The sequence below is a fragment of the Chloroflexota bacterium genome (genome assembly GCA_020850535.1).
Taxonomy (GTDB): Bacteria; Chloroflexota; UBA6077; order UBA6077; family JACCZL01; genus JADZEM01.
The window spans coordinates 1-45,387 of record JADZEM010000142.1 but is presented as its reverse complement, the minus strand read 5'-3'; the positions used below and the strand labels follow the sequence as shown (position 1 = coordinate 45,387).

At 68.6% G+C, this 45,387-nt stretch carries 37 protein-coding genes; 24 read left to right on the top strand and 13 right to left on the bottom strand.

Annotated elements, in window-relative coordinates; all coding sequences use genetic code 11:
- Positions 1 to 351: 351 nt before the first annotated feature.
- Both IT306_21365 and IT306_21360 read right to left on the bottom strand, forming a co-directional pair.
- Positions 352 to 2,136, bottom strand: a complete 1,785-nt coding sequence (locus tag IT306_21365; GenBank protein ID MCC7370978.1) for an ABC transporter substrate-binding protein — start codon at positions 2,134 to 2,136, stop codon at positions 352 to 354.
- 234 nt (positions 2,137 to 2,370) lie between these two features.
- Positions 2,371 to 3,474, bottom strand: coding sequence for a Zn-dependent alcohol dehydrogenase (locus tag IT306_21360; GenBank protein ID MCC7370977.1), 1,104 nt, complete (start codon positions 3,472 to 3,474; stop codon positions 2,371 to 2,373).
- Between the two features lie 582 nt (positions 3,475 to 4,056).
- Between IT306_21360 and IT306_21355 the strand changes: the two genes are divergently transcribed.
- From IT306_21355 to IT306_21340, 4 genes are all read left to right on the top strand, one after another.
- Positions 4,057 to 4,395, top strand: coding sequence for a hypothetical protein (locus IT306_21355; protein ID MCC7370976.1), 339 nt, complete (start codon positions 4,057 to 4,059; stop codon positions 4,393 to 4,395).
- A gap of 340 nt (positions 4,396 to 4,735) precedes the next feature.
- Positions 4,736 to 6,169 (top strand): MmgE/PrpD family protein, encoded by a 1,434-nt coding sequence (locus IT306_21350; GenBank protein MCC7370975.1) that lies wholly within the window; start codon positions 4,736 to 4,738, stop codon positions 6,167 to 6,169.
- A gap of 314 nt (positions 6,170 to 6,483) precedes the next feature.
- Positions 6,484 to 8,070: a thiamine pyrophosphate-binding protein gene (locus IT306_21345; protein MCC7370974.1), complete on the top strand. Its 1,587-nt coding sequence runs from the start codon at positions 6,484 to 6,486 to the stop codon at positions 8,068 to 8,070.
- Positions 8,071 to 8,375: 305 nt separating this feature from the next.
- On the top strand, positions 8,376 to 9,329 hold the full coding sequence (locus tag IT306_21340) for a DMT family transporter (GenBank protein ID MCC7370973.1): 954 nt from the start codon (positions 8,376 to 8,378) through the stop codon (positions 9,327 to 9,329).
- Here the strand turns inward: IT306_21340 and IT306_21335 are convergent.
- Complete coding sequence (locus IT306_21335; GenBank protein MCC7370972.1) at positions 9,306 to 9,716, bottom strand: hypothetical protein; 411 nt, start codon at positions 9,714 to 9,716, stop codon at positions 9,306 to 9,308. The two genes, IT306_21340 and IT306_21335, sit on opposite strands and share 24 nt — an antisense overlap.
- Before the next feature lie 398 nt (positions 9,717 to 10,114).
- Here IT306_21335 and IT306_21330 point away from each other — a divergent pair, with 398 nt between their 5' ends.
- Both IT306_21330 and IT306_21325 read left to right on the top strand, forming a co-directional pair.
- Positions 10,115 to 11,017: a lyase gene (locus IT306_21330; GenBank protein MCC7370971.1), complete on the top strand. Its 903-nt coding sequence runs from the start codon at positions 10,115 to 10,117 to the stop codon at positions 11,015 to 11,017.
- Between the two features lie 819 nt (positions 11,018 to 11,836).
- Positions 11,837 to 12,820 (top strand): Gfo/Idh/MocA family oxidoreductase, encoded by a 984-nt coding sequence (locus IT306_21325; protein MCC7370970.1) that lies wholly within the window; start codon positions 11,837 to 11,839, stop codon positions 12,818 to 12,820.
- Between the two features lie 112 nt (positions 12,821 to 12,932).
- On the opposite strand, the gene IT306_21320 is transcribed toward IT306_21325, so the two are convergent.
- Complete coding sequence (locus IT306_21320) at positions 12,933 to 13,604, bottom strand: NUDIX domain-containing protein (GenBank protein MCC7370969.1); 672 nt, start codon at positions 13,602 to 13,604, stop codon at positions 12,933 to 12,935.
- A gap of 290 nt (positions 13,605 to 13,894) precedes the next feature.
- Here IT306_21320 and IT306_21315 point away from each other — a divergent pair, with 290 nt between their 5' ends.
- The 5 genes from IT306_21315 (at position 13,895) to IT306_21295 (ending at position 18,772) form a co-directional block, all read left to right on the top strand.
- Positions 13,895 to 15,076, top strand: coding sequence for an ABC transporter substrate-binding protein (locus tag IT306_21315; protein MCC7370968.1), 1,182 nt, complete (start codon positions 13,895 to 13,897; stop codon positions 15,074 to 15,076).
- Positions 15,077 to 15,528: 452 nt separating this feature from the next.
- Positions 15,529 to 16,524, top strand: coding sequence for an iron ABC transporter permease (locus IT306_21310; protein ID MCC7370967.1), 996 nt, complete (start codon positions 15,529 to 15,531; stop codon positions 16,522 to 16,524).
- A complete protein-coding gene (locus tag IT306_21305) occupies positions 16,521 to 17,348 on the top strand; it encodes an ABC transporter ATP-binding protein (GenBank protein MCC7370966.1) in 828 nt (275 codons plus the stop codon). The genes IT306_21310 and IT306_21305 overlap by 4 nt, the downstream gene beginning before the upstream one ends.
- A 283-nt stretch (positions 17,349 to 17,631) precedes the next feature.
- Entirely contained in the window at positions 17,632 to 17,973 is a 342-nt protein-coding gene (locus IT306_21300) for a hypothetical protein (protein ID MCC7370965.1), read from the top strand.
- 67 nt (positions 17,974 to 18,040) lie between these two features.
- Entirely contained in the window at positions 18,041 to 18,772 is a 732-nt protein-coding gene (locus IT306_21295; protein MCC7370964.1) for a class I SAM-dependent methyltransferase, read from the top strand.
- A 20-nt stretch (positions 18,773 to 18,792) separates the two neighbouring features.
- Here IT306_21295 and IT306_21290 read toward each other — a convergent pair whose 3' ends face one another.
- On the bottom strand, positions 18,793 to 19,959 hold the full coding sequence (locus IT306_21290) for a hypothetical protein (protein MCC7370963.1): 1,167 nt from the start codon (positions 19,957 to 19,959) through the stop codon (positions 18,793 to 18,795).
- Between the two features lie 276 nt (positions 19,960 to 20,235).
- Here IT306_21290 and IT306_21285 point away from each other — a divergent pair, with 276 nt between their 5' ends.
- Together IT306_21285 and IT306_21280 are read left to right on the top strand one after the other, a co-directional pair.
- Positions 20,236 to 22,113, top strand: a complete 1,878-nt coding sequence (locus IT306_21285; GenBank protein ID MCC7370962.1) for a hypothetical protein — start codon at positions 20,236 to 20,238, stop codon at positions 22,111 to 22,113.
- 11 nt (positions 22,114 to 22,124) lie between these two features.
- Positions 22,125 to 22,448, top strand: coding sequence for a MoaD/ThiS family protein (locus IT306_21280; protein MCC7370961.1), 324 nt, complete (start codon positions 22,125 to 22,127; stop codon positions 22,446 to 22,448).
- A 143-nt stretch (positions 22,449 to 22,591) separates the two neighbouring features.
- On the opposite strand, the gene IT306_21275 is transcribed toward IT306_21280, so the two are convergent.
- Positions 22,592 to 24,259: a putative DNA binding domain-containing protein gene (locus IT306_21275; GenBank protein ID MCC7370960.1), complete on the bottom strand. Its 1,668-nt coding sequence runs from the start codon at positions 24,257 to 24,259 to the stop codon at positions 22,592 to 22,594.
- An 877-nt stretch (positions 24,260 to 25,136) separates the two neighbouring features.
- Here IT306_21275 and IT306_21270 point away from each other — a divergent pair.
- Both IT306_21270 and IT306_21265 read left to right on the top strand, forming a co-directional pair.
- Positions 25,137 to 25,922 carry an enoyl-CoA hydratase/isomerase family protein gene (locus IT306_21270; protein ID MCC7370959.1) on the top strand — a complete coding sequence of 262 codons (786 nt, stop codon included), beginning with the start codon at positions 25,137 to 25,139 and terminating at the stop codon, positions 25,920 to 25,922.
- Positions 25,923 to 26,022: 100 nt separating this feature from the next.
- Positions 26,023 to 27,330, top strand: a complete 1,308-nt coding sequence (locus tag IT306_21265) for a phenylacetate--CoA ligase (protein ID MCC7370958.1) — start codon at positions 26,023 to 26,025, stop codon at positions 27,328 to 27,330.
- A gap of 57 nt (positions 27,331 to 27,387) precedes the next feature.
- Here IT306_21265 and IT306_21260 read toward each other — a convergent pair whose 3' ends face one another.
- From IT306_21260 to cax, 3 genes are read right to left on the bottom strand one after another with little or no spacing between them, the layout of a single operon-like run.
- A complete protein-coding gene (locus IT306_21260) occupies positions 27,388 to 28,083 on the bottom strand; it encodes a response regulator transcription factor (protein MCC7370957.1) in 696 nt (231 codons plus the stop codon).
- Positions 28,080 to 29,762 (bottom strand): DUF4118 domain-containing protein, encoded by a 1,683-nt coding sequence (locus IT306_21255; GenBank protein ID MCC7370956.1) that lies wholly within the window; start codon positions 29,760 to 29,762, stop codon positions 28,080 to 28,082. The genes IT306_21260 and IT306_21255 overlap by 4 nt, the downstream gene beginning before the upstream one ends.
- A 14-nt stretch (positions 29,763 to 29,776) precedes the next feature.
- On the bottom strand, positions 29,777 to 30,868 hold the full coding sequence (gene cax / locus IT306_21250) for a calcium/proton exchanger (protein MCC7370955.1): 1,092 nt from the start codon (positions 30,866 to 30,868) through the stop codon (positions 29,777 to 29,779).
- A gap of 126 nt (positions 30,869 to 30,994) precedes the next feature.
- Between cax and IT306_21245 the strand changes: the two genes are divergently transcribed.
- The 3 genes from IT306_21245 (at position 30,995) to IT306_21235 (ending at position 33,125) form a co-directional block, all read left to right on the top strand.
- Positions 30,995 to 32,365, top strand: coding sequence for an MFS transporter (locus tag IT306_21245; protein MCC7370954.1), 1,371 nt, complete (start codon positions 30,995 to 30,997; stop codon positions 32,363 to 32,365).
- Between the two features lie 65 nt (positions 32,366 to 32,430).
- A complete protein-coding gene (locus tag IT306_21240; protein MCC7370953.1) occupies positions 32,431 to 32,691 on the top strand; it encodes a DUF433 domain-containing protein in 261 nt (86 codons plus the stop codon).
- The gene (locus tag IT306_21235) at positions 32,691 to 33,125 is read left to right on the top strand and encodes a DUF5615 family PIN-like protein (protein MCC7370952.1); all 435 of its coding nucleotides are present in this window, start codon (positions 32,691 to 32,693) and stop codon (positions 33,123 to 33,125) included. Before IT306_21240 ends, IT306_21235 begins: the two co-directional genes overlap by 1 nt.
- Positions 33,126 to 33,136: 11 nt before the next feature.
- Here IT306_21235 and IT306_21230 read toward each other — a convergent pair whose 3' ends face one another.
- Both IT306_21230 and IT306_21225 read right to left on the bottom strand, forming a co-directional pair.
- Positions 33,137 to 35,299 (bottom strand): hypothetical protein, encoded by a 2,163-nt coding sequence (locus IT306_21230; protein MCC7370951.1) that lies wholly within the window; start codon positions 35,297 to 35,299, stop codon positions 33,137 to 33,139.
- A 418-nt stretch (positions 35,300 to 35,717) separates the two neighbouring features.
- Positions 35,718 to 36,296 (bottom strand): hypothetical protein, encoded by a 579-nt coding sequence (locus IT306_21225; protein MCC7370950.1) that lies wholly within the window; start codon positions 36,294 to 36,296, stop codon positions 35,718 to 35,720.
- 366 nt (positions 36,297 to 36,662) lie between these two features.
- Here IT306_21225 and IT306_21220 point away from each other — a divergent pair, with 366 nt between their 5' ends.
- From IT306_21220 to IT306_21210, 3 genes are all read left to right on the top strand, one after another.
- Positions 36,663 to 38,279: an LCP family protein gene (locus IT306_21220; protein ID MCC7370949.1), complete on the top strand. Its 1,617-nt coding sequence runs from the start codon at positions 36,663 to 36,665 to the stop codon at positions 38,277 to 38,279.
- A gap of 209 nt (positions 38,280 to 38,488) precedes the next feature.
- On the top strand, positions 38,489 to 38,722 hold the full coding sequence (locus IT306_21215; protein MCC7370948.1) for a DUF433 domain-containing protein: 234 nt from the start codon (positions 38,489 to 38,491) through the stop codon (positions 38,720 to 38,722).
- A complete protein-coding gene (locus tag IT306_21210; protein MCC7370947.1) occupies positions 38,722 to 39,048 on the top strand; it encodes a hypothetical protein in 327 nt (108 codons plus the stop codon). Before IT306_21215 ends, IT306_21210 begins: the two co-directional genes overlap by 1 nt.
- 140 nt (positions 39,049 to 39,188) lie before the next feature.
- On the opposite strand, the gene IT306_21205 is transcribed toward IT306_21210, so the two are convergent.
- On the bottom strand, positions 39,189 to 39,656 hold the full coding sequence (locus IT306_21205; protein MCC7370946.1) for a hypothetical protein: 468 nt from the start codon (positions 39,654 to 39,656) through the stop codon (positions 39,189 to 39,191).
- A 109-nt stretch (positions 39,657 to 39,765) separates the two neighbouring features.
- Here IT306_21205 and IT306_21200 point away from each other — a divergent pair, with 109 nt between their 5' ends.
- The 3 genes from IT306_21200 to IT306_21190 all read left to right on the top strand — a co-directional run bounded on the left by IT306_21200 (position 39,766) and on the right by IT306_21190 (position 44,731).
- Positions 39,766 to 40,431, top strand: coding sequence for a TetR/AcrR family transcriptional regulator (locus IT306_21200; GenBank protein MCC7370945.1), 666 nt, complete (start codon positions 39,766 to 39,768; stop codon positions 40,429 to 40,431).
- A 217-nt stretch (positions 40,432 to 40,648) separates the two neighbouring features.
- Complete coding sequence (locus IT306_21195; protein MCC7370944.1) at positions 40,649 to 43,057, top strand: glycoside hydrolase family 31 protein; 2,409 nt, start codon at positions 40,649 to 40,651, stop codon at positions 43,055 to 43,057.
- Between the two features lie 387 nt (positions 43,058 to 43,444).
- Complete coding sequence (locus tag IT306_21190) at positions 43,445 to 44,731, top strand: MFS transporter (protein MCC7370943.1); 1,287 nt, start codon at positions 43,445 to 43,447, stop codon at positions 44,729 to 44,731.
- A gap of 63 nt (positions 44,732 to 44,794) precedes the next feature.
- Here the strand turns inward: IT306_21190 and IT306_21185 are convergent.
- Positions 44,795 to 45,387, bottom strand: a 593-nt coding sequence (locus IT306_21185) for an NYN domain-containing protein (protein MCC7370942.1), incomplete at its 5' end; no start/stop codon positions are given.

Here is a 45,387-nt window from a genome sequence, read left to right as displayed (position 1 = left end):
TCGCTCCGTTCAGGATGACATGGGAACGCGCAGGCTCGCTCCGTTCAGGATGACATGGGGACGCGCAGGCTCGCTCCGTTCAGGATGACATGGGGACGCGCAGGCTCGCTCCGTTCAGGATGACATGGGGACGCGCAGGCTCGCTCCGTTCAGGATGACATGGGGACGCGCAGCCTCGCTCCGTTCAGGATGACATGAATGGGTGACAGTGCTCCCTGTGCTCGCGGCGACCGCCGTGAGGGGCGGGCAGGCTCCCTGTGCTGACGACGACATGAGAAGGGGCGGCCGGTGTCTCTCGACATCCGGACCGCCCCTTCAGGTGTACCCTGGTTTGCTCCTGCCTCTGCGGGCCTACTCCGCCGGCACGTCCGCGTCGAACCAGTTCATCCGCAGCAGCCAGCCCGGGCCTTCCTCGCCGGTCACCCGCTTGTTGAGCAGCATGTGCTCCGAGGTCGCGATCAGGAACGCGGCCGGCGCATCCTCGACCAGCTTCCGCTGCATGTCGCCGTACAGCTTGGCGCGCGCCTCGGGGTTGGCCTCGTTGCGGATCTTCTCGATCAGCTCATCGCCCATGGTGTAGCCAGAGCGGTTGCTGCTCGAGTCCGACCGCCAGAACCGCGCCGTCAGCTGGTCCGGATCGACGCGCGAGATGTAGGTGCCCCACATGTCGTAGTCGATGTTGGCGGTGCGCTGGGCGATGAGGCCCTGCTCCAACGAGTCGTTCTTGACCTTGATGCCGATGTCCGTCCAGTAGGACGACACGGCCTCGGCGACGCGCTTCGAGATCGGCAGCACGGACTGCGTCACGAAGCTCGGGGCCCAGTCTGGCGAGACGTTGGCGGCCTTGAGCAACTGCTTCGCCTTGTCCGGGTTGTACTCGTAGCGCGGCACGTCGTCGGTGTAGCCGAACATCCACGGCGGCAGGTAGCTGTGGATCGGCTGGGCCAGCCCGCCGAACAGATCCCGCGCGATGGCCTCGCCGTCGATGGCGTGCCAGAGTGCCTGTCGCACGCGCAGGTCGTCCAGGGGCTTGCGCCGCATGTTGAACCAGACGGTGAACGGCGACTGCCCGTAGCTGGACTTGATGAACTTGACGTTCGGGTCCGTGTTCTTCGAGGCGGCGATGGCCACGTCCGGGTCGGCGATGTAGTAGGCGTCAAGCTCGCCCTTGGCGACCGCCAGCATGGCGGTCCGCCCGTCGACCTTCATCCGGAACTGGATCTCGTCGACGTTTGCCGGCTTGCCCCAGTAATCGGGGTTCTTCTTGAGCGTCATGGTCGTGCCGGGCTGTGCCGAACCCCACTTGAAGGGACCGCTGCCGACGGGCGCGGTGCTCCACTTGTCGCCGAGGGCCTGGTGTGCCTTCGGGGCGACGAGCGCGCCGCTGGTGTAGGCGATGGTCGCCCCGATGAACGACGGGTACGGCTTCTCGAACGTGACCTTGACGGTCAGCGGGTCGAGCACGGTGATGGTCGAGCCGACCCAGTCCGCCGCCGCCGCCGAGCCGGTCTTTGGATCCTTGGCGCGCTCCCAGTTCCACTTGACGTCCTCGGCGGTGACTTCGCCGCTGCCGTCGTGGTACTTGACACCCTTCCGCAGGTGGAAGACGTAGGTCTTCGCGCCGTCCTGAATGTCCCAGCCCTCGGCCAGCTCGGGGTTGATAGTCGGGCCGAGCGGCGGCTTGTAGCTGTACCGCGCCACGTAGGTGTAGAGCGCATCGGACGGCGGGACGTTCGCCTGGGTGGTGGACTTGAGCGGGTCGAGGTCCGTGGCGTCGCCGGAGAGGCCGACGCGGTAGATCTTGGTCCCGCCGGGCTTGCTGGCAGCGGCCGGAGCCGGAGCGGAGGCCGGCGCAGCCGCTGCCGGGGAAGCGGCCGGCGACGCGCTCGGGGAGGCCCCGGCGGCCGGAGACGCGGCGGTTGCCGGTGAGGCCACCGGCGATGCGACCGAGGCCGGCGCGGAGGTGGGCGGAGCCGATGGCTTGGGCGCCTCGGCCGGCTTGGCCGTTGGCGCGGCCGGCGCAGCCTGTCCACAGGCTGCGAGGAGCGCCGCGCCGCTGGCCACGAGGCCCAGGCGCAAGAACTCGCGGCGGCTACGAGGCGAACGGCGGCCGGCTGATGCCGTATGCAGAGTCACGGGTGTTGATCCCTTCTCGGGCGTGCCGTACGGCGAACGGTGCCATCTCTCACGACCACCCCGTTGTGGGTGCATGAGAACCCTTCGAGTGACGGGATGGTACGGCCTGGGCCGGATCGTGGCAAGCCCCGGGCCGGCCGTGCGACATCGTTCCGCGTTGTGGGGACGGCTCAGGTCGGGCAGCTCGGGGCCGGCGCTGCCCCCACCCCGCCCCGTTGCGTTCAGTCTGGCTGGCTACTCGTAGATGATCACACCGCGTGCCATCTCGCCGCGCTCCAGCATCGCGAACGCCTCGTTGATCTCGTCCAGCCTGAAGCGGCGGCTGATCAGCTCGTCCAGCTTCAACCGCCCGGCCAGGTACAGGTCCAGGAGGATCGGCACGTCCTTGCGGATGTTCACCGCGCCGTAGGTGGTCCCGCGGATCGTCTTCTCCTGGGTGACCATCGCCAACGGGCTGATCGGCCAGCGCACGTCCGGGCCGCACAGCCCGATGATGAGCATGGTGCCGCCCTTGCGGGTGGCGTCGAACGCCGTCTGCATCGTCTCGGTGCGCCCGATCACCTCGAGAGCGTAGTCCACGCCGCGCCCGTCCGTCAGCGACTTCGTGACGGCGACCACGTCCTCGGTGCGCGCGTCGATGGTGTGCGTCGCGCCGAGCCGCTTTGCCAGCTCCAGTTTGGCCGGCACGATATCGGCCACGACGATCGGGTTGGCGGCGGCCAGCAGCGCGCCCTGGACGGCGTTCAGCCCGACGCCGCCCGCCCCGATGATCAGCACGCTGCTGCCGGCCTCCACCGGCATCCCGAACAGCAGCGGCCCGGCCCCCGAGGTGACGCTGCAGGCGATCAGGACGGCCACGTCCAGTGGGACGTCGTTGCGGATCTTCAGAAGGCCCTGCTCCGGCACCACGCTGTACTCGCTGAACGAGGAGACGCCAGCGAAGTGGAAGACCTCCCGATCGCCGTGGCGGAAGCGCGAGGTGCCGTCCACGAGGCGGCCCGACGAGCGGATCGGTGCGCCGAAGTCGCAGAGGGTCGGCCGGCCGCGCACGCAGTAGAAGCACGTGCCGCAGTGGGCGCGGAACAGCATGATGACGTGATCGCCCGGGGCGACGGTGGTGACGCCCGGCCCGACGGCTTCCACCACGCCGATGCCCTCCTCGCCGAAGATGATCGGGAAGGGGGAGGGGATCGCACCGTGCATGAAGTGCAGGTTGCTGTGGCAGACGCCGCTCGCCGCGACCTTCACCAGGGCCTCACCGTGGCGGGGCGGGGCCACGTCGACATCCACGATCTGGAACGGCGTGTTCGGGGCATACATCACGGCGGCGCGGGGCATCATCCCTCCTGAGCATTGGCAGCAAGCGTGTAGGGCATCAGGAAGATACCGCATGCTGCGTCTGGAGCCAGCGTAGCCAGAGCCCGACGATCAGGATCAGGACCGTGCCGAGGAAGAAGCCGAGGGTTCCCAGACGTGTCTGCGGAAACGTGAAGGGCGCCCCGTCAGAACTGGATGTTCGGGTCATCGAGTCCGGCGGCCGGGCAGGCGCAGGGCCAGCAGCGCGACGAAGACGATGGTGACGACCAGCCAGAGCGTGAAGACCCCCCGAATGGCGCGGCGCAGGACGTAGGCTCCGAGCGACACGGGACGAGACAGCCTCCGAGCAGGATGCTGCCCAGAGACGATAGGCCGTCTGACGTATGGTCCGCCTAACGGCCGTTCAAGGTGAGGTGAAGCTTTGCTCAACGGTGTGTAAGCGCCGTTCAGCCATCGGTGGGTCGAGTGAGTGCGCGCTACCCAGAACCCGCCCCTGCGCTATCATCGCCGCATGGGGCAGCGTCGCCTCCTGGGAGCGCGCCCCTTCACCGTCCGCCGGCCCGTCCTCGGCCTGCGGCTCGACCCCACAGAAGGAGCGACGGCATGTCCATCATCCGTCTCTACACCGGCGAGGATGGCGAGACCCACCTGGAAGAGCTCTCGCTGGCCGATCATCCGCAGCTGACGACCCTCCACGGGGCGAAGGGCATCGACTTCCGCCGCCACGAGGCCGGCAACTCGATTGACTTCCACGTCGCGCCGCGCCGCCAGTACATCATCAACGTCTCGGGCGAGGTCGAGTACGTCCTGGGCGACGGCTCGGTGCACCGGTTCGGGCCGGGCCACGTGACCCTGGCCGAGGATCTGACCGGGCGCGGCCACGTGACCCGCGTGCCCGGCCCGGAGCCACGGATCAGCGTCGCGATCCCCCTGGCCGACTAATGGTCCGTCAGCGCTCAATCGTCGGGTCGCTCAGGACCCGTCGTCATCCCGACCGCGGCGAGGCACGACCACCACTCCGTCATCCCGAGCGGAGTGAGCGTGCGAACGAAGTCGAGGGATCTTCCCTTCCGTATGGCTCATGTTTGGCTGGGGAAGATCCCTCCACTTCGCTCGTGCCTCGCCGCGCTCGGGATGACGGGGGAGGTGCCGCGCAAGCTTTGCCCTGAGCCTGCCGAACGGGTCGTTCCGCTCGGGATGACACGCACAATCTCACCCTCAGCGTGGTCGAGCATTCACTGTCAGCCCGCCGCTGATCGGCGGTGATCTCCGGGGAGCCTCTATGAGCACGTCGAACGCCAGCGCCACGGCCAACGGCAGTGTCTCCGAAGTCTGGAGCGAGCGCTTCCTCTCGACCGCGTTCGACGATCTGCCACCCGATGTGGTGACGCTGGCAAAGCGGGTGCTGCTGGACTACCTCGGGGTGGCCATCGGCGGGGCCAGCATGCCGATGGCCCAGATCGCCACGGCCTACTTCGTGGAGTTGGGTGGCAAGCCAGAGGCCAGCCTGCTGCTGGATACACGCCGCCTGCCAGGTATCCATGCGGCCCTGGTCAACGGCGTCTACGGGCACACGCTGGATATGGACGACGGCCACCGGATGGCGGCCGGGCATCCGGGCGTGGCAACCCTCCCGGCCGCGCTCGCCGCCGCCGAGATCCACCAGGCCAGCGGCCCCGATCTCCTGCGCGCCCTCGTCTGCGGCTACGAGGTCTTCGTGCGGATCGGGGCGTTCCTCAATCCCGCCCACCTGAAACGCGGCTACCACACCTCGGCCACGGTGGCGCCGTTCGCGGCGGCGCTGGCGGCCGGCCTGCTGATGGGGCTGGATCGGGCGCGGCTGGCACGAGCGCTCGGGCTGGCCGGCGTGCAGGGGGCCGGCCTGATGGAAGTCTTCCACGACGGCGCGATGGCGAAGCCGTTCCAGGTGGCGCGGGGCAGTGCGGCCGGCCTGCTAGCCGCTGACCTGGCTGCTCAGGGCGCGCTGGGGCCACGCTCGGTGCTGGAGGGCACGCAGGGCTTCCTGGCGGCGATGTGCGGCGAGCGCGATCCTGCGCCGTTGCTGGCTGGCCTCGGTCCGGACGATCCCGCGCCGGACTGGGCCATCCGAGGCGTCTACTTCAAGCTGTACGCGGCCTGCCGCCACACCCATGCCGCCGTGGACGCCGCCCGCGCCCTGCGCGACGACTATCAGTTGACTCCTGACGACGTGCAGTCCGTCGTCGTGCGGACCTACGCCGTGGCCGACCAGTTGTGTGGCGCGACGGCCCTCCCCAGCGGTCCGTCCGAGGCGAAGTTCAGCCTGCCGTACACCGTGGCGCTCGGGCTGACGGTCGGGCACGCCGGGCCATCCACCTTCGCCCAGGAGCAGGTCGAGGACGCGACGCTGCGATCCCTGGCCTCGCGGGTGCGCGTCGAGATCGACCCGGCCATCGAGGCGCAGTATCCGAGCACGCGCCCGGCCGCGCTCGACCTGACCACGCGCGACGGCCGGCTGCTCCAGGCGGAGGTGTCCATCGCGCGGGGCGAGCCGGAAGTGCCGCTGACCCAGGCGGACGTCGAAGTGAAGTTCCTCGACAACGCCGTGCCCGTCCTGGGGGAGGCGCAGGCCCGCGAGATCATCGCTGAAGTGGGGGCGCTCGAGACGCGCCGCTCCTGCCAGCGCCTGTTTGACCTGCTGGCCGGCCGCGCGAGCCTCGTCGGAGCGCCATCCTGACGGTACGGGTGCGTGCCGCTCACCGCCTGGGGTAGAGCGGTGCGCACCCATGTCATCCTGAACGACCGAGCTTGCGAGGGAAGTGAAGAACCTCACCCACTGACGTTAGATTGTCGCGTCAGCGGGTGAGGTGTTTCGCTGCGCTCAACATGACAGACCAAACTGCGTGCTTGCAATGGCGCAGCGGCGCACACCAGCCGGTACGCGCCTACACCGCACACCGCACACCGCACACCGCACGACCCAATTGCGCCGGCTGCCGGCATGCGGCATGATCTCCACCCCAGCGTCAGGTTCTTTCGGAGGTCGTAACGGTGACGGTCGGAGCGCGCACAGGGCCGCAGGGGCACACCGGGGCGAGTGCTGTCGTCGCGGCGCTCGAAGAGCGGGGCGTCGAGTACCTCTTTGGCGTCCCCGGCCACGGCGCCTATCCGATCTACGGCGCGCTCACGCGCGGATCGAGCGTCCGGCCGATCGTCGGGCGCAACGAGCAGGGCGTCTCGTTCATTGCCGATGCGTGGTCGTGGGTCAGCAATCAGGTGGCGGTCGCGACGAGCGTCCCCGAGTGCGGCTTCACCAACTCGTCGACCGGCGTCTGGCAGGCGACCGAGGACGGCGAGCGGATGCTCTTCATCCTCGAACACGACCCGATGCACGAGCCGATTGCCCGCTCCGTGGCGATCCACTACGCCCAGGCCAACAGCGCCGAGGAGATCGGGCCGACCTTCCACCGGCTGATGGATCTGCTGGAGACCGGCCGCCCCGGCGGCGCGGTACTGGAGATCCCACAGCGGGTGCTGGTCGGGCCAGCCGAGCGGCTCGGGGCGCGGCCAGCCCGCCCGAAGCACGCGGTTGTCGATCCGAGCGCCCTCGACGAGGCCGCCAGCCTGCTCTCAAAGGCGCAGCGGCCGGTCATCGTGGCGGGACGGGCAGTGGTGGCAGCCGGCGCCGAGGGGGCGCTGCGTCAGCTTGCCGAGAAGCTCCAGGCGCCGGTCTTCGCGGATCGGAACGCCAAGGGCGCGCTGCCGGAGGATCATCCGCTGGCGCTCGGCTACACCTGGAGCCCGACCTCCGTCTCGGAAGAGCTGTTGAAACAGGCGGACGTGGTGCTGGCCATCGGGCCGCGCGAGCTGGCGGCCACCGGCGCCCGTTCGGCCGAGCAGATCGGTCAGCAGTTGATCCACCTGGACTGGGAGCCGGGCGACGAGGCCGCGCCCGCCCGCCTGAAGCTGGCCGGGCACGTCGGGGACGCCCTCAGCGATCTCGCGGAGCTGGTCTCGGGGCGCAAGACCCCAGCCTTCCCGACCGAGGCGCTGGACGCCATCCGCGAAGGGCCGTGGCGGTACGCCGAGGGGCGGGTGCCGTGGGCGCTCGACTTCTTCCGCAACCTCCAGACGGCCCTGCCAAAGGATGTCCTCTTCTTCACCGACTCGATGGTCGGCCTGTGGGTTTTCCGGCTGCTGAAGGCGTACCAGGGCCGCTCGTATCGGTTCGGCTGGGGCAACGGCAGCGGGACGCTCGGGTACGGCTTCCCTGGCGGCATCGGCGCGAAGCTGGCCGAGCCGAGCCGCGAGGTGGTCTGCATCGCGGGCGACGGCGCGGCGCTCTACAACCCGCAGGAGCTGGCGACGCTCAACCTGTACGGCATGAAGGTGACGTACATCGTCTGCAACGACGACTGCTACGGCGCGGTCCGCGACAACCTGAACGAGGGGTACGGCGTGCCCATCGGGCACGAGCTGGTCAACCCTGACTTCATGAAGCTGGCCGATGCGTTCGGGATGCGCGGCATCCGCGCCGAGACGCCGGCCGGCATCGGGGCAGCATTGCAGGAAGCACTGGCCGGCGACCGCTCCACCCTGATCGAGGTGCCGCTGGAGCTGCGCCCTGGCCGGTACTGAGCGGGGTCGTGGGCCGTAGGGCGTGGGGGTTGGTGAAAGCGTGCAACTCACCCTTGTCATCCTGAGCGCAGCGGAGGACCTCACCCGCTGACGCGAGCGTTGACGGTATGCCCGCCGCCATGACGCTCAAAGAAGCGGGGACCTCACCTGCTGACGCGAACGTTGACGGTCAGCGGGTGACGGACGAGATGACGGTCAGCGGGTGAGGTCCTTCGCTGCGCTCAGGATGACATGGGGAGTTGCGTGTTCGCTACGACACAGCAGCGCGCGTCAGCAAGCATGCTTCCACGATCCACGATCCGCGCATGACCCCAACGGTTAGTCTGGCGCTCGCGGGGACCGTGCTGCTGTGGGCGTCGCTGTTCGTGGCGACGCGCGCGGCGCTGCCGTACTACGGCCCGGACCACCTGATGCTGCTGCGGTTCCTGTGCGCCTCGGCGACGCTCGGGGCGGTGGCCGTCGTCAGCAGGCCGCGCCTTCCGACGCTGCGGGATCTGCCGGTGCTGGCTGCCAGCGGCCTGCTCGGGATCACCCTCTGCAACCTCGGCGTGACCTACGGAGCGCGGACCGTGACGGCCGGCTCGGCCAGCATGCTGGCGAGCCTCGGCCCCGTCTTCTCCGCGATCCTCGCCGTGGCCTTCCTCCACGAGCGACTGCGCCGGTGGGGCTGGGCCGGTATCGGGGTCAGTTTCGCCGGGGTGGCTGTTATCGCGCTGGGCGAGGGCGGCGGAGTGCGCCTGGAGCCTGGAGCGGGCCTGCTGGCGCTCGGGGCGCTGGCGCAGGGCGTCTCGTTCGTGGTGCAGAAGTCGGCGTTCGGGCGGTACGGCCCCGTGGCGCTGATCAGCTACACGATCTGGATCGGGACGCTGCCGATGCTCCTCTTCGCGCCGGGGCTGGTGGAGACCATCGCCGCCGCGCCGCTCCATGCGACGGTCAGCGTGGTCTACCTGGGCGTGGTGGCCGGAGCGTTCGCGCAGTGCATCTGGGCGTACGCGCTCTCGAAGATTCCGGCCTCGCGCGCGGCCAGCTTTCTCTACCTGATCCCTGGGCTGGCCGTCGTCTTCGGCTGGGCCTACCTTGGCGAGATGCCGTCCTGGCTGTCACTGCTGGGCGGTGGGCTGACGCTGGCCGGCGTGGTGCTGGTCAACACCCTCGGGCGCGACCAGCCCGCTGCATCGGCTGTCCCGGCTCCGAACCCGTCTGACGAGGACCGCCCCACCGCTGCACGCCGAGCGTCAGGGCTGACAGCCCGTCCCTGAGCCGCCGTTCGAGATCCTGACCACCCCGTCAGGCTCGGCGTACTGCACGTCGGGGTCGGCGTTGAGGGCGTCGATGGCCTGCTGACCGGTCCCGCCGGGGACGTTGACCACCTGCACGTCGATGCCCAGGATCGTCTGGATGATCGTGCCGCCGTACCGCCCGATCACAACGGCCGGGTCCGCGCCCGGCTTGACCTTGACCAGGATGCGGTCGGGCGGGCACGCTGCCGGCGAGGGGGCAGCGGCCGGCGGTTCGGGTATGGCGGCTGGCGGCTCAGGCACGGCTTCCTCCGTGGGCGGCGGCTCCTGCTGGGCGCGGGCTGTCACGGCCAGCCCGGCGATGGCTGCCGTCAGGATCAGGAGGGCCACCAGGATTCTGACCATCATCTGCCTCACATCACGTACAACGTTGAAGGCGCACGAATCGTTCCGTTGAGCGTGTCGACCTGGGCCGGGTAGTGCCTGGCAGCGCGGAGCGTGCGCGTGCAGGCATCCGGCGCGTCGCCCTCAGACGTACCAACGGTACGACGTGTCGCCTCGTGAGTGGGCTGGATCAGGACGGGGTGCAGGCTTCGTCGCCGACGCTGACGCCGAGGGAGGGCTCCATGCTGAATGCACGGATCGGCAAGCGGGTTCGCTCAGTGCTGGGTGCGGGCGTGCTGGCGCTCGGCGTGCTGCTCGGCGGCGCGGCGCTCAGGTACGGGATCGGGCCGAATGCTGACAGCGCACCCCCAGCCTACGCCGCGCAGCCCGCCGCGGCCCCGGTCTCCGCTGCGCCCGCCCAGGTGGAGATCCGCGAGTTCCCGGTGCCGCGTGGCTCCGCGCCGCACGACGTTGCCCCGGCCCTGGACGGCGGCGTCTGGTACACCGCCCAGGCAACGGGCGCGCTTGGCTGGCTCAACCCGGCCACGGGCGAGACGCGCCACGTGCAGCTTGCCCGTCCCGGCGAGCGCTCGGCTCCGCATGGCGTGATCGTCGGGCCGGACGGCGCGCCCTGGATCACCGACGGCGGCCTGAACGCCATCGTCCGCGTCGATCCGGCTACCAGCGAGGTCCGTCGCTTCCCGCTGCCGCCCGAGCATGCTGCCGCGAACCTGAACACCGCCACCTTCGACCGCCAGGGCGTCCTCTGGTTCACCGGCCAGAACGGCGTCTACGGCAGGCTCAACCCGGCCGATGGCGCGATGTCCGCCTGGAAGTCGCCGCGCGGCAACGGCCCGTACGGCATCACCGCCACGCCGTCCGGCGAGGTCTACTACGCGTCGCTGGCTGGCAGCCATATCGCCCGCATCGACACCGAGACGGGCGTGGCGACGCCCATCGACCCGCCGACGCCGCGCCAGGGCGCGCGACGGGTCTGGTCCGACAGCGAGGGCCGGATCTGGGTCAGCGAATGGCTGTCCGGGCAGGTCAGCCTCTACGACCCTGCCTCCGAAAGCTGGCGGGCCTGGAAGCTGCCCGGTTCCGCACCGATGACGTACGCCGTCTACGTCCACGACGATGGCACCGTCTGGCTGACCGACTTCGGTGGGAACGCGTTGGTCCGCTTCGACCCGTCCTCCGAGTCGTTCGAGGTGCTGCCGCACGCCGCGCCGAACGCCAACGTTCGGCAGCTGCTGGGCCGGCCCGGCGAGGTCTGGGGGGCGGCGTCGGGGCAGGACCGGCTGGTGGTGGTGTACACGCGGTAGTCGTGAACGACCGGGCTGGGTCGCTGCCGACACTTCCCCGTCATCCCGAGCGGCGTGACCCATTCGGCAGGCTCAGGGCAAGGCTTGCGACTTCCCACCCAGGGCGATTGTATGTTGATGTCGTCGTGCCACCGCGTCGGGGCTTGAAAGCCCCGCCTACCATCCTGCAGTCGCTGCGCGACGCGCCAGTCGCACCAGTGCCTGCCGTTCCCGACGGCCGTCGCGCAGCGACTGCATGCGTGTAGGCGGGGACTTCAGTCCCCGACCGCCCGTTCCGTGATGCTTCGGGGACACCAATGAACAGGCAATCGCCCTGAGTCACGAACCGGGGCGATTGCATGTTGATGTCGTCGTGCCGCCGCGTCGGGGCTTGAAAGCCCCGCCTACACTCCTGCAGTCGCTGCGCGACGCGCCAGTCGCACCAGTGCCGGCCGTTCCCGGCGGCCGTCGCGCAGCGACGGCGTGACGGTAGGCGGGGACTTCAGTCCCCGACCGCCCGTTCCGTGATGCTTCGGGGACACCAATGAACATGCAATCGCCCTGACTTCCCACCCCGTCATCCCGAGCGGCGTGAGCCTGCGAACGAAATCGAGGGATCTTCCCCGGCGAACCGAGTAGCGGCTTCAGGAAGATCCCACTCCACTCCGCTCGTTCCTCGCCGCAGTCGGGATGACGGACGGGAGGGCGTTTCTCGCCGCGGTCGGGATGGCGACAAGTGAGTGCTGCGCGACCCTGCGATTGACATCTGACGAGCCAGGAGGGGCATGCCCCTCGACGGCTCCGGGGTAGAATGCCGCGATCTGGAAGAGGATGGCAGACGTGGCAACTGCGTACGGAGTCGGGATCATCGGGGCGGGCATGTTCGGGGCGCAGCACGCGCGCGCCCTGGCCATGGTCCCGGGCGTCAAACTGGTGGCGGCCTCGGCGCGTACACCCGAGCGGCTGCAGCGCTTCACGGCGGAGTTCGGGGGCGCCGGCTACACCGACTACCGCGACCTGATCGCCGATCCGGCAGTCGACGTCATCTGCAACGTGCTGCCCCACAACCTGCACGCCCAGGTGACCGTCGAGGCGCTGCGGGCTGGCAAGGCTGTCCTGCTCGAAAAGCCGATGGCCCCCACGCTCGCGGACTGCGACGCTGTCGTGCGGGCCGTGGCCGAGATGGGGACGCCGTTCATGGTGGCCCACCCCTACCGCTACATGCGGGCCTACCAGGAAGCGCTGCGCCTGATCCGTGAGGGAGCCATCGGGCGGCCGGTCGCGGCGACGGCTGCGATGGTGAAAGACTGGACCTTCGCCCAGCGCGAGCAGTGGCACCTCGCGCCGGGCGGCGGCATGTGGCTGACCAACGGCTGCCACCTGGTGGACCGGCTCTGCCTGCTGCTGGACGCCCAGCCGAAGGACGTGCGGGCTGTCGTCGGGACGTGCTTTCACCCGCAGGATGTAGACGACCTCGGGGTCGGGCTGATCGGCTTCGAGGGCGGCGCTGTGGGGATCGCCCGGGCCATCGGGTACGCGGCCGGTGCGCGCGACGACTGGTCAGAGGTCCAGGGCACCGAGGGCGCGTTGCGGGTCAACCACACCGATGGCCTCTTCCTGGCGCGCCGCGACGCCTGGGAGCCAGTCTTGCAAGCGCCCAGCCCACAGCTGGACGCCCTGGCCGGCGAGTGGGTGGCGTTCCTGGCCCACGTGCGCGGCGAGACGCCCTCGCCCGTCTCGGCAGAGTACGGCCGGCTGGTGGTGGCGACGGTGCTGGCCGGCGTCGCGTCGAGCGAGAGCGGGCAGGTGACGCCCATCGCGTGAGGCAAGCCCGGATACACGCTACAGCGAGTTGCACCGGGGACGACGATCCGCGCCGCGACGGCCAGCGACGTTCGTGAAATGCGCGGTATGGAGCGGCCGTCGTCGCGTTGATCTAGAGGCCGCGCCGGCCCATCTCTTCGCGGATCGCGCCGAGCAGCCAGCGATGGTAGCCGTCGGCGTAGGGCACGAGGTCGGTGAGCGTCAGCGTGCGCGCAACGAACGCGTCCGGCCCGGCGGCTGCCGCTCGGTAGCGGGCCTGGGCCTCGCCGATGCGCCCCTCGACCAGCCCGAGCAGGTCGTCCAGGCCAAGCCAGGCCAGCCCGGCCACCTCGCGCGGATCGGGCTGGTAGGCGGCGTCCGGCGGGCCGGGCATCAGCAGGTGGACGACGTGGTACTCACGGTCGATCAGGCCGTTGGCATGATCGTGCTGTTGCCGGTGCCGCCCGAGATGGAGCATGTCCCGAAGCTCGACGGCGATGCCCAGCTCCTCGCGGACCTCCCGCGCGGCCTCGGCCATGCTCTCCCCGAAGCGGATGTGCCCGGCGGCCGAGGCGTCGAAACGGAGCGGCCAGACATCCTTGCGGGCCGCCCGGTGCTGCAAGAGGATCTCCGGACCCTCCCGCCCCGGCCGCGCGATCCAGCAGAAGAACGCCTGGTGCCAGTGGCCCTCCAGGTGGATCTGCCCGCGTGGCAGCGCCGTACCGGTCGGCTCGCCCGCCTCGGTGAAGACCTCCAGCAGCTCGCGAGGGTCCGTGAGCTGTACCGCGCCGCCTGCCGCGCTCATCGTCGCCTCCGCCCCTGACCGTGTGCCCGCTGTCCCACATCCGATGCGCGCACCGTCGCGCGAGACACTGTCTACACCCGATGCGCGCCCGTGCCTGCTGCGCTGCCCGCACCGCCGATCATGCCTGACGAGATGTCGCCGTGCACAGCCACGGCCCCGGAACGCGGCGCGGCGCCCGAATGACGCAGATGCTCTGACCGGATGTTCCACTTGCCAAAATCCGACCATTAGAGTAGGCTAATGCTTGCCATTTGGTAACCCTCAGCGCGCTGCAGAGAGGTCTTCTCGTCATGCATCCTATCGTCTCACATTCTCGTGGCCGGCCGACTCGGGTGGCGGTGCTGGCCCTGGCGCTCGCGCTGGCGCTGCTCGTGCAGGCCGGCGGTCCGTTGCTGGCCTGGGCCGCGCCGGCCGCCCAGGGCACGATCACCGTCACCGACGTTGTCGGGCGAACCGTCACCGTCAAGGCGCCCGTCCAGCGGGTGATTCTGGCGGAAGGTCGCCAGACCTACATCGTGGCCTCGCTCGACACCGACAACCCGTTCCAGCGGGTCGTCGCCTGGGGCGACGATCTCCGCACGGCGGACTACGACACCTACGTCAAGTATGGGGAGAAGTTCCCGTCGATGGCCGAGATCCCGGTCATGGGCAGTCCGCAAAGCGGCACGTTCAGTGTCGAGAAGGCGGTGTCGCTCCAGCCGGATCTGGTGCTGTTCAGCCTGGATTCGTACGCGCCGGCCCGAGACTCTGGCCTGATCGACACCCTGGCTGGCGTCGGCATCCCGAGCGTCATCATCGACTTCCGCCAGCAGCCGCTGGAGACGACGGTTCCGAGCATCCTGCTGGTCGGGCGGCTGTTCGGCCGCGAGGCGAACGCGCAGGCCGTGGCGGACTTCTACACGCAGCAGGTCAACACGGTCTTTGCCCGCGTCGAGAAAATCAAGGACGCGCCGCCGACGATCTTCATCCTGCGGGCGGCTGGCCTGCTGGACTGCTGCGGCACGTTCGGCCGCGCCAACCTCGGCATCCTGGCCGAGCGGGCCGGCGGCACGAACATCGCCGCGGGCCTGTTCCCGGGCTGGAGCGGCACCGTCAACCCTGAGAAGGTCTTGACGGCAGACCCGGACATCATCATCGCGACGGGCTCGAACTGGGTCTACTCGCCGAACGCCCAGAACTACGTGCCGTTCGGCTACAACACGACGCCCGAGATGGCTCGCACCGCCCTGCGCGGCCTGACCGATCAGCCCGGCTGGAGCGGCCTGAAAGCCGTCAAGACGGGCCGGTTCTACGGGGTCTGGCACCAGTTCTACAACTCGCCGTTCCACTTCGCCGTGCTCCAGCAGTTCGCCAAGTGGAACTTCCCGGAGCAGTTCGCCGACATCGACCCCGAGGCGAACCTCCGCACCTACCACGAGCGGTTCCTGCCGATCAGCTACGGCGGCACCTTCTGGGTGGGCCTGAACGACTAGCGCCCTGCGTCGAAGGGCAGGCTCTGCGAGTGGAGGGAAGAACCTCACCCGCTGACGCGGGCTTGACGGTCAGCGGGTGAGATCCTTCGCACGCTCAGGATGACAGAGGGTGCTGCAGGCTCTCAGAGGGTCTTGCAGGCTCTCAGAGGGTGCTTGCAGGCTCTCAGAGGGTGTTGCACGCTTTCTACGAGAACGCAGCCTGCCTCAGGGCGGAGTTTCCGTCCAGAGACGCACATCTCAGAGCTATCGGGGTGAGTGGGCGCTGTCACGCATGCGGACCCTCACCCGAAACCTGACACCCAGAACCCGACCCCGCACCTCGGAGGCACGACGTGGCTCAGAACGTCGCGGCCGGCACGATCCCCGGGCTGCTGGCCGCCGAGCGCGGCGACGCAGCCAGACGGGCGCTCGGCCGCCGCATCTATGCGGACGTCACCAGGCGCAAGCGGCTGATGCTCGGCGTGCTCGCGCCGTTGCTGGTGCTGCTGATCCTGGCCGACATCTCCATCGGGCCGTCCGGCCTGACGCTCCTGGATGTGGCCCGTATCATCGTCTGGCCGGCCAGCGCCAACATCACGCAGTACGCCATCGTCTGGGACATCCGCCTGCCGATGGCGCTGATGGCCGTGGTGGTCGGCGCGTCGCTGGCCATCGCCGGCGCTGAGATGCAGACGATCCTGAACAACCCGCTGGCCAGCCCGTTTACGCTGGGGATCTCGGCGGCGGCGAGCTTCGGCGCGGCGGTGGCGCTGGTGCTTGGGGTGAGCATCGTCCCGTTCGCGAGCGGCATCTTCTTTGTGGCCGGCAACGCCTTCGTCTTCGCGATGGTGGCCGCGCTGGTCATCTTCGCCTTCAGCATGATGCGCGGCGTCTCTGCCGAGACGATGGTGCTGCTGGGCATCGCACTGGTCTTCCTGTTCCAGGCGCTGCTCGCGTTGCTCCAGTACATCGCCTCGGAACAGGCGCTCCAACAGGTGGTCTTCTGGTCCCTGGGGAGTCTGGCGAAGGCCAGTTGGCCGAAGCTCGGGCTGACGGCGCTGATGGTGGCCGCCACGCTGCCGTTCTTCCTGCGGGCAAGCTGGCAGTTGACAGCGCTGCGCCTCGGAGATGAGCGGGCGCGCGCGCTGGGCGTGGACGTTCAGCGGCTGCGGCTGCTGGTGCTGGTCGGCGTGTCGCTGCTGGCCGCGACGGCTGTGGCGTTCGTGGGCACCATCGGGTTCGTCGGACTGGTCGGCCCGCACGTCGCGCGGATGCTGGTGGGCGAGGAGCAGCGCTACTTCCTGCCGGCCTCGGCCATCTGCGGCGCGATCCTCCTGGCGGCCACCTCGCTGGTGAGTAAGGCGATTCTGCCGGGCGTCATCATCCCGGTCGGCATCATCACGGCGTTGATCGGCGTGCCGTTCTTCCTGGCGCTGATCTTCAGCCGGCGGAGGCAGCTCTGGTCATGAGCGTCCGACTCGACGACATCAGCTTTTCCTATGGCGCTCAGGCGGTCCTGCACGGCGTCTCGATGGCGGCGGCGCGCCCGGGCGAGGTGCTCGGGATCGTTGGCCCGAACGCGGCCGGCAAGTCCACCCTGCTGAAGTGCGTCGCGGGCCTCCACCGGTCGGGCGGGCAGGTCTGGCTCGACGGCGCGGAGGTCCGCGGCGCCGAGCAGTGGCGCACGCTGCGTCGGCAGGTGACCTACCTGCCTCAGGAGTACGCCAGCACGGCGGCCATCACCGTCTTCGAGGCGATCCTGGTGGCCCGGCAGCAGTCGGCCTCGTGGATCGTGGGCGACGACGACATCGCGGCCGTCGCGGCGATCCTCGACGACTTGCGCCTGGAGCCGATCGCCCTGCGCTACCTGAGTGAGCTGAGTGGCGGACAGCGCCAGATGGTGGCGGTGGCCCAGGCCTTGGCCCGCGACCCCCGCGTGCTCCTGCTGGACGAGCCGACCAGCAGCCTCGATCTCCAGCGCCAGCTTGAGCTGCTGCAACTGGTGCGGTCGCTGGCCGCCGAGCGCCAGATGACGGTGCTGATCGCCCTCCACGACCTGAATCTGGCGGCCCGCTTCGTGGATCGGCTGGTCATCCTGCACGGCGGCCGAACCTACGCCGACGGCGCGCCGGAGGATGTGCTGACCGAGATGATGCTCTGGCAGGTGTATGGCATCGAGGCCCGCGTGGAGCTGGACCGAGACGGTTTGCCGCGCATCACGCCGCTGCGCTCGATCCGCGACACCACGGCCGGAGCACCACCGCCGCGGGAGCCGGTCGCCGCGTTCGCCTGAGATTATCATCACCTGACGCCCTGGTGTCACATTCTCCCTGACGACATGCAGGGCGATGGCATGTTCATTGGTGTCCCCGAAGCATCATGGAGCGGGCGGTCGGGGACTGAAGTCCCCGCCTACAGTCACACCGTCGCTGCGCGACGGACACCGGGAACGGCAGGGACTGGTGAGACTACAGCGTCGCGCAGCGACTGCAGGATGGTAGGCGGGGCTTTCAAGCCCCGACGCGGCGGCACGACGACATCAACATGCAATCGCCCTGATCGTCGATCATCAGTGCATGCTGGCACGTTCATTCGCCGCCGAGGGCTTCGTCCCAGTTATGGAGTATGTCGTCATCGAGCGGGCGCGGCTGGAGCGATACCAGAGAGCGCTTCCCGATCTCAGCCTGCATCTCGTCGTGCTGAATCCAAGCCGTGAGGTTATCCTCCAGCGGGATCACGATCGCGAGAAGACACCGGTGGCGCACCACTTTGTGCACCTACAGCAGGCGCTCGTTGGTGAACTGACTGGTGTAGGGGCCTGGATCGACAGCAGTGAACTGACGGCAGAGGAAACGGTTGCCGCCATCCTTCGGCAGCCAGAACGCGCGCGCCTCGCGAGCATGAGCACGGGGCGGTAGCCGCGATGGTTGCGCGCGCATCCACGCTCGCCGTCCGTCGCTTCTGGCGCCGGGGTAGAATCGGGGCATGCACGGGTACGAGCCAGTCATGACGTTTGGGGAGGCCGCCTCCCGCCGTTACGACGACCGGCCGCGCGGCGATGAAGATGCCGCCGTCGCGTTCCTGGCGGGGCTGGCCGGGGATGGCTCCGCGCTGGAACTGGCCATCGGGACGGGACGGATCGCGCTGCCGCTGGCGGCGCAGGGCGTCCCCGTCCACGGCATCGACCTCTCGCCCCACATGCTCGACCGGCTGCGCGAGAAGCCCGGCGGCGACCGGATCCCGGTCACGCTGGGCGATTTCTCCCGGGTCCCCGTCGAAGGCCGTTTTCGCCTGATCTACCTCGTCTACAACACCCTCTTCAACCTGCTGACCCAGGATGAGCAAGTGCGCTGCTTCGAGAACGTCGCGGCGCACCTGGCCGACGATGGCCGCTTCGTGGTCGAGGCGTTCGTGCCAGCGTACCTCCACCGCCTGCGCGACGAGCAGTACGTCGATGCTGAGGCCATCGCGGTGGACGAGGTCAAGCTCGACGTGGGCCGCCACGACCCCGTCACGCAGACCCTCTACGAGAGCCATGTCTCGCTGACGGCGCAGGGCGTCCGCGTCCACCCGATCGTCTGCCGCTACATCTGGCCCAGCGAGATGGATCTGATGGCGCGCATCGCCGGGCTGCGCCTGCACGAGCGCTGGGGCGGCTGGCTCCGCGAACCGTTCACCGCCGCCAGCCGCCTGCACGTGTCGGTCTACGGTCGCTGAGCCGCCTGCCCGCCCGGGCGCTATGGCAGAGCCGGCGTGCCCGGACCGGGGGTCGCGGTCACGGTCGGCGTTGGGGTGACGGTCGGCGTGGCTGTTGCGCTGCTGGAGGGCGTCTGGGTCAACGTTGGTAGGGCGGTCGGCGTGGCGGCCGACACTGCGCTGGTCGGCGCAACGGATGGCAGATTCGTCGTCGGCGCGGTTGCTGCCGGGGCGTTGGTCGGCGCACTCGTCGAAGGTGTCGTGGCCGGGGTGGCGGCCATCGCCCCTGGCGTTGCCCCTGAGGTTGCCGCCGGCGTGCCCACGGTCGGCGTGTCGATTGCCGCGCGCGCCGTCCCCGTGGCCGCTGCCTGAGATGGGTGTACTGTGGCCGTGGGAGTCGATGTCCCCGGCGTCACCGTGCCGGGCGTGCTGATGGTAGCCGTCGTCGCGGTGGACGGCGAGCCGCCCGCCGCCGTGGTCGCCGATGCTGCCGCCTCCGCCGTGGCCGACGCGGCAAGCTCCGTCGAGGTGCTGGCTGCTCCAGCCGGCGGGCTGCCGGTGACGGCGGCGACGTTGTCTGTGCCGCTGGGTGCGGCGCCGTCGCCTGTCGGGCTGAGCGCGATGCCGGGCTGGCCGCCTCCCCCACGGGCCGACGGCAGCAACGGTGCGCCCGGCCCCTGGGCCGTTGGCGCGGGCGTCGGGGTCGTCGGGGCGAGCACTGGCGGCGGGTTCGGAATGACCTGCCCGACCGTCGTGCCGGTCGCTGGCTGATCGGCCACCAGCGAGCCGAGCGGCTCCCCACTGGCGACTTCAACCGCCGTGACGCCGCCCATCGCCAGCGCGAAGCCGACGAGCGCCACGACGGTGACGGTCACCAGCGACCGCCGCGAGACCATCCCGAGGACGGTCTGCGCCGCCGCGGGGGTGGTGACCACCGTCTTGACGAGGCCGTCTCGACGTAGCTGCCGCGCCGAGACGCCAGCCTGGATGATGCGGCGCTCCAGGGACGTGAGCGGCGCCTTCACGATCTCGCTGACAGACGAGCCGATGGTCGCGCCGATCATCGCGCCGGCCAGCGTACCCTGCGCGCCGAGCCACGAGGTGAAGATCGCGCCGCAGACGGCGGCCAGTCCGGCCGTGGCAATGCCAGCGAGGTAAGCTTGCGGTTCGGCAGGCAGCATGTTCGAAGCAGGAGAAGGAACGGTCACAGGCGACAGTCCTTTGCTGTAGGGGGTTGGGACTCACCACGGCGTCGGGGCTGCACCAGGAGAGCGTGCACCTGGCGTGCCAGCATGGTCACGCGGGCGCGCGATGGCAGCGCACAGGCGAGAGAACGCGGTGGGTGTTGCGTACGAGCCGCCCCCTGCCGGATGCTGTGTCCTCGGAAGCGCAAGGGGGAATGCGGTAGGATTTCCCGTTAGGAACGCGCCCTGGCTGGCCGCGTGTCACAGTGTTCCGTCACACCCATCTGGGAGAGGTCCACGATGCCGTTTACCGCCCGTCTCCTCCGTGTCAATCTGACGACCGGCACAACCCGCGACGAAGAGGTCGCCCCTGAGATTTTGCGGAAATGGCTCGGCGGGACGGGCCTGGGCGTCCACTATCTGATGCAGGAAGTGCAGCCCGGCACCCGCTGGGACGACGCCGAGAACCCGGTCTTCATCTGCACCGGGCCGCTGGCCGGCACCCGCGTCTCGGGGACTGGCACCGTCTCCGTGGTGTTCAAAGGCCCGATGAACGGCCTGGCCGGGGCCACCCAGGCGAACGGCTACCTCGGGGCGTTCTTGCGGACGCAGGGCTACCTCGGCATCGCCATCACCGGCAAGGCCCAGGGGCTGACCCGCCTCCACATCGACGAGCACGGCGTCAGGCTGCTGGACGCCAGCCGCTACGCCGGCCTGCCGGTCTGGCAGCTTGAGGACACGATCCGTGCCGAGGAGAACCTGACCGACAAGCAGATTTCGGTGTTCGGCATCGGGCCGGCCGGCGAGCACAAGGTCCGATTCTCGGCCTTCGTTGGGGACCGGGGGCACGTTGCCTCGCACAACGGCATCGGCGCGGTGCTCGGCGAGAAGAACCTGAAGGCGATCACCTGCAAGCGTGGCAGGGTGCGCCCGCACGTCGAGGATGACAAGCGGCTCAACGAGCTGGTGAAGCCGCTGTTCATCGACGCCAAGGAGTTCGGCGGCGGCGGCATCTACAACTGGGGCACCGGCGGCGGCGTCTCGGGCGCGGCGCGCGGCGGCTGGCTCCCGATCAAGAACTACACCACCAGCATTTTCGAGGAGCACGAGCAGGTCAGCGGGCAGTACCTGCGCGGCAACTTCGAGTGGAAGACCAATCCCTGCTGGGCCTGCCAGATGGGCTGCTGCAAGCTGATGACCGTCACCGAGGGGCCGTACAAAGGGTACGCTGGCGAGGAGCCAGAGTACGAGGGCCTCGCCTCGATGGCCTCGCAGATCGGCATCACCGAGGCGGGCGCGGCCACCATGCTGGCGAACGAGTGCGACTCGCTCGGCTTCGACGTCAACGAGCTCGGCTGGCTGCTGGGGTGGGTCATCGAGTGCCACCAGCGCGGCCTGCTCACGAAGGAGCAGCTCGACGGCCTTGAGCCGACCTGGAACGATCCGGAGACGGCGCTCGCGCTGATGAAGAAGATCGCGACGCGTGACGGCTGCGGCGACTGGCTGGCTGAGGGGGTCATGCGGGCCAGCCTGCACATCGGTGGCGAGGCGGCCAACGCGGCGATCTACACGATGAAGGGGCATGCGCCGCGCTCGCACGATCACCGCGCACGCTGGGCCGAGATGTTCGACACCTGTCTGTCGAGCACCAGCACCATCGAGCTGACCTCTGGCGGCATCCAGACCGAGCGCCTGGGCCTCGCGCCGACCAAGAACCGCTTCGACCCTGATGAGATCGTCGAGCAGATGACGGCGATCAACGGCTGGCACCAGTTCGAGGACTCGCTGGGCATCTGCCGCTTCGACTTCACCAACGCGCACCTGGGGACGGCCACTGTCAGCGCCGTCAGCGGCTACGACATCGACCTGCCGGAGGCGTTGAAGATCGGGCGGCGGATCTCGGCGCAGCTGCGGATCTGGAGCTTCCTCCACGGGATGGACCCGTCAAAGGAGCGCCCGTCCACACGCTACGGCTCGGTGCCGGTGGATGGCCCGGCCAAGGGCTCGAACATCATGGACCACTGGGACCGGATGGTCAGCACGTTCCGCGAGCGCATCGGCTTCGACACGGAGCAGGGGCTGCCGCTGCCGGCCACGCTGGTGGAGCTTGACCTTGAGGAAATGATCCCGGTGGTGGAGAAGATCGCCGCCGAGCGCGGGTTGGCCGTGGCTCGGTAGCGCCCGGCGCCATGACGATAGAGACCCCACGGCGGCGGACCATCGCGCTGGAGTACTACTCCTGGCTGGCGACCCAGCTCAAGGGCGTCGGCGAGCGCGGCATGACCGAGCACCTGCCGATCTCCGAGGATATGACCGTCCGCGACCTGCTCGTGCAGCTCGCGGACGGCTCCGAGAAGTTTGCCGAGCTGGTCTACGACCGTGAGGGCGACCGGGTCAAGGAGTACGCGGCGCTGATCGTCAACGGCCAGATGATCGAGCTGGCCGGCGGGCTGGACCGGCGGCTGGAGGACGGCGATCGGCTGCTGCTGCTGCCGGGCTTCAGCGGCGGCTGAGGCGGCGCGCGGCCCGTAGCCACAGGGTGGCCCCATAGGAAATGCCTCACGCTCAAGTCGAATGACTCACCGTCAGACTTGGTAGACCGACTCTGACGGTGAGTCATTTCTCTCCAGCGATCATCTTGCTGAAGCAAGCCAGTTCAGTCGCCGCGCATCCGCCGACCGGCGCCGTATCGGCGCCCGCGGTGACTTCCTTCAGCCATGAGCCAGCCGGTGTCAACCCACAACTGTAGATAGCGTGTTGCGGTGGGCCTGCTGACCCCCAGTGCATCGCGAACGGCTTTGTTGCTCATGCGCTCGTGGCTACCAAGCGTATCCAGTACACGCTGAAGATCTTCCGGCGGTGATGCATCCTGAGGGCGCGTCGGGGTGATCTGGTACACCCGGCTGCTCTTCCCCGTAGACTGAATAGTCCCCTTGCGCATCAGGAGTTTGATCGAATTCGACGCGCCATAGAGATCCAGACCAACAAGCTTCTGATACTCTCGGCTCGTAAAGCGATCACCGTGCGCGTGGGCGTAGGCCAGCAGGCGCTTCTGATCACCACTGAGATCGAGTGTGTCGAATTGCTTCAGCCACGTCAGCGTTGCCTGATCGTAGACAGGCTGATTGCGGAGTGTCACCCCGAAGTACGTTTGCCCAATGTTCTCGAAGCGCGGCGGGTAGAAGCCTTCGCGCTCCATGACTGCGAACATTCTGGGAATGCCTTCGCCGAGCTCTCGGACAAACCCCAGTTCGGCAAAGACCCGCATGATGAGCGGGTTCCGCGACAGGTGGAGGCGCTCACGACGCGCGAGTGCCTCCACGGTAACAGGATGGGGTGGCAATCCAGGGCTTCGCACTTCCAGGCGGTCGTCAAACATCCAGATTTCGACTTGCGCGCCATGGATACCGTAGTCCCGATGGGCAACGGCATTGACCAGCGCTTCCTGCCAGACGAACGTTGGGTATTCCAGTCGCTCTGAGAAGAAAAGGGTCTGCAATTGGTGACGCTCGCGGATGTATGGACGGATTGCCTCGAATGTTCGCTCCACAAGCGCAGCAAGCGGGCGCTCGATCCGAACCCGCTTCGCCACATTCAATTCAGCGCCGAATCGTCGCTCGGTGCCCTCCCACCGGACGAAGTCCACGCCGCATCTCGGGTGCCAACGTTGCGGATCTTTGCCGAACAGCAGCAGCCCGGCCAAATTCGGCACGCTACGTTCTTGGCGGTCTTCAAGAAGGCGAAATCGGTGGAGTGTCCGCTCCGGCGGCCCCGTCTCGCCCACTCTCCCGGCCAAAGACACAACAAGTTCCAGATCGATGTCGTCTAGCGTCGCGCCTGGCGGAAACGAGCGCTCGATCAGCCCCTGGCCCTTGGTGGCTTTGAGCGCGGCAATTGCAGGTGCGGCGAATGGTACGTTTGCGGCGCCAACACGCAGAAGATAGCGTCCATCTGCAAGTTGGTGGACTTCGGGACTCCAGTCAACTGCAAAATGGAGCAGCAGTTCGCCTGTCGTCGTCTGGACATCACGGACCTGGAATCGAATGGGCGGGGAGACGTATTGATGCTCTGCTGCTGCGCGACGAATGAGCGCGGTTTTGTCGTCTGGGTGAGGCGCGCCTGAAACTGTGCCGTCATCCTCAATCCCAATAACCAAATCTCCGCCATCGGCATTCGCCATAGCCGAGAGCGTCTCGACAACGTCCCAGGCGATGTCACGGGCGTTTCGACGCTTGAGGCGACCCATGGAGCGGTCGAATGCGGACTTTCGTTCAAAGAACTGACTCTCAGGAGTCGTCGACCAGCTTCTGATCTCGTCATCCACGGTCACGTACTCAACCCCTGAGCAAGACTCAAGAGCGGCTGCCAGCCATTCCTGCACAAGCAATCTGCCGTCGAAGAGTCGCGCTAGGCAAGTATACTGGGGCGAATCTGGCAAAAGAGCCGCGGCAGATGACACCCGCTCATCACGATACCTCATCCTCCACGCAATGGGCGTACGGAGTTCGCAGGGAGGCATCCTCAGGCGGCGGCTGGAGGACGGCGATCGGCTGCTGCTGCCGGGCTTCAGCGGCGGCTGAGGCGGCGCGCGGCCCGTAGCCACAGGGTGGCCCTCGTCTGGCGAGGGGAAAGCGTGGGCCGCTGGTGCATGGGGGTCAGGAGGGAGTCCACCATGCACCAGCAGCCGCTTCGGGCTGACGCAGCAGGGTCGCGGCTTCGGGTGGGGAGAACCTTGGCCTGTATGACCCGTGCGTCAGAACCCGTGCCCTCGAGCAGGGCGCTTGCTCACGACAATCCAGGAGGGGAGATGCCGTGTGCCGCTACCCTGACGGACGTTGGTGCTTGACAGGTAGGGGAAGGGTGTCAAGCGCCCGCGCCTCAAGAGCGTATGACTGGAAGCCCCTGGGGAGAAGGCGCTTCCAACCAAATCCAGAGGACTCTCGCAGCCTTTCGGCGACGAGACGAGCACCGGGTCGATCGGGTGGGGAGCCTGATCCGCCACGACGTTCGTAGGTTCATCATGCCGGATGGGCCGCGCAATCCCTGTCAGTCAGGCGGCGGATTGCCCATCCGTCACGTGACCGATTCTCGTGAATCGACATGCGCCCCGCAGTAGTGCGAAAGCAACGGTAGCGAGAGCGCGTGAGGCACACCACGATTGCGCGGCTTGCCGCATCCGTGTGGGTGGTCTATCCTGAACCATGGCACGCATCGAGGCGCGCAAGCGTGGGCCGATTGGCGAGATCCACCTGAACCGGCCCGAGGTTCTCAACGCGATGGGGCGTGAGTGGCCGCGGGATATGCTGGCCGCCGCCCAGGAGATGCAGGACGACCCGGCCATCCGTGTCGTCCTGGTGACTGGCGAAGGCCGGACCTTCTGCTCGGGGTTGGACCTGACACAGCTCTCCCGTGGCGAGATCCCCAACCAGTTCTTCCACGATGCCGAGTACGCCTTCCGCGCGATGGAGACGATGGACAAGGCCGTCATCGCCGGGTTGCAGGGGTACTGCATCGGCGGCGGGTTGCAGCTGGCCATCGCTTGCGACGTGCGGATCGCTGCTGACGACGCCATGCTCGGGCTGCCGGCCGTGCAGGAGGCGTTCCTGCCCGGTATGGGGACGTACCGGCTGCCCCGGCTCATCGGGATGGGGCACGCTCGGCACCTGATCCTCAGCGGTGAGAACATCGACGCGGCTGAAGCGTACCGTGTCGGGCTGGTCAACAAGGTCGTGCCGCGCGCCGACCTCGAAGCCGAACTGGAGGCCTGGGCGCGGCGCTACCTGGATGTTCCCCGCCCGAGCCTGACCTGGGCCAAGCGGCTCTCGAATCAGGCCCTTGACCTCACCTTCGACGAGTTCGTGCCCGTCTTCGACCGGGCGATGGAGACGGTCCTCGCCTCCGAGGAGCACCTGGCCGCTCGCGCCGCCTGGCTCGAACGGATCGCGCAGCGGGCCGCCGAGCGCGAGGCGCGCAAGCCAGCACCCTGACTGCGAGGCGTCGGACGTATCCCCGTACACCACGCCGCTCGCCCAGCGCTGCCCGACCTGTTGCACCGCGCTCCTGCACCTTCGCTCCTGTGAGGACACCATGACCGTCGTCGGGCGCTACTGGGATCGGGCGGCCGAGACGCTGCCCCGCGCCGACCGCGAAGCGCTCCAGATGGCGCGCGTGCGGGCCTGCGTCGCGCGGCTTCAGCGGTCAAGCTCGCCGTTCCACCGGCGGCTGGAGGGCATCGAGCCAGCCGCACTCCAGACGCACGCCGACCTTGCCCGGCTGCCGTTCACGACGAAGGACGATCTCCGTGAGACGTACCCCTTCGGCATGTTTGCCGTGCCCATGCGGGAGGTCGTACGCGTCCACGCCTCCAGCGGCACGACCGGTAAGCCAACGGTCGTCGGCTACACCCGCAACGACCTCGACCTCTGGGCCGACGTGCTGGCACGCGGGCTGGTGGCCGGCGGGCTGACCGAGGACGACATCTTCCAGAACGCCGCCGGCTACGGCCTCTTCACCGGCGGCCTGGGCATGCACGATGCGGTCGAGAAGATCGGGGCGATGGTCGTGCCGACCTCCTCGGGGAACACCGTGCGGCAGGTGATGCTCTTGCGCGATTTCGGCGTGACAGCCCTGCATGCCACCCCATCCTACGCGCTGCACGTGGCCGAAGTGGCCGCCGCCGAGGGGATCGACCTCCGACAGGCGCCGCTCCGGGCGGTCTTCCTGGGGGCCGAGCCGATGTCCGAGGCGCTGCAAGACGAGGTCGCCGAGGCCCTGGGCGTCACCGTCTACGAGCAGTATGGCCTCTCCGAGATCATCGGGCCGGGCGTCGCGTCGGCCTGCGGCGAGGGGCGCTGGCTGCACGTCTGGGACGATCACTACATCCCTGAGGTCGTCGATCCTGAGACGGGCGAGCGTTTGCCAGACGGCACGGCCGGCGAGCTGGTCTTCACCGCGCCGACCAAGGAAGCCCTGCCGATGCTCCGCTACCGCACGCGGGACCGCTCCTTCCTGACGCGGGAGCCGTGCCCGTGTGGGCGGACCAGTGCGCGGATCGGCAAGATCCTCGGCCGCACGGACGACATGCTGATCGTGCGGGGGGTCAACGTGTTCCCGTCGCAGATCGAGCATGCGCTGGTCCGGCTGGCGGGCCTCGCGCCGCACTATCAACTGGTGCTCACCACCCGCGCCGACCGCCAGGATGAGCTGCACGTCCGCATCGAGCCGACAGACCACCGTGGGGCCGAGCTGGGGACGCGGCTGGCGCTGGAAGCCCAGGCCCGGGCGACGCTGCGAGACGCGCTCGGCCTGTCGGTGGTGGTGGAGCTGGTCGCCCCGGGGGCGATCCCGCGCAGCGAGGGAAAGGCCGTGCGGGTGCTCGACCAGCGCCAGCCGTAGGCTGTCCCCGAAACCCGAAACCCGAAACCCGAAACCCGAAACCCGAAACCCGCCCCGTCAGGCGTCCGCGAGGCGGTACCCCACGCCCGGCTCGGTCAGGATGTAGCGCGGGTGGGCTGGGTCAGGCTCGATCTTGCGGCGCAACTGCCCCACGAAGACGTGCAGGTACGGGCGGGCGTCGCCATACTCCGGCCCCCAGATGGCCCGCAGCAGCGTGGTGTGCGTCACCAGCTTGCCGACGTGGGTCAGCAGGTAGTGGAGCATGTCGTACTCCTTCGGGGTCAGGTGGACGGGCTTCCCCTCCACCGTGACCTCGCGCCGCTCCAGATCCATCCGAATCGGCCCGTGTGCGATGGCAGCCTCGCCGCTGGGCCGCGCGCCGCCAGCCCGCCGCAGGGCCGCCCGCATCCGCGCCAGCAGCTCTTTCACCCCGAACGGCTTGGTCAGGAAGTCGTCTGCGCCCAGGTCGAGCGCCTGGACTTTGCTCTCCTCCTCGCCGTGCGCCGAGAGGACGATGATCGGCAGGTCGAGGTCGAGATCCTGGCGGATGGTGCGTGTCACGTCCAGCCCGTTCATGTCCGGCAGGACCAGGTCGAGCAGCAGCACGTCTGGCCGCCGCCGCTGGATCGCATCGAGTCCCTCTTTCGCGGTGGCTGCCAGCACCGGCTCGAAGCCGTGGGCGGTCAGGATCGAGCGGAGGGCCCTGGTGATCTCCGGCTCGTCGTCCACCACCAGCACGCGCGCGCCGCTCATCGCGGTGGCTCTTGCACGCTGGCCGGCGCGGACTCGGCCGACGCGGACTCGGCCGACGCGGACTCGGCTGATGCGGGCTCGGCTGACGCGGGCTCGGCTGACGCGATCTGCGGGGCGGCCGGTTGGGCGGTCTCGCTGGGAATCTCGACCACGAAACGTGCCCCTGGCTGATCCTCCGGGCCGCTCCCAGCCTCCACCCAGATCCGCCCGCCGTGCCCTTCGACCAGGCCCCGGCTGACGGCCAGCCCGAGCCCCGAGCCGCGCACGCGGCTGTTGGTGTCCAGGCGGAAGAACTTGTCGAACACCCGCTCTCGCCGGGCGGCCGGGATGCCCGGGCCACGATCTTCGACGCTCAGCCGGGCGCCGCCGGCCATCGGCATGACAGTCAGGATGATCGGGCTGCCGGGCGGCGTGTACTTCACGGCGTTCTCAATCAGGTTGGTGACCACCTGATCCATCATCAGGTAGTCGAGCGAGACCGGCGCGAGTCCGGGCGCAATCGTCAGCTCGACCGGGCGATCGTGCAGGACCGGGTGGAGCCGCGCCAGCACTTCACGGACCAGCTCCCCGACATCGTACCAGTCTCGCTGGGGCCGCAGCGCGCCGCCCTCGATACGGGACATGTCGAGCAGGTTCGCGACGAGCCGGGTGAGCCGGTCGGCTTCGCGGTCGATGGCCGAAGCGAACGCGTCGCGGTCGTCCTCGCTCCAGGTGATGTCTTTCTGGAGCAGGCTTTCGGCGGAGGCTTTGATGGCGGCCAGCGGGGTGCGGAGATCGTGCGAGACGGAGTTGAGCAGCGCGGCTCGCAGCTCGTCAGCCCGCCGGAGGATCTCGGCGCGGTTGGCCTCCTGGCGCAGCAGCTCGGTGCCCAACGCCACCGCCAGCCGGTCGGCAATGGTCGCCAGCAGGCGGGTTTCGTCGTCGGCGAGTCCGTCTGGCCTGCCCACCAGGCGCAGCATGCCGAGTTGCTGGCTTTCGTGGCGCAGCGGGAAGTTGGCGACGGGCGTCCGGGCGCTGCGGCTCGCGGATGGCTGGTCGCCGGGGCTGCCGCCGCGCGCACGCATGACGATCCAGCGGCCAGCGCGCGCGCCACTGCTCGGCGGCGCAAAGACGCGTCCGGCCGGTTCCGAGCCGAGCGCCGGACCTGCCTTCCCGACTGACACGATGGGAGTCAGGCGTCCCTCGGGGTCCGCACGTGAGATGACGACGCCATCCAGCCGGAACTCGCTGCGGAGACGCTCGGACACCGTCCGCAGTCCCGCGTCTACCCCCGCCTCGCCCAGTGCGCGGCTCAGCTCGTACAGGAAGGTGGCGGTCCAGGCCTGCCGGCTGGCCTGCTCGCGGCGGGCGCGCTCACGCGCGGCAAGATTGCTGATGAGCGCCGAAACGATCATGAACACGATCAGGGCGATCCACTCTTCGGGATCGTGGATGCTGAAGGTGTGGCGCGGCTCGACGAACAGGTAGTCGTAGGCGACGAAGGCGAGCACCGACGACCCGAGGGCATACCACCAGCCCCAGGTCACGGCGGTGAACATGACCGGCAGCAGGAAGAGGATGGAGAGCGGCGGGGCCGAGACGACGACCTCTGCGATGGCGATCAGGCCCGCAACCAGGGCAATGCCGCCGACCATACCGGCGGCAGCGACAGGGTTGATGGTGCGCGCGCGATGGAGCATAGCGAGGATGAGGATCAGTGGCCGGCAGCGGCGCCGGCCACCGGCAGGAAGAAGAACACCACCCCGATGATCAGATAGAGCGCCAGCAACTGGGCGCCCTCCAGCCAGTTCGAGCGGCCGTCAATCGCCACGAAGGCGAAGATCGCCGTGGTGAGCCCGAGGACCAGCAACTCCATCTTGTCGAACACGAGGTTCATCGGCTGGCCCATCAGCAGGCTGATGAAGATCAGGACCGGCGCCACAAACAGGGCGATCTGACTCGACGAGCCAGCGGCAATCGCCATCGTCAGGTCCACGCGGTTCTTGCCGGCGAACGTCAGCGCGCTGAAGTGCTCGGCGGCGTTGCCGATGAGCGGAATGATGATGATGCCGACGAAGAACTCGGTCCAGCCGAGTTGATGAGTCACCGGCTCGACAGTCCGCACCAGCAGCTCGCTCACGAAGACCGTCGCGCCAGTCGCCGCCGCCAGCACGATGAGCGCCTTCTTGACGCTCCAGAGCGGCTCATGCTGATCGTGGTGCCCAGCCGGCGCGATGGGCGACTCGCCCGCATCCTTCGGCGGCTGGCCGGCGAACAGGCTGAACCCGAGGTACGCCACGTAGGTCACCAGCAGGACGCCAGCCACCAGCAGGCTGACCTCCTCCACGACCCAGTGATCCGGCTGCGAAGCGGCGAACATGGCTGGCAGGAACAGCCCCGAGATCGCCAACACCATCAACGTGACGTGGTGCTGCGCCTCGTCGCGGTCGAAGCGCTGCCAGCCGTGCCGGATGCCGCCGTACAGCAGCGACGCCCCCAGCACCAGCAGCGAGTTCCCAATAATCGAGCCGGTGATCGACGCTTTGACCAGCAGCAACAATCCCTGGCGGATGGCCAGGACCGTGATAATCAGCTCCGCGGCGTTGCCAAAGGTCGCGTTGAGGAGGCCGCCATACGTCGGGCCGATGCGGACCGACAGCTCCTCTGTCGCCGTGCCGATCAACCCGGCCAGGGGGATCACCCCGAGCGCGGCCAGCCCGAAAATCACCGGCGACGGCCAGCCTAACAGGTCGGCGATCACCGCCAGCGGGGCGGCGACCAGGAGCACGTAGAGCGGTTTGGACACCGACGATCACCTCATCTCGGCACAAGCTCGGGCTGCTGACCAGAATAGCAGCCTGCATGCCGGTGCGGACGCCTTGTTCAGGAGAAGTTTCGCAGCAATGGCCTACACCCTGCGGACGATCCGCATATGACGATAGACAGGGAGCAGCCTGATCGGCGTCGGGAGCGGCAGCCCACGCCCGATTCGGGCTCGCGGGTGACGGTGCAAACGCCGACGCCCACGCCGGAGCCGGCTGCAGGCGGAACGGCCCGGGCCGGCTGGGTCGTGCTGGTGCTGGTGTTTGCCGGGTTTATCAGCCTGGGCCTGCCAGATGGCCTCCTGGGCGTGGCGTTCCCCTCGATTCGCCAGACCTTCAGCCTGAAGCTGGATGCCCTTGGGGCCGTCTTCCTGACGGGCGTCTGCGGGTATCTCGCGGCCAGCCTGGCCAGCGGCTGGGTGGTGGACCGCATCGGCGTGGCGATGCTGCTGACACTGAGTGCGTTCGCCACGGCGATCAGCTTGCTTGGGTACGCCTTTGCGCCGTCCTGGTGGGTGATCGTCGCGCTCGGGCTCGTGTCCGGGCTGGGGGCGGGGGCCATCGACGCCGGCCTCAACGCCTACGTGGCGCTGACCCACAGCTCGCGGTTGCTGGCGTGGCTGCACGCCTGCTTCGGGCTGGGGGCTGCGGCCGGGCCAGCCATCATGACGGCGGTGTTGGAGGGCGGGCGTCCCTGGCAGCTTGGCTACATCCTGGTCGGGACCGTGCAACTGGGGCTGGGCATCTGCTTCCTGCTGACCCGGCAGCGCTGGCAGGCCGCGCCCGCGCCGGCGAGCGCATCGCAGCGCGACGCCGCATCCGCGGCGCCCGACGCACTCGCCGATGCAGCCAGCACGTCCGCTCAGATTGATGAGCCGCGCGCGCTTCGGCTCCTCGCCGAGCCAGCCGTCTGGCTGACTATCGTGCTCTTCGTGGTGTACACCGGCACCGAGACGGCCGCCGGGCAGTGGGCCTACACGCTGCTGGTGGAGGGACGGTCGGCTTCACCGCAACTGGCTGGGATGGCGGTCAGCGGCTACTGGGGTGCGCTGGCGCTGGGTCGGGTGCTGGCCGGCCTGATCGGGGATCGGGTGGCCCCGGTCACGATGCTCCGCGCCTGCATGCTCGGGATGCTGGCAGGCGCGGCCCTGCTCTGGCTGAACCTTGCGCCGTGGCTGAGCATCGCCGGCCTGGGCTTGATCGGGCTGGCGGCAGCGCCGGTCTTCCCCGCCATGATCGGCGTGACGCCGGCGCGCTTCGGGGCGGCGCACGCCACGACGCTGATCGGCTTTCAAGTGGCAGCTGCCAGCCTCGGCATTGCCGGGCTGCCGGCCATCACTGGGGTGCTGGCGGCGCGCACCGGCCTGGAGATCATCCCGCTGCTGCTGATGCTCTCGTGCCTGCTGATGATCGGCCTGCATGAGCTGGTGCTGCGGCTGGTGGCCCGGCTGCACGTGGTCATCCGCCCATCACCGGGGTGAGGCCGAGCCGTGGTACGATGCTCATGGAGGCTGCCATGCGTGACGATGGTCATGAGATTCAAACGATGCCGCGTCATGCCGATGCCCGCATCATCTGCGATCCTCACATCTGTGGTGGTGAGCCGACGGTCGCCGGTACCCGCATCCCGGTCAGCGCAATCGTCGTACAGTGGCGGTTCTACCAGGATCGCGCCCGCGTGCTGCGCGCGTTTCCGCGTCTCGACGCGCCGTCCCTTGACGCGGCTCTCGGGTATTACGAGGCAAACCGGCACGAGATTGACCTGCTGATTGCGCGTAACGAGCAGGACGCCTCTTCGCCAGCCTGATGGCGTTACCCGCGGTCTATCTTGATGAGTGCGTTGACCATGATCTGGTTGCGGCACTCCGTTGGCGCGGGTATGCTGTGACCTCAGCCCTTGAGCAAGGGCGCGCCAACGTAGGTGAAACCGATGAAGCACAGCTCGCGTATGCGGCTGAGCACGGTTGGATGCTCCTCACGCACAACGAACGGCACTTTCGTGCCCTCCATGTTGCCTATGTGCAGCAGGCGCGTGACCATGGCGGACTCATCATCATGCCAGCCACGCCCCCGCGTGAGCGACTGCTGATTTGGTGCGCGCTCATGCTTGACTGGATCGAGCTGATGCCAGATCATCAGTCTGGTTCTTTCAAGTGGGGGCGGCTGCAATCGCTTCTGGAACAGGGTTTTCGCTTGTCTGGTTACCCCGAGCAGGACGTGGTGCTCGCGCTTGCTCGCTGACGATGGGGGCGTCAGCGGCGGGCGACGACCACGTAGCCCCAGTCGCTGGATTGCCCGCGCGGCGTGCCGTCGAGCGCAAGCGGCTGCACCTGCCAGCGGTAGATCCCTTCGTCCAGGGTGTACGGCAGCCGTAGCTCGCAGCTGGTGCGCTGGGTCAGCCCGCGTGACGGCCGGGCGATCTCCAGCTCGGCATCGCCGTCACAGCGGCGGCGCTCCTCCGTGGTGTACCCGTGCGGCCGTGGATCGAGGTCTGGATCCGTGAACGGCTGAATCGTGACGAGGTAGCCGGCTGCGCCGTCGGCCTCCGTCCAGCGCAGCGTCACCGGCTGACGTGGCGACGGCTCCACGAAGGTCAGGCTCTCCGGGCCGATGGGGACCGGCCGAGCCGCTGGTGCGGCGGTCAGCATCACCCGGCCAAACGTGTGGAGTTCATCGTCTGTGCCCGGCCGGTCATGGATGCGGAAATCGCCAGCGCCGTCGTACTGGCGGGCGCGCAGGCTCGCATCTGGCAGCTCGAAGCGGTGGATCAGCCAGCGGCCGGTCCCCAGGAACGGCACGTCCTCGGAGATCGTGTAGACGCCGCCCTCGGGGCCATCCTCGTCAAGGCTGTCGTACTCCAGCGCGAAACTGCCGTTCTCGGCGTCGAAGTACTCCACGAAGACGGTCAGCGGCTGGGCCTCGGTCAGGCCGAGGCGCCGGTCGATGGCGAAATGGAAGTAGCCGGTGCCGTCCTCATCCTCGCGGAACGGACGTGCGCCCCAACGGCCAGCCTCCTCGCTGGGCATCCCCTGCTCGACGGGCGCATCCGCGAGTCGGCGCAGATAGGCATTCTGTCCGCTGCCCAGGTCGAACCAGCCATCCCGAGCCAGCTCGGAGCCAAGCTGGTGGAAGAGGGCCGTGTAGCGCGCGGTGATGCCCAGGTAGGTGCGGCCCGTCTCCTCGGTTTCGGCGATGGCCGTGCCTTCCCACAGCTCGTTCCAGGTCTCGAGCAGCAGCCAGGTCGAGCCGCTCATGACGGCCGAGCGCAGATCCCGACTGTACGTCACCCCTTCGGTCCGATCTCGCAGGTAACCGGGCCGACCGTCAATGCGGCGGTCGTCGTAGCCCGGCCCGATGGCGACGGTCCGCCCTTTGAAGCGCGGCCCGTTGAGCGCCGCGCCCCAGCCGTAGATGTCCGCCGCACCCAGTTGCACGCCGAGCCGATCGGCTGCCTCGACCCAGCTGTGTTCGAGGGCGAAGTGCAGCCGTTCGCCGTACCGCTGCTCGACGGCGTCGTTCAGGCCAGAAAAGGAGCGCTCGTCAAAGGTGAAGCGGTCGCCGTCCTCAGTGTCGGCGCGCCAGAAGAAGGCGAGCACGCGCCCGTCGATCCGCGCGCGGTGGCAGGGCGGCACCTCGTCGAGAAAGACTCCGACCTGATGGGCCAGCATCGCCTGCCCATCCTGCGTGGTGAAATCGGTCACGCCAGGGTGGTCTGGGGCGAGCATGGCGTACATGTTCGTGTCGAAGAAGAGGCCGATAGCCGGCGGGCGCAGGCCCGCTTTCAGCAGCCGCTCGCGCGCCTCGACCATCGGTTTGAGGCCGTCAACGGACCAGGCGTCGGTGTCGCCCCAGTACACCGCGAGCGCCACGTCCACGCCGGCCGTGGCCATATCGGTGAGCTGCCGCTCGTGCCAGGCGACGCTGCGCCAGTCCAGCGGCGGGGTGTTTGGCGGGTGCTGGCTCATGGCCGGATCTTCGAGGCTGGCCTGGTCGTACCAGTAGTAGTAGTAGGTCATCACCAGCCGGTCGTCCGCCCCGAACGCCGCTCCCCTGGCATGGCCCTGGTCGGCTGGGCAGGCGTCTGTGTGGGCCGGTGGGCGCCGGTGCACCTTCGCGGGCTTCGTGCTCGGGTGGCTGGCCGTCGCGATGCCCGCGTCGCCGCCACCACCTGCCTGGGAGTCCGCCGAGCCGTCGGCCGGGGAGTCTGCCGAGCCGTCGGCGGTGGATGGCGCGTCTGCTGCCGCCGGATGGGTAGGGATCGTCGGGGGCCGCGGCTCCGTCTCCGCTGGCTGGCGGCCCTCCAGGGACGGCTCGCCTGGAGCGCCCTCGTCATCGGCCTGCTCCTGCACCTGGAGCATCAGGGTGGGCTGGCCGATGGTTGGCGACAGCGTCGCCAGGACGGCGACGGCGAGCACCCACCGCACCAGTGCGAGACGCCAGGTTGTGGAACGGCGGGGTCGCCAATGTGTTGCTTGCTGCATCAAGAGCCCTGGTCTGCCACCCTCTCACAGAGAGAACGCCGGCCGGTGACGCATTGTCATACCGTGCCCCGTCTACCTGAAACCAGTTGCGCGAATCTTCCGGACACAAGGCTCCTGGCATGGCGGCAGGGAACAGACCGTCGTGATGTTGCCCACGGGCGCAGGCCGTCATGAACGACACCGTTTCCATAACGATGCGGCAGCCCGCCCGTTGCGCCACGATGCCGTGATGCTGCTGGAACCGCCCGCATCGAAGCGTGAGGCGGGTGGATCGCTGGAACGCCCCGCCGAGCACGCTGCGTGGGCAGGTCTCAGGGGGCGTCTGGGCGGCATGCGGAGGGCGCGGGCGGCCTCAGATGCGGAACGTCACGCAGGCGATGGTGACGTACGCCTGCCCGCCGCGCCGCGGCCCGAACGCCCCGCAGGCCACGACGTTGGCGTCGGGATCGTCGTAGATGGCCTGCTGGTGAATCGGGGACTCCCACCAGCTCTGTGCGATGCGGGCAGGCGTCCAGTAGCCGCTGTCGTCGGGGCAGGCCAGCACCTCGCCCAGGGCGTCGCCGCCCAGGCCGGCCGCGGTCACGTAGTCCCAGCCGGGCGGCACCGGGTTGTAGTCGCCGTGGAAGCAGGCGCCGTACGCCAGCATGACCGGGGTCAAATCGGCAAGGTACTGGTCGACGGCGCGATTGGCTCTGGTGGGGGCAATCGCGAGTGGGCGAGTGCCGGCGTGAGCGCGGTGCCGGTTGATCTCGCCGAGCAGCTGTTCCAGGTAGTCGCCGCTCGGGCGAGCGGCCGACTCTTTCTCTTTGCCGCGTGCCTCGGCGGGCGCGGCCTGCGCGACATCTGGGCTGCCGGCCGGCAGCCCCAGCAGCGAGCATGCAGCGATGACGATGACGAGCAGGGGGCGCAGCGCATGAGAGAGACGGTGCATGGACATTTCACTAAGGAAACTCGCCCGGGCATTTTGAGAGCACCGCCCAGATCGGTCATTTGACCGACCCGTTCGGGCCATCACTCGGTCGCATGACGGAGAGAGTTGTAGGTCACTCTCGGACGATCCGGCCGAACCGGCGAAAGTGGGCACAGTTAGGCGGCCGGGCCGGTATGGTGATGGTGAGCGCGCAGCCGCCGGTCCCCCAGCCGTGTCGAGCCTGCCGTGTCTCGTCGGAGGCAGGGGCTGGATGGGCGCAGCATGAGCGTGGGCGGCCGGACGCCGGGGAGTGGGACACCGGGGGGCAGCACGCAAGGGGGCGGCACGCAAGGGGGCGGCACGCAGGGACGTGGTGCGGTGGGGGGCGTGCGCGGGCAGCGCTGGCTCGATGTGCGCGTGGGCGGGCAGCCGCCACAGCGTGTTCCCGTTGGCGGCCAGACGATCCGCATCGGGCGGATGCCTGGCAACGGTATTGTGCTCCCTGACCGTTTCGTGTCCGGCCAGCACGCCGAGCTGGTGGTGCAGGCAGACGCGCTGGCCGTCCGCGACCTGGGCAGCAGCAACGGCACCCGACTGAACGGTCAGCCGCTGGCGCCGGGCGTCCTGCACCTGCTCCGAGACGGGGATACGCTCCAGATCGGCGAGAGTACGCTGACGGTCCATGTAGCCGATGTGCCGTCCGGGCCGGCCCCGTCACCGACGCCGGCTCGGCCGTCCGGGCCGGCCCCGTCACCGACGCCGGCTCGGCCGTCCGGGCCGCGGCAGCGCTCGCCGGCACCGGCCCCCGCGCCGGCCCCCGCTCGCGCTGTGCCGCCGGCGCGCCAGGGGCGTTCGGCGCGCCAGGGGCGTTTGGCCATCGTCTTGCTGAGGCGGGCGCTGCCGCGGCTGGTGCTGGCGCTCGTCATACTGGGCATGCTGATTGCGGGGGGAGTCTGGCTGCTGGCGCCCGCGCGCGTCTCGCTGCTGGTGCTCGGCAGCGACGCCCGCCCCGACGAGCTGCAGCATGGGATGGCCGGGCGGACGGACACGCTGCTGCTGGTGGTGGCCGACCGCGAGCTTGATGGCCTCACCATGATCTCGATCCCGCGCGACCTCTGGGTGTCGATCCCCGGTTACGGTGAGGAGCGCATCAACGCCGCCTATCCCCTGGGCGGCGCGGTGACTGCCGAGCGGGCCGTTGGCGATGTGCTCGGCGTGCCGGTGGGGCGATCGCTGGCGATCGGGTTGCAGGGCGTGCGGGACGTGGTGGATGCGGCCGGCGGCGTCGAGATCGACGTGCCCCAGCCGATCCACGACGCGGCCTACCCCACCGACGACTACGGCATCATGGTGCTGGACATCCCGGCCGGGCGGCAGTGGATGGACGGCGAGACTGCCCTGCGCTACGCCCGCACCCGCCACCAGGACAGCGACTTCGGTCGGATGGCCCGGCAGCAGCAGGTGATCTCGGCTCTGCGGGCGCGGCTGCTCCAGCCGCTCAACTGGTGGCGCATCCCCGCCGTGATGCTGGCCGCGCGGCGAGCCGCGCAGACGAACGTGGGATTGGCCGATCTCGCGACGCTCGGGCTGGTGGTGGCGCACGGCGATGGCCCGGTCCGGCTCACGCCAGACTTCGGGCTGGTGGAGGAGTTCCGAGGGCGCGACGGCGCGTACCTGTTGCGGGCGCGCCCGGCCTTGAAGCAGAGAGTCGGGGTAGTGCTGGCACCGGCCACTGCGGGCGTCGAGGTGCTGAACGGCTCGCTGACGGAGGGCGTGGCGCGGCAGGCCGCCGACACCCTCCGCAACGGCGGCATCCGGGTCGTCAGCGTCGGCAACGCCGCCCGCCCGCGGCCCGAGACGACGGTGGAGGTCTGCGGCGGCTGCCTGCGGGCCGGTCAGCGCGTGGCAGGAATGCTGGGGGCGCCGGCCAGCGCGGTGATCGAGAGCGCCGCGCTGCCGCCCGGCGTGGATGTCCGCGTGACGGTCGGCATGAGCAGCCGCTGAGAGGGATGCTGGGTGCTGGGTTCCCGGTTCTGGGAGCCAGCCACCCAGCACCGGGAACCCAGCACCCAGAACCCAACGATGAGAACGATGTGTTCCGCGCGGCAGATTCAATGACGGAGGGTCTTCCATGCACATGCTCAGCAGGACGACCGCCTGGGGCATCCGGGAGGACGTGGTACGCTCAGAGGTGAAAGGAGATCTCTCCGCCTATGGCCTCGCTGGATTGGTCCCAATGCTCGGCGGTCGAAAGCATCCCCGGCAAGGTGAGCGGCGCCTGGGTGTTCACGGGCACACGTACACCGGTCGCGCTCGTCTTTGAGAACCTCGAAGATGGCATGACGGTTGACGAGGTGATCGAGCAGTTCCCCGTCACGCGGGAGCAGATCAAGGCTGTGCTTGAGTTCGCTGCTCGGAGTCTCGACGCACCCGTGCCCGGACGCTGATGCGCGTCCTCTTCGACAATGGGACGCCGAGGGGCGTTGCGAACGGGCTGCCAGGCCATATCGTCGAGGAGTGCCGCTGGCATCGCTGGGACACGCTTCGCAATGGGGAACTGCTGGGCGCGGCGGAAGCCGCCGGGTTCGACGTTCTCGTCACGACTGATCGCAACATGCGCTACCAGCAGAACCTCTTGCACCGAAGGATTGCGATCATCGTCCTCGGCAAGGGGCGCTGGAGGCTCATCAGGAACCGGCTCGCGGAGATTGCGGCGGCTGTGGCGTCGGCGACGCCCGGCAGCGTGATCGAGGTTCCGATTCCAGATGATTGAATGGTGCCTGCCGGCGGGTCGGCCAGCGCGTGGCGGCGCTTCTCGCCCTGAGAGGCGCGCCGCCCGGAGCCTGACGACGGGGCGCGGTCTTCCTGGGGCGTCCGGAGGAGCGAGCCAGGCTACTCATGCTCGCGTCGGGATCACCATGCGGCCAGCGAAGATGTCGGGACCGTCATCGTCGTCGCGTCCGTGCGGCGATGCACCGCCTGCGACCGAGTCGCACGGTGCAGCCGCCAGCTTGAGCTGCCGAGTACCAGGATCAGCGCCGTCCCGACCAGGATCACCGGGTACACGGCGGGCGTCTGCGCGAAGAACAGCGGCGACTCGCCAGGGTACAGCTTGTGCGGCCCGTACGACAGCAGCGACTCCAGCATGATGGGTATCGCGGTTACGAGGAGCCAGGGTGAGCGCGCGCAGATCTGGGCGGCGCAGAGCGCGCTGAGGGCGAGCGAGGCCGCGAAGAGCGGGGCGAAAAACGGTGGCGGGTACGGCGGCGTCTGGGTGAACAGGGCGGCCAGCATCACGAGCTTGAGGACCGCGAGGCCAGCAAGCGCCCCGAGTGCAGCGCTCCGATCAGTAGCTGGCTGAGCGACAGACTGAGCAGACACGATGAGCACCTCCACATGTTTTGCCGTACCGTACTGTACGGTACACTAACCGTACCACTGGGTACGCTTTGGGTGCAAGGGGTGGTACGCTCTTCCTGGAGGCGCTCACATGCAGCACGATTCGTCCGACCGGCACCGCAATCCGCAGCGCCGGGCTGAGATCCTCGCCGTTGCCCTCGAGGTCATCGCTGAGCGCGGCTACCACGGCGCCAGCATGCGCGAGATCGCTGTTCGTGCGCGGGCCTCGAAGGAGACGCTCTACGCGTGGTTTGGCGACAAGCGTGGGCTCTTTGAGGCGCTCATCGCCTGGAACGCCGAACGTCTCGACTCCATCTTCGCGCCACCCCTGGCAGGAGCGTCAGACGATCTGACGGCCACGCTGCGTGCCTTCGTGGTTGAGCTGCTCGGCCTCCTGCTGAGCGAGCGGGCGGTGGTGGTCAACCGGGCGGCCATCTCCGAGGCGGCCACGGACCCGACGTTCGGGCAGATCCTCGTCGCTCAGGGGCGGGACCGCATCGGCCCGAAGCTCGCATCCTACCTGGAGCAGCAGCGTGCTCTGGGCCGGCTCGATTTCGAGGACGCCGAAACGGCGGTCGACATGCTGATCGGGCTGGCCATCAGTGACCGTCAGGTGCGCCGGTTGCTCGGCGTCCTGCCAACGCCCGACGCCGCGTGGATCGATGCCCGGGCCGGACACGCCGCCCGGGCGTTTCTGCGGATCGTCGGCTCACAACCCCCGTCGTTCTCATCGCCATCGGCGATCCGTACCCGCTGATACGCTCGTCCAGAGGGGTGAAGAGCGTCGACGACGCCAGTTCGCGACCATCGATCCGAGCAGATACTGTGAAGCGTAGATGCCGATGATGCGGGCCGGTTGGACGCAGCGCCTCGAAACCTGCACCATCATCTGCAACCATCCCTCCGCATCCGTTGCCCCTGACGGTCGCCGTCCCTATCACGATCACCGTCGATCTCTGTCGGGAGTGTCACTCGTGTCCATCCACCAGGAGGATCTCTCCGGTAACCCGAACATGCAGCTCGGCGGGCTGCTCGCCCCCTGGCCCGCTGACGACGGCGTCCAGACCGTCGACGAAGTCCTCAGCCACCGCGTCGAAGAGAACCGCATCCTGCTCGAATGCTGGACCAGCGGCGGTGAGTGGGCGACCGTCGTCCTGACGCCCGTCGACGAGCATGTGCTGCGGTACACTTTCTACCCGCCGGGCGTGCCCCGCGAGCCGCGCCAGACCCCGCTGCTGGTCTCCAACCCGCCGCGTCCGCTCCACGCCCTGACCGACGCCTTGCCCGCCGAGACCGAGCCGATTGTCCCGTGGATCGAGGAGGACGAGCACCTCATCCGCATCTGGATCGGCGAGCTCAAGTGCGAGATCACCAAGAAGCCGTTTGAGATGGTGCTCAAGAACCGGCACGACTTCCCGATCCTGCGCGAGCACCGCGCCGACACCAACCTGCGCGGCTGGCGGCGCGCCTCCTGGCTCGGGTTCCGGCGCGGCGCGGACGGCAAGATCGCCGAGACGTTCGACGCGCTGGCCCTGGCCGCCGAAGAAGAGATCTACGGCATGGGCGAGAAGTTCATGCCGCCGGCCCGGCGCGGCCAGAAGGTCGAGTCCTGGAACTTCAACACCTGGGGCGCGACCAACGAGCGGGCCTACAAGAACATCCCATTCTTCGTCTCGACGCGCGGCTACGGGGTGCTGCTCAACACCACCTTTGAAGCCCGCTGGGATTTCGGCAGCGGCACGACCAGCTCCGTCTCGACGCAGATCGCCACCAAGGATGACCGCCTCGACCTCTTCCTGATCTACGGCCCGATGTTCAAGGACATCCTGGCACGCTACACCGGCCTGACCGGGCGCGCGCCGGTGCCGCCGCGCTGGTCGTTCGGGTTCTGGCAGTCGAAGTGGGGCTACCGGAGCTGGGAAGAGGTCTGGGAGGTCGTCAACACGGCGCGCGAGCTGAGCGTGCCGATGGATGTCGTCCACCTCGATCCGTACTGGATGCGGGATCGCATGTACGCCGATCTCGTCTGGGACGAGGAGCGGTTCCCGGACCCGGCCGTCAACCTGGCGCGCCTCCGTGAGGCCGGCATCCGCATCAGCCTCTGGCTGCACCCCTGGATTCCCCAGCAGAGCGAGGTCTTCGCCGAGGCCGAGGCCCACGACGCCTTCGTCAAGCGCGAGGACGGCTCCGTCTACCTGTACTCGCCGACGATCCCCTCCAACCCGGCCAACGTCTGCGGCATCATCGACTTCTCCAGCGAGCGGGGCCGCGAGTGGTATATCGGCAAGCTCCTGGGGCTGATCGAGCAGGGCGTCAGCGCGTTCAAGACCGATTTCGGCGAGGCCATCCCCGAGGACGGCGTCTTCGCCAACGGCATGCGCGGCTGGGAGATGCACAACCAGTATCCCCTGCTCTACCACGAGGCCTTCTACGAGGCGTTCGAGCGGAGCGGTCGGGCCGACGACCTCGTCTGCTGGGGCCGCGCTGGCTGGGCCGGCATCCAGCGGTACCCGGTGCCGTGGAGCGGCGACATGAACCCCAACTTCCCGTCAATGGCCTGCACCCTCTGGTCTGGCCTGGCGATGGCGATGTCCGGGGTGCCGTTCTGGAGCCACGACATCGGCGGGTTCATGGGGCCGACGACCCCCGAGTTGTACATCCGCTGGGCGCAGTGGGGGCTGCTCAGCTCGCACAGCCGGGCGCACGGCACCACCCGCCGCGAGCCGTGGGCCATCGGCGAGCAGGCCCTCGCCGTCTTCCGCGAGTTCGACGAGCTACGCTACCGGCTGATCCCGTACCTGTACAGCCTGGCCGTCGAAGCGCATCAGACCGGCCTGCCGGTCATGCGCCCGATGATCCTCGAACACCAGGATGACCCAGCGCTGCGCCACGCCGACGGTCAGTACCTGCTTGGCCCGAGCATCCTGGTCTGCCCGGTCCTGGAGCAGGGCGCGATGAGCAAGAACGTCTACCTGCCGAAGGGCACCTGGTACAACTTCTGGACCGAGACAGCCTACGAGGGCGGGCGCTGGCTGCCGCTGCCGGTTCAGTTGGAGTGGCTGCCGATCTTCGTGCGGGCCGGCACGATCCTGCCGCTCGGCCCCGTCGAGCAGTATGTGGGCCAGCACGCTGCCGAGCATGGCGGCCCGGACGAGGTCACGCTGCGGGTCTACCCGCTGACGCTCCCAAGCCCGCCGCGCGGCACCGGCCACCTCCACGAGGATGGCGGTACGACGCAGTTCGTCTACGACGAGGGCACGATGACCATCGAGCCGGACGAGGGCGCGCCGCGGACGCGGACGTACCACGTCGAGGTCGTCGGGCGTGACCCGCTGAAGGCGAGCCAGCGGACGGTGGGCTCGGCGCAGATCACCGTGCAGTAGGGGGCCGGTGGCCTGGGATGACGGACCCACGTGCTCCGTCACCCCAGGCGCAGTACGCCTGCGCCGTGCCCGTCATCCCGAGCGACGTGACCCATTCGGCACGCTCAGGGCAAGCCCTGCGAACGCAGTCGAGGGATCTTCCCCTTCGTGGCTTGGAAGGAAGATCCCTCGACTCCGCTCGTTCCTCGCGACGGTCGGGATGACGGGCTGCTGCTCGTTCCTCGCGTCGCTTGCCCTGAGCGTGCCGAATGGGGTCGGGATGACGAATGGTGTGCGCTGTGCCGCGCCTGCTCGCGCGCCTCCCACGCTGCGCGGTACAACCTCGCTGTGGGACTCCTGGGAGGCTGAGGGTGAGCGAACGCGCGCCGCATGACTGGCGGTGGACCGGTGTCTGAAACCGACTCAATGTCGCATCCGGATGCGCTGGCGGCGCTCCGGAACCCGTACGTCCGCAAGTTCGCCATCGGCAGGATGGCGTCCTCGATGGGCGCGCAGATCATCACCGTGGCCATCGGCTGGGAACTCTGGAAGCGGACCGGCGATCCGTGGGCGCTCGGCCTCGTCGGCCTCTTCGAGATCCTGCCGGTCCTCTTCCTGATGATCCCGGCCGGCAACATCGCGGACCGCTTCATCCGCCGCAACGTCGCGATGGGCGCGTACGCCACGCTGGCCATCTCCGCCCTCGGGCTGACCTGGATCTCGTACACGCAGGCGCCCGTCGAGCTGGTCTACGGGCTGCTGGTGATCATCGGGGCGGCGCGCTGCATCGCCTCGCCGTCCGTCGAGTCGATTTTGCCGCAGATCATCGAGCGTCGGGTGTTCGGGAACGCCCAGGCCTGGCTGGTCTCGAGCGGCCAGATCTCCTCGATTGGCGGGCCGGCCCTCGGCGGGATCCTGATCGGGCTGTTGGGCGCGGCCACCTGGACCTATCTGATTGCCGCGGTCATGGAGCTGATCTTTGTCAGCCTCCTGGCGACCTTCCCGCCCGTCCGCGCCGAGCGCACCGGCCAGCGCCAGACGCTCTCAGACATCTTCGCCGGCTTCGCGTTCATCCGCCGCCACCCGGTCTTCCTGGCGGCCATCACCCTGGACCTGTTCGGGGTGATGTTGGGCGGGGCAGTGGCGCTGCTGCCGATCTACGCCGAGGACATCTTGCAGATCGGCCCTGAAGGACTGGGCATGCTGCGGGCCGCGCCGGCGCTCGGGGCGCTGGCAGCCGCGCTGATGGTGACCCGCCTGCCGCCGTTCCGCCGGCCGGGCGTGGTGCTGCTGTGGATGGTCGTCGGGTTTGGAGCGTCGGCGGCGCTGTTCGGCGTGTCCACCAACGTCGTGCTGTCGCTGGTCTGCCTGTTCCTGACCGGCGCGTTTGACTCGGTGAGCATGGTCATCCGTGGCACGCTGCAGCAGATGATCACGCCGGACCATCTGCGCGGGCGTGTCCTGGCCGTCGAGTACACGTTCATCGGCTTCTCGAACGAGTTCGGGACGTTCCGCGCGGGCGCGATGGCGTCGTTCTTCGGGCCGGTGCTGGCGGTGCTCGGCGGCGGCATCGGCACCATCGTGGTCGTGGCCGTTGTGGCGGTCGTCTGGCCGTCGCTGGCGAAGATCGGGCCGTTGCACACGCTGCGCCCGCTCGAATCGGAGCGCACGCCGACGGAGGCGGCAACCGCCTGACTCAGTCCACCGCGCCGGGCTTTCACCAGCTGGCGGGCTTCGTAAAGGCGCGTTGTGCGTCCGTCAACGTAGCGGCGAATTGACTTCCCAGGAGTGGCCCCACGCGGAGGTTGCGCATGTCTGGGCCACTTGGCGAAGCTGCGCGCTATGCCGTTTGTGCGGATTGTAGACCAGTACCTTCAATCCGAGGCGGTTGCGGACGAGAGAAATGGGTACGCAGAGGTCAGAATCGTTAGAGATGAGGAGGGCCACATCAAAGTCCCGCTCATATGCATCGCTGACAAGAAACGTTGCTATATTGACATCAGACCCTTTCTCCTCAGTCTTGAGCACTTGCACGGTGACTGGGCCGCCGGGGGCAGGATTGACGAGGGGCATCCAGACAGGATCGGTTCGAAACGTTCCCTCGTGGATGGTCAGGCATGGGATTGTCCGTAGCGCCCGGAGGTACATCTGCTGATGCAGGCCCTGGTTTGGCTTGTTTGGGCGTGGCTGAACAGCCGCTGTGAAGTATCTGATGCGATTAATTGAGGCCCGGTCATAACTCCTACCAGATAGGGAGCAGCGTCGCGCTCGCCCACGCACTGCGCCAAATGAGCGGCCTTCGACGATGGTGCGGAGGTCTCGGTTCTCCTGGTGAGCCAGCTTCCGAGTTA

What these genes read in the sequence shown, in the direction of transcription:
- IT306_21320 (MCC7370969.1), bottom strand. Translation starts at nt 13,604, where the DNA reads ATGAGCGCGGCAGGCGGCGCGGTACAGCTCACGGACCCTCGCGAGCTG.
- IT306_21340 (MCC7370973.1), top strand. Translation starts at nt 8,376, where the DNA reads ATGACCCCAACGGTTAGTCTGGCGCTCGCGGGGACCGTGCTGCTGTGG.
- IT306_21225 (MCC7370950.1), bottom strand. Translation starts at nt 36,296, where the DNA reads ATGCACCGTCTCTCTCATGCGCTGCGCCCCCTGCTCGTCATCGTCATC.
- IT306_21355 (MCC7370976.1), top strand. Translation starts at nt 4,057, where the DNA reads ATGTCCATCATCCGTCTCTACACCGGCGAGGATGGCGAGACCCACCTG.
- IT306_21315 (MCC7370968.1), top strand. Translation starts at nt 13,895, where the DNA reads ATGCATCCTATCGTCTCACATTCTCGTGGCCGGCCGACTCGGGTGGCG.
- IT306_21210 (MCC7370947.1), top strand. Translation starts at nt 38,722, where the DNA reads ATGCGCGTCCTCTTCGACAATGGGACGCCGAGGGGCGTTGCGAACGGG.
- IT306_21295 (MCC7370964.1), top strand. Translation starts at nt 18,041, where the DNA reads ATGCACGGGTACGAGCCAGTCATGACGTTTGGGGAGGCCGCCTCCCGC.
- IT306_21215 (MCC7370948.1), top strand. Translation starts at nt 38,489, where the DNA reads ATGGCCTCGCTGGATTGGTCCCAATGCTCGGCGGTCGAAAGCATCCCC.
- IT306_21260 (MCC7370957.1), bottom strand. Translation starts at nt 28,083, where the DNA reads ATGAGCGGCGCGCGCGTGCTGGTGGTGGACGACGAGCCGGAGATCACC.
- IT306_21305 (MCC7370966.1), top strand. Translation starts at nt 16,521, where the DNA reads ATGAGCGTCCGACTCGACGACATCAGCTTTTCCTATGGCGCTCAGGCG.
- IT306_21350 (MCC7370975.1), top strand. Translation starts at nt 4,736, where the DNA reads ATGAGCACGTCGAACGCCAGCGCCACGGCCAACGGCAGTGTCTCCGAA.
- IT306_21285 (MCC7370962.1), top strand. Translation starts at nt 20,236, where the DNA reads ATGCCGTTTACCGCCCGTCTCCTCCGTGTCAATCTGACGACCGGCACA.
- IT306_21245 (MCC7370954.1), top strand. Translation starts at nt 30,995, where the DNA reads ATGACGATAGACAGGGAGCAGCCTGATCGGCGTCGGGAGCGGCAGCCC.
- IT306_21280 (MCC7370961.1), top strand. Translation starts at nt 22,125, where the DNA reads ATGACGATAGAGACCCCACGGCGGCGGACCATCGCGCTGGAGTACTAC.
- IT306_21235 (MCC7370952.1), top strand. Translation starts at nt 32,691, where the DNA reads ATGGCGTTACCCGCGGTCTATCTTGATGAGTGCGTTGACCATGATCTG.
- IT306_21270 (MCC7370959.1), top strand. Translation starts at nt 25,137, where the DNA reads ATGGCACGCATCGAGGCGCGCAAGCGTGGGCCGATTGGCGAGATCCAC.
- IT306_21310 (MCC7370967.1), top strand. Translation starts at nt 15,529, where the DNA reads ATGCTCGGCGTGCTCGCGCCGTTGCTGGTGCTGCTGATCCTGGCCGAC.
- IT306_21255 (MCC7370956.1), bottom strand. Translation starts at nt 29,762, where the DNA reads ATGCTCCATCGCGCGCGCACCATCAACCCTGTCGCTGCCGCCGGTATG.
- IT306_21265 (MCC7370958.1), top strand. Translation starts at nt 26,023, where the DNA reads ATGACCGTCGTCGGGCGCTACTGGGATCGGGCGGCCGAGACGCTGCCC.
- IT306_21300 (MCC7370965.1), top strand. Translation starts at nt 17,632, where the DNA reads ATGCTGGCACGTTCATTCGCCGCCGAGGGCTTCGTCCCAGTTATGGAG.
- IT306_21200 (MCC7370945.1), top strand. Translation starts at nt 39,766, where the DNA reads ATGCAGCACGATTCGTCCGACCGGCACCGCAATCCGCAGCGCCGGGCT.
- IT306_21335 (MCC7370972.1), bottom strand. Translation starts at nt 9,716, where the DNA reads ATGATGGTCAGAATCCTGGTGGCCCTCCTGATCCTGACGGCAGCCATC.
- IT306_21360 (MCC7370977.1), bottom strand. Translation starts at nt 3,474, where the DNA reads ATGCCCCGCGCCGCCGTGATGTATGCCCCGAACACGCCGTTCCAGATC.
- IT306_21240 (MCC7370953.1), top strand. Translation starts at nt 32,431, where the DNA reads ATGCCGCGTCATGCCGATGCCCGCATCATCTGCGATCCTCACATCTGT.